This is a genomic window from Bifidobacterium sp. SO1, from assembly GCF_018555335.1.
In the GTDB taxonomy this organism is placed as follows: Bacteria; Actinomycetota; Actinomycetes; order Actinomycetales; family Bifidobacteriaceae; genus Bifidobacterium; species Bifidobacterium simiiventris.
Map to the genome: position 1 here is coordinate 1 of NZ_JAFEJR010000014.1, position 57671 is coordinate 57671.

The 57671-nt window shown below is 62.5% G+C and carries 49 protein-coding genes, 1 other RNA gene and 1 pseudogene (1 of these 51 running past the window's edge); 34 read left to right on the plus strand and 17 right to left on the minus strand.

Annotated features, from left to right (window positions below; translation table 11 throughout):
* Positions 1 to 127: 127 nt before the first annotated feature.
* A complete protein-coding gene (locus JS541_RS10650; RefSeq protein WP_236036871.1) occupies positions 128 to 1291 on the minus strand; it encodes a histidine kinase in 1164 nt (387 codons plus the stop codon).
* Positions 1267 to 1953, minus strand: coding sequence for a response regulator transcription factor (locus JS541_RS10655; protein WP_236036870.1), 687 nt, complete (start codon positions 1951 to 1953; stop codon positions 1267 to 1269). The genes JS541_RS10650 and JS541_RS10655 overlap by 25 nt, the downstream gene beginning before the upstream one ends.
* Positions 1954 to 2087: 134 nt before the next feature.
* Between JS541_RS10655 and JS541_RS10660 the strand changes: the two genes are divergently transcribed.
* Genes JS541_RS10660 through JS541_RS10675 form a run of 4 tightly spaced genes read left to right on the plus strand, consistent with a single transcriptional unit; the run spans position 2088 to position 5327 of the window.
* Entirely contained in the window at positions 2088 to 2603 is a 516-nt protein-coding gene (locus JS541_RS10660) for a hypothetical protein (RefSeq protein ID WP_214374490.1), read from the plus strand.
* Complete coding sequence (locus JS541_RS10665; RefSeq protein ID WP_214374491.1) at positions 2600 to 3487, plus strand: hypothetical protein; 888 nt, start codon at positions 2600 to 2602, stop codon at positions 3485 to 3487. The genes JS541_RS10660 and JS541_RS10665 overlap by 4 nt, the downstream gene beginning before the upstream one ends.
* Positions 3484 to 4167, plus strand: a complete 684-nt coding sequence (locus JS541_RS10670; RefSeq protein ID WP_214374492.1) for an ABC transporter ATP-binding protein — start codon at positions 3484 to 3486, stop codon at positions 4165 to 4167. The genes JS541_RS10665 and JS541_RS10670 overlap by 4 nt, the downstream gene beginning before the upstream one ends.
* Entirely contained in the window at positions 4164 to 5327 is a 1164-nt protein-coding gene (locus JS541_RS10675) for an ABC transporter permease (RefSeq protein ID WP_214374493.1), read from the plus strand. Before JS541_RS10670 ends, JS541_RS10675 begins: the two co-directional genes overlap by 4 nt.
* Positions 5328 to 5412: 85 nt before the next feature.
* Here JS541_RS10675 and JS541_RS10680 read toward each other — a convergent pair whose 3' ends face one another.
* From JS541_RS10680 to JS541_RS10695, 4 genes are all read right to left on the minus strand, one after another.
* Positions 5413 to 6291 (minus strand): Abi family protein, encoded by an 879-nt coding sequence (locus tag JS541_RS10680; protein WP_338023600.1) that lies wholly within the window; start codon positions 6289 to 6291, stop codon positions 5413 to 5415.
* 265 nt (positions 6292 to 6556) lie between these two features.
* Complete coding sequence (locus JS541_RS10685) at positions 6557 to 7828, minus strand: MFS transporter (RefSeq protein ID WP_214374494.1); 1272 nt, start codon at positions 7826 to 7828, stop codon at positions 6557 to 6559.
* Between the two features lie 150 nt (positions 7829 to 7978).
* Complete coding sequence (locus JS541_RS10690) at positions 7979 to 8641, minus strand: TetR/AcrR family transcriptional regulator (protein ID WP_214374495.1); 663 nt, start codon at positions 8639 to 8641, stop codon at positions 7979 to 7981.
* Positions 8642 to 9041: 400 nt separating this feature from the next.
* On the minus strand, positions 9042 to 10556 hold the full coding sequence (locus JS541_RS10695) for an MFS transporter (protein ID WP_214374496.1): 1515 nt from the start codon (positions 10554 to 10556) through the stop codon (positions 9042 to 9044).
* Positions 10557 to 10700: 144 nt separating this feature from the next.
* Between JS541_RS10695 and JS541_RS10700 the strand changes: the two genes are divergently transcribed.
* The 7 genes from JS541_RS10700 (at position 10701) to JS541_RS10730 (ending at position 17399) form a co-directional block, all read left to right on the plus strand.
* A complete protein-coding gene (locus tag JS541_RS10700) occupies positions 10701 to 11345 on the plus strand; it encodes a TetR/AcrR family transcriptional regulator (RefSeq protein WP_214374497.1) in 645 nt (214 codons plus the stop codon).
* 124 nt (positions 11346 to 11469) lie between these two features.
* Entirely contained in the window at positions 11470 to 12789 is a 1320-nt protein-coding gene (locus JS541_RS10705; protein ID WP_214374498.1) for an MFS transporter, read from the plus strand.
* Between the two features lie 146 nt (positions 12790 to 12935).
* Entirely contained in the window at positions 12936 to 13421 is a 486-nt protein-coding gene (gene dtd, locus JS541_RS10710) for a D-aminoacyl-tRNA deacylase (protein WP_214374499.1), read from the plus strand.
* Positions 13422 to 13515: 94 nt separating this feature from the next.
* A complete protein-coding gene (locus JS541_RS10715) occupies positions 13516 to 15105 on the plus strand; it encodes a carboxypeptidase (protein WP_214374500.1) in 1590 nt (529 codons plus the stop codon).
* A 63-nt stretch (positions 15106 to 15168) separates the two neighbouring features.
* A complete protein-coding gene (locus tag JS541_RS10720) occupies positions 15169 to 15486 on the plus strand; it encodes a hypothetical protein (RefSeq protein ID WP_236036868.1) in 318 nt (105 codons plus the stop codon).
* A 75-nt stretch (positions 15487 to 15561) separates the two neighbouring features.
* Positions 15562 to 16209, plus strand: coding sequence for an alpha/beta fold hydrolase (locus tag JS541_RS10725; RefSeq protein ID WP_214374502.1), 648 nt, complete (start codon positions 15562 to 15564; stop codon positions 16207 to 16209).
* Positions 16210 to 16322: 113 nt separating this feature from the next.
* Positions 16323 to 17399, plus strand: coding sequence for a glycosyltransferase family 2 protein (locus JS541_RS10730; RefSeq protein ID WP_214374551.1), 1077 nt, complete (start codon positions 16323 to 16325; stop codon positions 17397 to 17399).
* A gap of 173 nt (positions 17400 to 17572) precedes the next feature.
* On the opposite strand, the pseudogene JS541_RS10735 reads toward JS541_RS10730, so the two are convergent.
* From JS541_RS10735 to JS541_RS10745, 3 genes and pseudogenes are all read right to left on the minus strand, one after another.
* Positions 17573 to 19684: pseudogene (locus tag JS541_RS10735) on the minus strand (DUF262 domain-containing protein).
* Positions 19685 to 19848: 164 nt separating this feature from the next.
* The gene (locus JS541_RS10740; protein ID WP_214374503.1) at positions 19849 to 20571 is read right to left on the minus strand and encodes a response regulator transcription factor; all 723 of its coding nucleotides are present in this window, start codon (positions 20569 to 20571) and stop codon (positions 19849 to 19851) included.
* 58 nt (positions 20572 to 20629) lie between these two features.
* The gene (locus JS541_RS10745) at positions 20630 to 21982 is read right to left on the minus strand and encodes a histidine kinase (RefSeq protein ID WP_214374552.1); all 1353 of its coding nucleotides are present in this window, start codon (positions 21980 to 21982) and stop codon (positions 20630 to 20632) included.
* Between the two features lie 265 nt (positions 21983 to 22247).
* On the opposite strand from JS541_RS10745, the gene JS541_RS10750 reads away from it, so the two are divergent.
* The 3 genes from JS541_RS10750 to JS541_RS10760 all read left to right on the plus strand — a co-directional run bounded on the left by JS541_RS10750 (position 22248) and on the right by JS541_RS10760 (position 24939).
* Complete coding sequence (locus tag JS541_RS10750; protein ID WP_214374504.1) at positions 22248 to 22829, plus strand: Ltp family lipoprotein; 582 nt, start codon at positions 22248 to 22250, stop codon at positions 22827 to 22829.
* A gap of 152 nt (positions 22830 to 22981) precedes the next feature.
* Complete coding sequence (locus tag JS541_RS10755) at positions 22982 to 23836, plus strand: Bax inhibitor-1/YccA family protein (RefSeq protein WP_214374505.1); 855 nt, start codon at positions 22982 to 22984, stop codon at positions 23834 to 23836.
* 143 nt (positions 23837 to 23979) lie between these two features.
* On the plus strand, positions 23980 to 24939 hold the full coding sequence (locus JS541_RS10760; protein ID WP_214374553.1) for a DMT family transporter: 960 nt from the start codon (positions 23980 to 23982) through the stop codon (positions 24937 to 24939).
* On the opposite strand, the gene JS541_RS10765 is transcribed toward JS541_RS10760, so the two are convergent.
* The gene (locus tag JS541_RS10765) at positions 24896 to 25624 is read right to left on the minus strand and encodes a GTP pyrophosphokinase family protein (protein WP_214374506.1); all 729 of its coding nucleotides are present in this window, start codon (positions 25622 to 25624) and stop codon (positions 24896 to 24898) included. The two genes, JS541_RS10760 and JS541_RS10765, sit on opposite strands and share 44 nt — an antisense overlap.
* 111 nt (positions 25625 to 25735) lie before the next feature.
* On the opposite strand from JS541_RS10765, the gene miaB reads away from it, so the two are divergent.
* Together miaB and miaA are read left to right on the plus strand one after the other, a co-directional pair.
* Positions 25736 to 27199 (plus strand): tRNA (N6-isopentenyl adenosine(37)-C2)-methylthiotransferase MiaB, encoded by a 1464-nt coding sequence (miaB, locus tag JS541_RS10770; RefSeq protein ID WP_214374507.1) that lies wholly within the window; start codon positions 25736 to 25738, stop codon positions 27197 to 27199.
* 65 nt (positions 27200 to 27264) lie between these two features.
* Positions 27265 to 28248, plus strand: a complete 984-nt coding sequence (gene miaA / locus JS541_RS10775; RefSeq protein ID WP_214374508.1) for a tRNA (adenosine(37)-N6)-dimethylallyltransferase MiaA — start codon at positions 27265 to 27267, stop codon at positions 28246 to 28248.
* Between the two features lie 53 nt (positions 28249 to 28301).
* On the opposite strand, the gene JS541_RS10780 is transcribed toward miaA, so the two are convergent.
* Entirely contained in the window at positions 28302 to 29090 is a 789-nt protein-coding gene (locus JS541_RS10780; protein ID WP_214374509.1) for a Fic family protein, read from the minus strand.
* Positions 29091 to 29171: 81 nt separating this feature from the next.
* Between JS541_RS10780 and JS541_RS10785 the strand changes: the two genes are divergently transcribed.
* From JS541_RS10785 to JS541_RS10815, 7 genes are all read left to right on the plus strand, one after another.
* A complete protein-coding gene (locus JS541_RS10785; RefSeq protein ID WP_214374510.1) occupies positions 29172 to 32069 on the plus strand; it encodes a DNA translocase FtsK in 2898 nt (965 codons plus the stop codon).
* Positions 32070 to 32159: 90 nt separating this feature from the next.
* Positions 32160 to 32822, plus strand: coding sequence for a CDP-diacylglycerol--glycerol-3-phosphate 3-phosphatidyltransferase (gene pgsA / locus JS541_RS10790; RefSeq protein ID WP_214374511.1), 663 nt, complete (start codon positions 32160 to 32162; stop codon positions 32820 to 32822).
* A gap of 88 nt (positions 32823 to 32910) precedes the next feature.
* A complete protein-coding gene (locus JS541_RS10795; protein ID WP_214374512.1) occupies positions 32911 to 33507 on the plus strand; it encodes a CinA family protein in 597 nt (198 codons plus the stop codon).
* Positions 33508 to 33547: 40 nt separating this feature from the next.
* Entirely contained in the window at positions 33548 to 34060 is a 513-nt protein-coding gene (locus JS541_RS10800) for a helix-turn-helix transcriptional regulator (RefSeq protein ID WP_214374513.1), read from the plus strand.
* Between the two features lie 19 nt (positions 34061 to 34079).
* A complete protein-coding gene (locus JS541_RS10805; RefSeq protein ID WP_214374514.1) occupies positions 34080 to 34379 on the plus strand; it encodes a DUF3046 domain-containing protein in 300 nt (99 codons plus the stop codon).
* A 261-nt stretch (positions 34380 to 34640) separates the two neighbouring features.
* On the plus strand, positions 34641 to 35798 hold the full coding sequence (gene recA, locus JS541_RS10810; protein ID WP_214374515.1) for a recombinase RecA: 1158 nt from the start codon (positions 34641 to 34643) through the stop codon (positions 35796 to 35798).
* A gap of 3 nt (positions 35799 to 35801) precedes the next feature.
* The gene (locus JS541_RS10815; protein WP_346428311.1) at positions 35802 to 36467 is read left to right on the plus strand and encodes a regulatory protein RecX; all 666 of its coding nucleotides are present in this window, start codon (positions 35802 to 35804) and stop codon (positions 36465 to 36467) included.
* Positions 36468 to 36545: 78 nt separating this feature from the next.
* Here the strand turns inward: JS541_RS10815 and rnpB are convergent.
* Positions 36546 to 36914: RNase P RNA component class A (gene rnpB, locus JS541_RS10820), an RNA gene on the minus strand.
* A 239-nt stretch (positions 36915 to 37153) separates the two neighbouring features.
* On the opposite strand from rnpB, the gene raiA reads away from it, so the two are divergent.
* The 3 genes from raiA to trpD all read left to right on the plus strand — a co-directional run bounded on the left by raiA (position 37154) and on the right by trpD (position 42164).
* Positions 37154 to 37810, plus strand: coding sequence for a ribosome-associated translation inhibitor RaiA (raiA, locus tag JS541_RS10825; protein ID WP_214374516.1), 657 nt, complete (start codon positions 37154 to 37156; stop codon positions 37808 to 37810).
* Positions 37811 to 38043: 233 nt separating this feature from the next.
* The gene (gene secA, locus JS541_RS10830) at positions 38044 to 40956 is read left to right on the plus strand and encodes a preprotein translocase subunit SecA (RefSeq protein ID WP_214374517.1); all 2913 of its coding nucleotides are present in this window, start codon (positions 38044 to 38046) and stop codon (positions 40954 to 40956) included.
* Positions 40957 to 41117: 161 nt separating this feature from the next.
* The gene (gene trpD, locus JS541_RS10835; RefSeq protein WP_214374518.1) at positions 41118 to 42164 is read left to right on the plus strand and encodes an anthranilate phosphoribosyltransferase; all 1047 of its coding nucleotides are present in this window, start codon (positions 41118 to 41120) and stop codon (positions 42162 to 42164) included.
* Between the two features lie 83 nt (positions 42165 to 42247).
* On the opposite strand, the gene JS541_RS10840 is transcribed toward trpD, so the two are convergent.
* The gene (locus tag JS541_RS10840) at positions 42248 to 42811 is read right to left on the minus strand and encodes a hypothetical protein (protein WP_214374519.1); all 564 of its coding nucleotides are present in this window, start codon (positions 42809 to 42811) and stop codon (positions 42248 to 42250) included.
* Between the two features lie 51 nt (positions 42812 to 42862).
* Here JS541_RS10840 and JS541_RS10845 point away from each other — a divergent pair, with 51 nt between their 5' ends.
* Positions 42863 to 43561, plus strand: a complete 699-nt coding sequence (locus JS541_RS10845) for a lysophospholipid acyltransferase family protein (protein WP_214374520.1) — start codon at positions 42863 to 42865, stop codon at positions 43559 to 43561.
* A gap of 75 nt (positions 43562 to 43636) precedes the next feature.
* Here the strand turns inward: JS541_RS10845 and JS541_RS10850 are convergent, their stop codons facing one another.
* Complete coding sequence (locus JS541_RS10850; RefSeq protein WP_214374555.1) at positions 43637 to 45802, minus strand: Stk1 family PASTA domain-containing Ser/Thr kinase; 2166 nt, start codon at positions 45800 to 45802, stop codon at positions 43637 to 43639.
* A gap of 84 nt (positions 45803 to 45886) precedes the next feature.
* A complete protein-coding gene (locus tag JS541_RS10855) occupies positions 45887 to 46993 on the minus strand; it encodes a polyprenyl synthetase family protein (RefSeq protein ID WP_214374521.1) in 1107 nt (368 codons plus the stop codon).
* A 520-nt stretch (positions 46994 to 47513) separates the two neighbouring features.
* On the opposite strand from JS541_RS10855, the gene JS541_RS14680 reads away from it, so the two are divergent.
* From JS541_RS14680 to JS541_RS10870, 3 genes are all read left to right on the plus strand, one after another.
* Positions 47514 to 47942 (plus strand): hypothetical protein, encoded by a 429-nt coding sequence (locus JS541_RS14680; RefSeq protein ID WP_221343557.1) that lies wholly within the window; start codon positions 47514 to 47516, stop codon positions 47940 to 47942.
* A gap of 156 nt (positions 47943 to 48098) precedes the next feature.
* Positions 48099 to 49472, plus strand: coding sequence for an RNA polymerase sigma factor (locus JS541_RS10865; protein ID WP_214374523.1), 1374 nt, complete (start codon positions 48099 to 48101; stop codon positions 49470 to 49472).
* Positions 49473 to 49541: 69 nt separating this feature from the next.
* Positions 49542 to 51809: a DNA topoisomerase IV subunit B gene (locus JS541_RS10870; RefSeq protein ID WP_214374524.1), complete on the plus strand. Its 2268-nt coding sequence runs from the start codon at positions 49542 to 49544 to the stop codon at positions 51807 to 51809.
* Positions 51810 to 51869: 60 nt separating this feature from the next.
* Here JS541_RS10870 and JS541_RS10875 read toward each other — a convergent pair whose 3' ends face one another.
* Complete coding sequence (locus JS541_RS10875; RefSeq protein WP_214374525.1) at positions 51870 to 53306, minus strand: aspartate ammonia-lyase; 1437 nt, start codon at positions 53304 to 53306, stop codon at positions 51870 to 51872.
* 260 nt (positions 53307 to 53566) lie between these two features.
* Between JS541_RS10875 and JS541_RS10880 the strand changes: the two genes are divergently transcribed.
* Positions 53567 to 54736 (plus strand): MFS transporter, encoded by a 1170-nt coding sequence (locus JS541_RS10880; RefSeq protein WP_214374526.1) that lies wholly within the window; start codon positions 53567 to 53569, stop codon positions 54734 to 54736.
* A gap of 87 nt (positions 54737 to 54823) precedes the next feature.
* Here JS541_RS10880 and JS541_RS10885 read toward each other — a convergent pair whose 3' ends face one another.
* Positions 54824 to 56260, minus strand: a complete 1437-nt coding sequence (locus JS541_RS10885; RefSeq protein ID WP_214374527.1) for a DUF4173 domain-containing protein — start codon at positions 56258 to 56260, stop codon at positions 54824 to 54826.
* A 154-nt stretch (positions 56261 to 56414) separates the two neighbouring features.
* On the opposite strand from JS541_RS10885, the gene JS541_RS10890 reads away from it, so the two are divergent.
* The 3 genes in view from JS541_RS10890 to JS541_RS10900 are tightly spaced (at most 51 nt apart) and all read left to right on the plus strand, a layout consistent with a single transcriptional unit that may run on beyond the window.
* Positions 56415 to 57014 (plus strand): DUF2975 domain-containing protein, encoded by a 600-nt coding sequence (locus JS541_RS10890; RefSeq protein WP_236036865.1) that lies wholly within the window; start codon positions 56415 to 56417, stop codon positions 57012 to 57014.
* Positions 57014 to 57241: a helix-turn-helix transcriptional regulator gene (locus JS541_RS10895; protein WP_214374528.1), complete on the plus strand. Its 228-nt coding sequence runs from the start codon at positions 57014 to 57016 to the stop codon at positions 57239 to 57241. The genes JS541_RS10890 and JS541_RS10895 overlap by 1 nt, the downstream gene beginning before the upstream one ends.
* A 51-nt stretch (positions 57242 to 57292) precedes the next feature.
* Positions 57293 to 57671, plus strand: the beginning of a protein-coding gene (locus tag JS541_RS10900; protein WP_214374529.1) for a DEAD/DEAH box helicase. 4421 nt of this gene lie beyond the right edge of the window; the window shows 379 of its 4800 coding nt (coding positions 1-379); it begins with the start codon at positions 57293 to 57295; its stop codon lies beyond the right edge, outside the window.

Consider the following 57671-nt stretch of genomic DNA (forward strand, 5'->3'; position numbering starts at 1 on the left):
TGTTCATCAGGCGCTTGCTGGTTGCTTGTTTATCTTGGTCGAAAACATCCTACCCAGGAAGCGCTCTTCTCTTACTCCCTCAACGGCTCAACGACGAACCCACACCCACGAAAACAACACAAGCGCCTTATTTGTCATTCGAAGATAACGGTGGCATGACGATATCCACGTTCCAGCTGCCATCATCAGTGGTTACGTCGAATGTTCCGGACATGGATTCGATGACGGTTCGGTATCGATCGAGACCGCTGCCTAGCCCGATCTGAGTCTCGTTGTTTTTTCTCGCGTCGCTTGCCGAGATGATGACGTGCCGTTGATCGAAGGAGATCGTGACGGCGTACCAGGCGTCGGGGTCGGCGTGCTTGGCGATGTTCGCGTAGAGTTCGTTGATCAGCCCCTCGAGGAGGTCGAGGATGTCATCCTCCAGGGGATGATCGAATGTCCCTAGGATGCCGTCGCCTTGGAAACCGAGGCTTTTGAGTCGTCGCTGCTGTGTCTGGATGATGTCTTCGAGTTGTTCCCGTTGCTGTTCGGCTTTCCTGCCGGCCATGTCTTCGTTTGTCTGGCCGACATGGGCGATGCCGTCCGATTCGTCGGCATGTTCGAGTTGCCGTATCACTTGGTGGGTATGGTCGAGCGCGGTTTCGGCGATGGTGCGTAGATCGTCGAGTTGTCGTTGATATTGGCTCCGGTCGCCAGTCAGGTCGTCATGGCTTGCCTGGTCGATGCGCAGGATCATGTAGGCGAGATCGTTGCTGATGGTGTCGTGCAGGTGTCGTGCCGTGCGTTCTCGATCAAGCCGTTGTCTGAGCGCCGCGGTCGCCTGTCGTCGGGCGAGCAGCAGGTTGAGACCGAGCCCCAGTGACAACGGGCATAGGCACATGACGATCATGCCGACGATGTTCGATGCGGTGAGGTTGTTCTGCGTGTTGCTCACGGCGAGGGCGGCGAAGGCGGCCAGCGCGGAAGCGGCGCCGAGGCGGGGTTTGACGAACGAGAGCACCGCGATGGACGTCAGTGCGGCGATCATGATGGTCGTCAATGGCGAGAACAGCCACAGCAATGCGTATCCGGAGACCACAAACAACAGGCAGGAGACCCATGTCGGCGCCACTCCGAGCAAGGCGCACAGGATGGCGACAAGCAGCGATATGCGTATGGTCGACCATGACAGCAGGTTCTGGGATGAGTACACGCCCATCTCGATGGGGATCGCCGCCGCGAGGACCAGTCCCTCCGCCAGTATGGCCGGATGGCGTATGCGGCTCAAAGCAGATCGTATCGAGCGCATATGGCGAGGGCCTCCTTGCGGTCGGCTGCGTGGAGTTTGCGGCATGCCCGGTTGACATAGGTGAAGACGCTTCCCCTGCCCACGTTCAGGAGCGCGGCTATCTCGTCGGTGGACGACCCGTGCGCGTAGAGCCGCAGCACATCCCGCTCCCTGGGGGACAACGACGGCTTGTCGGTTTCCGGCAACTGCGTTCCGGTAGCGCGTTCGTCGTTGAGTCTCCGATGGGCCTCCCGCGCGGTGGGGAATCCGGTGTCGGCAACGGGTTCGCCCTGCGCCGCGCATCGTATGGCCTGCGGAAGCTCCCTGACGATGCGGTCCTTGGCCAGCAGGCATTGCGCGCCCGCCTCGATCGCGTCCTGACGGTACGAAGCAAGGTCATAGGATGTGACGCATACCAGGCCGATTGTCGGGGTGCGCCGGCGGATTCTCATGCAGATGTCCGCGCCGGTGATGCCTCCCAATGCCATGTCGACGATCAGCACGTCGGGTTGCGTGCCGCGTGTCATGCAGCGTTGCAATGCCGACGCCGGTGACGTGGTGCTCCAGATGACATGGAACCGCGGGGAAAGACGGCTTGTCATCATGGCTATGGCGTTGAGGGCGAGCGAATCGTTGTCCAGAACCCCGACGGTTATGGTCCGCGATCCCGATGTGTCTGTCATGGCATCCATCGTATGCGCGTCCCATACCCGTCGCCGTATCGTTGTCATGCGCGCGCATGACAATCCTTTGCTTCCGGGCCGCCGTCTGTGGGCTAATGGTTGGTGACAGTTGTGCAATCGTCCGAAGGAGCATGATGATGAAACCGAGAACACGACACAAGGCCGCCATGCTGATTGCGGCGATGCTGCTGTCCGGCTGCGGGACGACCTCGAACGGCGGCGCCTCGGACAACGGCGGCATGCTGACCTGGCAGCAGGCGAACGAGGAATACAAGGCGACCGTCGAGGACTTTCCTTTTACGCTGATGAACGGCGACGAGTTCCCCGCGAACATGCCCAAGACGCAGTCTTCGTCCTCGTTGTATGCCAAAGGCAGCGGAGAGGGGCAGGCGTACTCCTACTGGCAGTGCTCGGTGGAACGCGACATCCTCGACAACAGCCAGACCAGCCCGGAGACGGCCCGTGAATCCCTCAAACAGCTGCGCAAACTACTGGACACCGACTGGTTCAAGAACTACTACGAGGACAAGGACGGCATAGTCGAGAACGACGTGATCGGCAAGTCCGAGCTCGGCGATTATTCGACCATGCGGGACTTCTACAACACGGACTGCACATGGTACCGTCAGGAGAACGGACTGGCGCAATGAACGTGCCTGCCTTCTCCAAGCGTTTATTGGCGTGCATCGCGGCCGCGGTGATGTGCGTGACCGTGACGGCCTGCTCGTCATCGCAGACGTCATCGTCCGACGCATCCTCCACGGCAGGGCAATCGGTGTCTACGGTCGAGGTGCGCAAGGGCGGCATCACGCCATTGGCCTCATCCTCCACCAGCGTGCAGGTGGCTTCGGTGTTCTCGCTCGCCGCTCCGGCGAAAGGCTGGTTCCATTCCACGGCCGAGCAGGGATCATACGCTCATGCGGGCGACGTGCTGGGCACCATCGGCGACCAGAAGATCACAACCCCGGTCGATGGCGTGATCGAAACAATCGCACAGGACAACGACGTGGCCGCGAACTATCCGCTGTTCTCGATACGATACGGCGGCATGAGCGCCAATGTGGACGCGACCGCGCTGCTGACGACCGTAGGCTCGGACCAGACGCTCACCGGCCGGTTCCAGATCACCGACGCGCAGGGGCCCACGGATTGCGCGGCGGTAGTGGACGACGGCATTGCTATGTCAACCTCATCGGGAGAAGCCGCAGCCGGATCGACGACCGCGCAAGGTGTCGCATCGACGCGCACTATGCAATGCCTGTTCCCAAAGAACGTGCAGGCACGCCCCGGGCAGAACGCCACCGTGGTGCTGACCGCGACCGCAATCGAGGACGCGCTGATCCTGCCCGTCACCGCGGTGGCCGGCAGACTCGGCTCCGGCCAGGTCAGCAGGCGCGACGGCGATTCGTTCACCGCCGTGAACGTGAAGCTGGGTGCGTCGGACGGCACTTCGATCATCATCCTCGACGGTCTCAAGGAAGGCGACGTGGTGTCCTCGACGGCCCCGAACCTTGCTCCCGGAGCGCAATCATGAATGACACGCCACTCATCCGGGTGGATCACCTGAGCGCCGAAGTGCGATTGCCCGATGGCGGCAGGCTCACGACGGTGAACAACGTGAGCGCGTCTTTCGAGCGCGGCACGTCCACCGCCATCGTCGGGAAATCAGGGTCCGGCAAAACCAGCCTCGCCTCCATCATCGGCCTGCTTAACAACGACTACAGCGGGACGCTCTCCTATGATGGACGGGACTGCGCCGCGTGGAGCGACGCCGACCGGTCGCACTTCCGTTGCCGGCATATCGGGTTCGTGTTCCAGAACTACTCCCTCATCCCGCATCTGAGCGCGTGGGAGAACGTGGCCCTCCCGTTGCAGTACCGGGGAGGGACTCCCATGCGGACGATCAGGAGACGGACCGTGCGCATGCTGCATGCCGTCGGACTTGCGGAGCGCGCGGACAGCATGCCGTCGCGCCTGTCGGGAGGCGAACAGCAGCGCGTGGCCATCGCCCGCGCGCTGGCGACCGATCCCGACCTGCTGATCTGTGACGAGCCGACCGGCGCGCTCGACACCGAAACCGGTGATATGGTCGCCGCCATACTGTTCCGACAGGTTCAAGAACTCGGGGTCACACTCATCCTCGTCACGCACGACCCGCAACTCGCCGCCCGATGCGAACGCCGGCTGACAATCGACAGGGGGAAACTCTCATGATCCGCATGATCGTCAAGGACCTGCGCATCAACCCGCTGCGCACCAGCCTCACCGCCCTATCGATGCTCATCGGCATCGTCGCGCTCATCGCCGGCGTCCTCGTCGGCACACTCGGCCGCGACTACCTCGAAGCGGTCAACGCGCGCCTGAGCGGCAGGACACCCACCTACAGCGCCATCATCGACGTGCGGTCACTAGCCGATGCGCGGACCACCACGACCTTGCAGGAACGCCTCGCGACTTTCAGGCCGGGAACCGCATCCGCGCAGTACCATCTCAACGACCTCGCCGTATGGGCATCGTCCGGCGTCAGCATGGAGATACGTCACGTCACCATCGTCGTCACCGACGCCGAACGGATGGGAGTCATGCCTGCACCCATCATCGGCGCATGGCTGACCGGGGCGAACGAACCCGCCACGCTGGAAACCGTGGTCAATGAAAGCGCCCGCCAATACGTGCATGACGGCACCGTGACGCTCGCCCGGACCGGCAACCCGCAGCAGGTGCCGGCACGGGTGGACGGCGTCGTCGCCGACGGGGCGGACGAACCCGTCATCTACATCAACGCGATCACATTGCAACGCTACTGGCCCCAGGCCTGGGCCCCGGATGGTCTGACCATCCTCGTCCACCCCGACGAGGGCGTGGACGACCAACATGCCAAAACCGCGTTGGATGATCTGCTGTCCGACGTCGGCATCGGCAGCGTATCATCATGGAACCGCTCCGACAACGCCGGCGACTACGAGCAGGTCATCGGATTCCTCCAACTCGGCGTCATCGTCACCGCGATACTGCTGCTGGCGGTATCCGCCATCGGCATGATCAACATCGGATTGGCCGGCATCGAGCAACGCTCGCACGAACTGCTCATCCGCCGCGCACTGGGAGCGACCAGAGTCAACATAGCCATACAGGTCATCGGCTCATCCGTGCTGCTCAGCCTCATCATCGCATTCGCGGCGGTGCTCATCTCCATGGCATTGGTCTGGGCGATTCCTTGGATGTTGCCCGCCGACTCGCCACTCGAACCGCCGGCATACCCGTATACGGCGGCGATGGTCGCGGCAGACGCATCCATCGCCACCTCGCTCATCGGCTCCCTCGCCCCGGCCATCAAAGCCATACGACTACAACCCGCACTGGCATTACGCTGACAGCATAATGGAGGGGTTAAGAGTCAAAACATGAGTCTTAACCCGGTTCGAGAACCATGCGGCGCTTTCAGCACGTCAGCCGTGTCTATTCCCAATGCAATGGGTGACGTATACCGTCACCGTAGCGATGCTGCTCGGAAAGAAAGTCAATAAGCTCATTTGAATACGAATCGTCGCCGTTGATCTCATCCGCAAGATAGAATAACGCGATCAACGCCTGCGCGACCGATCGTTGCTCGTAGTTGAAGTCCGGGTAGCGTCGACGCATGTCCCGGGTGACAGGCGGCACGATGACCATCTCGCGGTGCCACAGCCTGCTGTGGTGCGAGCACAGGTTGCGCAGGTAGACCATCGCATGGATGATCTCGGATGCGGTGCGCAGGTTGGTGCGTATGCCGAGCGACCGGTACAGTTCCTTGAGCGCGCTTGTGTCCCGATGCAGGCTGAGCATACGCGATACCGTGTCGAACGGCATGGTCTCCACCGCCGCCCAGATCGGCACCGGCTCGCCCACTTTGCGGTAATGGCGGATGCATACTTCGTTGGACATGTCTATCCATTTGCGGATGTTCGAGACCAGCGAGGTTCGCAGTTCGATGTCTTTGCGGTTGGTGATCGGCTCGTACGAATCGATGTCCGCATACGAGTATGCGCCACCGTTCTGTGCGACGAGATACGCGAAACGTGACCTCACCGTCAACTCGACAAGTGCCGTACCCCGCAGAATCTTGGAGCGTAATTCGCCGTCCAGCCGATACGGTTCAAGAAAATCAGCTGTCGTAACGTCGGACTTGAAGTCGTTGTTCCCGTGCGCCGGATCGTTCTGGAACGCGCGGAAATACCCGGACAGCCGGTAGTAGTTGGAGTCGAACAATATTCGGCGCATCTCGTCGTGATCCGGCACGGTCAGGCCCCGTGACTCCATGAGCTCGATCATCTCATCCAAGTTCTTCGCGGACTTCACCGACACCTCCGGAAATGAAAAGAGCCTCCCGGGTTGCGCACTGTAAGGAGGCGTGGAAGGCTGCTGTTATACTCGAATCTAGCATCCGGTCCCGACCAGTGATTCTTGGCCTTACCGTGCTACGACGGTGCGGGATAATCGCAACGCTGTGTGATTATCCCGGTCAAAATACGACACAGTCCGGTGATGGCATCGAGCTCAAGTTTCATCAACGTCTAAGAAGTGATTGCCGGGTAGTGTCACGGGTTTGGACGGGGAGCATGTCCTAGAACCTCCGCGCTACGTGTGCGACCAATGGCAACATGGCAACGGCCAGCATGAACGTCATCGCCAGGACCGCTCCCGCTGGATAAACGCTGTACGCCCAACCGTATGTGATCTGCCCGAGAGGCTGGGCGCACATGCTCGTGGAGAGCGCGAGCGACATCACCTTGCCGGTCATGTCCTCGGGGCAGCTCATCTGGATCGCCGGCACGGCGATGAGGTTCGCGAGGGTGATGGCGACCATGGTTCCGCAGGTGCTCGCCGTGAGCGTCGCAAGGCGCACTCCATCGCCGGCGGGAAGCGCCATGACGAGCGCCTGGGGCAGGATGGTGAGTGAGAAGGCGGCGATTGTTGTCGGGAATCGTCGCTTGGAAAGCGACTTCGCGGCCCGTCCTCCGACGAGCGCGCCAAGCAGTCCGGATGCTCCCACGAGACCATATGCAAGACCGTACGCCGTGGAGTCGAACCCCAGCACGGTTCGCACCATGTAGGGGAAACCGACTTCCGCGTATCCAGTCACCAGGAAGTTGAGCGCGGCGCAGAGCAGCACCAGATGCAGTACATGGGGGCGCTCGCGAGTGAGGAAACGTCCGGCGCGCACAAGGTCATCGAGGGCCGAGGTGCGCCCATCGTCACCACGTTCGGGAGCGCCGAGTTGGATGAAGCACTCCACGACTGCGGCCGTGCCGAATCCCACGATGGTGATGCCCATCATGGGCATGGCGCCCACTGTCGCGTAGAGTACGCCGCCGAGCACGGCGGGTACGAGCGTGCTCGTCTGGTTCACCACGTTCACCACGGCCATCGCGCGGCGCATCACGTCCTCGCCGTGGGAGCGGAACATCTGCGGCAACGCCGCCTGCACCGTGGGCGTCTCCATGGCATCGAGTACGGCGAGCACCACCTGCATCACGGCAATCGCCGCCAGATTGAATCCGGTAGCTGAGAAAACCGCCGCGCAAATGAGCACTGTTGCGGCGGAGAGCGTGTCGAGTGCCACCATGATGGTTCGGCGGTTCCTGCGATCCGCCACCACGCCGCCGAGGGGCGAGAGCAGGATCGTGGGCAGGATACTCGCCGTGAGGATGGAAGCGAATGCCGCGGCCGAGCCGGTCTCGTCAAGCACCCACATGGACATGGCGAACCGCAACATGAGGTTGGCGAAAAGCGATATGCCGAGACCTGCGACAAGCAGATAGAAGTCGCGTATATGAAGAGGGTCTGCAACTCGGCTGCTTTGCTGCTGAGTCGCGTATTCGGACGTGTCCGTCATTATCGAGTTCCTTTCCTTGGTGTTCATGGACATCCATTCAGACCGACCGTCGGTCTGTTATGGTGATAAAAAATGCGCCACGGCAAAGGACGCACAAACGTCCTTTCACGCGGGCGCCATAATGTGCAAACCGGCGTGCCCGGGTACGGCCTATGCGGACGCCGCTTCCCCCTCTGGCAACAGGGCCGTGAGGCCCTTGACCGCTCGTAGGGTGAGCGTCTCGTCGAATACCGGTACGCCGATGGCGTCGAGCATCGTGGCGAGGCAGCGGATGCGCCGTTCCATGTCGGTACGGTCGGCGGGATAAAAGCAGGGCATGAGCCAGTAGTTGCCGAGGAGTGAGAGCAGTTGCGCCGCTTCCTCGGGATATGCCGTGGGAATCGAACCGTCCTGCACACCCATATCGATGAGCGAGCGGAAGGACTCCGGCAGTCTCGTTGACCAGAAGCGCATATTCGCGGTAAAGAACGCGGGATCCTTGAGCAGCGCGAGCTGGGATCGAACGAGATCCAAGTGATCGGGGGCGTCCACGGCGGAAACGATGAGTGCGCGCAACTTCTCCAATGCGCTCATGTCATCACGCTCGATGAGTTTGTCGAGGAGACGTGCGGTGACGGCCCACTCGTCGGCGTTCAGCTGGTCGAGAATCGCCTCCTTCGATTTGAAATGGTGATAGAGCCCGCCCTTGGAAAGACCCAGATCGTTCAGGATGTCCTGGATGGATGTCTTCTCGTAGCCCTTCTTGGCGAAGAGCCTTCGTGCGGAATCGAGGATTCGCCGTTCGGTGTCCTCGTGGTGCGTATGGTGCGCCATGACTTCCTCCTTTCCTTTCGCTTTCCCAGAGCATACAGACCGTCGGTCGGTCTGTCAAATGGTCGAATAGACTATCACGCGCTGTGCTTGAATATTCACAACATTGCGGGATGAAAAAAGACCGACAAACATCGAGCTTCAATTCAATGTGTCTGAGGACAGATACATGACTTTTGGAATGACGATTTCACTGTCTGAATGACTATCCGTCGACTGCGCAAGTGTGAGGGAGTGGACGGCTGTCGCGGTACGGCAAGTCAGTTGAGTCCAAACTCAACATTTCCAAGAAGTGATCGTCGAGTAGCGCCGCGCACCCCGAGTGGGTAAGAAACGGCGGCGCGTCACTGCCTTCCGTGGGGATGGGGTTTCCATTGTGTACGTCCACGCGGTTTTCCGATACTCACCTCGTCGTTGTGCGGGATATCAGCGCGACGATTCCTAGGGTGATGAGAATGACCGCGGCGGCCGAGGCGAAACTGCCGGTCATCGCGGATTCGTAGGCGCGGGAGGCGATCTGTCGTATCAGGTTTCCTGTCGTGTCCGCAAATTCAGTCGCCTGCTGGAAATCCAGCATCACGGAACCGGCCGATTGCGCGTTCAGCCCGGCTGGCTGTGCGAGATCGTGGAATTTCTCCGCATACAGTCCGCTCTGTATGCTGCCGAAGATGCCCACGCCGATGATGGATCCGAACTGACGGAACACGGTCAGCAGGCTGGAGCCGGCGCCGGATCGCTCGACCGGCACCCGGCCCATGGCCCATGTCAGCATTGCTGGCTGGCCCGCTCCCAATCCGAGACCGGCCATGATCTGGCCCATCAGCATCGTCGTCTGCTGTAGCGCCCCGTCTGGCCATCTCATGGCAACGCCGATCGTCAGCATGCCGGCGGCCAGGCATCCCAAGGACAGCAGGCTTGTGCCGCGCGAGCCGATCCGGGAGACGATCCAGTCGTTCATCCGCGACCCCGCGATGGATGCGACGACCAACGGCATCAGCAGCATGCCGCCGATCAGCGCGCCGTGACGCAGCACCGTCTCCAAGTAAGCGGGCATGATGAAGATGATGCCGTACATCGAGAAGTTCAGCATCATCAACGCCGGGGCGCAGGCCGCGAACGACGGGTCCTTCATCAGGTCGAGTTCCATCAGCGGATTATGAGAGGCGCGGTCATGCAGCACGAATCCCGCGATCAACACAACGCCGACCGTCATCGGAATCCAAGCGTTTGCGGACAGGATACCGTGCTGTGCATTGACCAGACCGGTCGAAAACAGGGTGAATCCGGCGAACATCATCGCGACCGACATCCACGGCATACGCAGCGACCGGGATTCGTGCGATGCGTTCGTCCGCGGAACGTACATGCGGATAACCGCGATCACGACGAGAAACACCACGCCATCGAACCCGAAGATGCCGCGCCAGCCCATTGCGGCGGTAAGCGCTCCGCCGACGAGCGGACCGAACGGAACGCCCAGCGTGCCGGCTATCGCCCATGCGGTCATGGCGCGGGACAATTCGGAACTCCGGAACAGGATGCCGAGCAGCGCCTGCCCCATCGGAATGACCACGCCCGCGCCGGCGCCCATGATCGACCGCGAGACGAGCAGTGCCGGTACGTTCCCGGCCATGAAGCCGATTGCGGATGCGACGACGAACATGCTCAATCCGGCAAGCATGGTTCGTAGATGGCCGATCCTATCGCCGAGGAATCCGGCCAGCAGCACCACGGCCGCGAATACGAGATTGTAGCTGGACACGATCCACTGTTGTTCCGCCATGCCCGCGCCGAGCGATTCGGCGATGTCCGGCAGCGCCACGTTGAACGCCGTGGTGTTGATCATCATCACCAGCTCGGCCGCGCACAAGCAAATCAGGGAGCGTCTCGTATCCTTTCCTCGTGCGTTTTCCATCATCCAACCTCTTTAAGATACGAATAAGTTTCTTATATGCAGCATCTGATTATAGGCAACCGTAAGTAAGAAACGCCATGGTATCTTATAGAGGAGAGTGAGCGATCGCTGACGGCGGTGCGCCATGCCGCGTATGGAGATGAGTACATGGAAGAGAATATCGCGCCGAAGCGGACGCGCCGGCGAGGCGAAGCCCTGGAAACGGCCATTCTGGATGCCGCGTGGGAACAACTGTCCACGTGCGGCGCCGAAGAGTTCACCTTCGACAATGTGGCCGCCAGGGCGCATACCAGCAAACCGGTGCTCTACCGACGATGGGCGAACCGCACGGACCTGTTCGTGGCCGCCGTAAGATGGCACCGCGGACGCGCCGCCCTCGAACAGCCGGACACCGGCACGCTCAGAGGCGACGTCATCTCCATTCTCCTGCAGCTCAACCGCAAACAGTCCGACGCGGTGATGGTGCTCGCCAAATTCGGCGTCTACGCCGACTGGCTGGGAGTGAGTGCACACGAACTGTATGAACGTACGATGATGAGTGACCGACCCAGCATCATGATGGCCATCGATGCGGCGCGGGAGCGAGGGGGCATTACCTGCGAACTGCCGGAATCGCTTCTGCGCATGCCGGGGGAGCTCGGTCGCGCGATCATCCTGCGCGACATGCGTCCCCTGTCCGAAGCGGACATCGTCGCCACCGTCGACGAGCTGTTCCTCCCGCTCGTCGACTATTACGAGCGCCGGGCGAGGGCCGGCGCCGGCGGGGGTGCGCCGACGGATACAGCGAGGTGAGGTTGGGCCGCGACACGCAGGAAGGTTAACGATAATCCGCAAAGGGGAGTATCGTGGCTGCCGTTTTCATCGACGACGATCATCCTTGGCGGATGATCCCATGACGGAAAAGAGAGGAACCGAAATGACGTCGATCAGCATGCCACAGCAAAGCCAGACCGGCCGTAAGCAAACGGCCGTGCATAATACCCCGACTCCGCAACCCGGCGGCTCCAGCGTATCCAACGAGCAGCAGCCGAAACTGCCGTATCTCCTATGCGCAGGCCTGTTCTTTGGGCCACTGACCTGGATGGGGCCGGTGGGTGCCGGCCGCAACATCCTCACCCCGCAGATCTTCAGCAATCTCGACCCGGCCGGCAAGGTCGCGGCCGTCGCCCTGATGTCGTCGTTCGTGTCGCTCGCCGGCCTGATCGCCAACTTCGTGTTCGGCGCGCTCTCCGACGTCACCCGCACCCGCTGGGGCAAGCGCAAGCCGTACATCGTCGGCGGCCTGATCATCCAGGCGCTCATGTTCGTCGTCATCGCCAACGTGATCTCGATCGGCGCGATCATCGCCGGCTGGGTCGTCGTCGCGGTCGCGGAGAACGCCATCGCCGCGGCGATGGTCGCCCAGCAGTCCGACCGCATCGCGCCGCGCTGGCGCGGCACCGCATCCATGTGCTGGGGTGTCGGCTGGACCTGCTGCCAGATCATCACCATCATCGCCTCGCAGTTCCTCGGCAACCCGCAGGCAGGCATGTACCTGCTCGCCGGCATTTCGCTCGTGCTCGGACTCGTCCACGTGCTGCTCATGAACGAGCAGTCCAACCTTGACGAACCGCGCGTCCGCTTCGACGCCGGCAGCCTGCTCAGCCACTTCTTCCTGCCCGTCCACGGCGCGCGCGACTACTACCTCGCGCTCGGCGGCAAGCTGCTCATGGTCGTCGGCGGCACCTGCGTGAGCCTGTACCAGCTGTACATTTTCACCGACTACATCCACCTGAGCGTCGACGCCACCAAGATCGCGGTCGCCACCATGACCTCCATCTCCATGTTCACCGGCATCATCTTCGGCGTCATCGCCGGCCCGCTCGCCGACAAGTTCGGTCGGCTCAAGGCCCCGGTCGCGATCTCCGTCATCTTCATCGGCATCGCCGCGATCTTCCCGTTCATCTGGCCGCAGGCGTGGGCCATGTACGCGTTCGGCGTGATCACCGGCGTGGCGAACGGCGTCTACAACTCCATCGACGGCGCCCTCAACCTCGCCGTGCTGCCGAACAAGGACACTGCGGGCAAGGATCTCGGCATCATCAATTTCGCGAACACGCTTTCGCAGATCATCGGCACCGCGATCGCCGGCGGCATCATCACGCTGTTCGGCACCTACCGCGCCGTGTTCCCGGCGTCGTTCGTGATCTCGCTGCTGGGCGCGTGCCTGTTCTTCTGCATCCGGAAGGTCAAGTAGGCGTAAAACCTGCACGTGTGACGGCTGGCCGCGGCGAAGCGATCGAGTTTCGCCGCGGCCTTTTCGTTGCATACCGGCTGTATGCGTCCGTTCGGGCGCAAACGAAATGCGGCGTCATCCACCTGTGTCGTGGCATAATCGGCTGCATGCGTATCGTATTGCAACGAGTCTCACAGGCCGGCGTCGATGTATTGAACGAGCTGGGAACGGTCGATCCCACGTTCGAGCCGCAGCAGATCGGCCCTGGCTACATGCTATTGGTCGGTGTGTCCGACGCGGACGGCGAGCCGGAAGTCGCGTGGCTCGCGCACAAGATCCTCAACCTGCGCGTGTTCGAGGATGAGCAAGGCAAGATGAACCGATCCATCCAGGACGTCGGCGGAGAGATCCTGTCGATCTCGCAGTTCACGTTGTTCGCCGACGTGCACAAGGGCAACCGTCCGAGTTTCGTGAAGGCCGGCGAGCCGGTTCATGCCGAGCTGGTCTGGCGCGATTTCAACGACGCGCTGCGTTCCGGGGGAGTGCCGGTGCGCGAGGGGCGGTTCGGCGCGCATATGCGTGTCGGCTTGGTCAATGACGGTCCGGTGACGATCGTGATCGACACTGATGTCGATATGCCGCACAAGGCGTAGGGCCGTTGGGTGACGCCGGACGACATGCCATAGAACATTTGTTCGATCTGTTTGATACAGTGATGGAACGATTCTCGAAAGGTTGGTGATCGCCATGAGTGACGACAACAAGACGCAGGACAAGCAGGCGACGGGGGAGAGCGCAACGGCACCGGCGACGCAACGTGACGGCAAGAAACTGCCGGAACCGTATGAGAAGACCACCCGGCACGCGATCGTGATCGACGGCGAACACCTGACCTATACGGCCACCGTAGGCACCATCAACATCGACACTGCCAAGGTCAAGCCGGCCGCAAGCATCTTCTTCACCGCATTCAACCTCATCGACGGCGACGGCAACGTGGATACGGACCGTCCGGTCACGTTCATCTTCAACGGAGGCCCCGGCTCGTCCACCACATTCCTGCTCATGGGCTCCATCGCGCCCAAGCGCATCGACGTGCCGGATGCGGCCCCGGTGCCGGCGGCCCCATACCACCTGACCGACAATGCGCATACGCTGCTGCCCGCATCCGACCTCGTGTTCATCGACGCGGCCGGTGCCGGCTTCTCCGAGATCCTCGACGCCGCCAAGGCCGAGTTGTGGTCGGTGGACGGCGATGTGGCGGGATTCAGCGCGTTCATCCGCGCATACCTGTCCAAATACCACCGTTGGAACTCGCCCAAGTACGTGCTCGGCGAATCCTACGGCACCACGCGCGGCGCGGCGTTGACCTATCGTCTGCAACAGGATGGCGTGGCACTCAACGGCGTCGTGCTCATCTCCAACATCCTCGACTACGCGTTCACGCTCGACACGTCCGACCAGTTCTACATCGGCTACTTCCCGACCTTCGCATCCGTGGCGAAATACCACGGGCGTGCGGCATCCGATACCGAGATAGCCGATCACCTCCAAGCCGCACGCGCATTCGCGAACGGGCCGTTGCGCCTCGCGCTCGCGGCCGGATCATCGCTTGATGATGACACCAAGCACAAGGTCGCCGCACGCTATGCCGAACTGACGGGCCTGAGCGAACAGTATGTCTATGATTCCGACCTGCGCGTGGTCGACATGCGATTCCGCAAGGCGCTGCTGCGAGATGAAGACAGGATCGTCGGACGTTACGACGGCCGTGTCGCCGGCTACGATCTTGACCGCATGAACGACGAGGAGACGTTCGTGGTGGACGATGCCTTCCTTGACCCGGCATACTCCAGCCTGTGCAACGCGTACCTGCGCGACGAACTTGGATGGGACCGCGTCCCGGAGCGTCGAGGCTTCGCCGACTTCGACTGGAGCGCCACCGAACCCGGTAAGGGATGGACATGGTGGCATGAGCAGCCGGACATGACAAAGTCCGCATGGGGCGCAAAGATCCCGTTCCCGAACGTCGTGCCCGATCTGGCCGCGGCGATCGCCCACCAGCCGACGCTCAAGGTGTTGATCGGCAACGGCATCTACGACCTGTGCACGCCATTCTTCCAGACCGAATACGACATCGATCATCTGGGGCTTCCAAAGCCGTTGCGCTCCAACGTGGCGTTCACCTACTATCCGGCCGGGCACATGCTGTACTCGTCCGAGAAGAGCCTCGCCAAATTCACAGCCGATCTCAAGCGGTTCTACAGTGCGGACGCGTCCGACCTGCCTACGCTGAACGAGCGTCCCGCATTGCCGGGTGCCGAGACCGACCTGTAATGACCGCGTGAGCGGGATGGGCCGTCGGAACGTCCATCCCGCCATTGTTGAAAGGACATGCCGATGACAGCAGTCGCAGACTGGTCCAACATCGACCTGAGCAATATCAATCTCTCCAACCTTGACCTGTCGTTCGTCGACCGCATCGTATTGTGGTATGGCACGTTGCCGTCCGCCGTGCAGACGCTGATCACCGTGGCGGTCGGCGCGGCCATCGCCTATGTCGTGTTCAAAATCGTCGTCAAGCTCATCAAAGGCATCATCACGTCGGTCATTGCCGCGGTGCTCGCATTCCTGTTGACGACGGTTCCCGGCAATCTGCTGCTGGCACAGGCGTTCGACCGTGTCGAGCAGCAGATCTCCACCAGTGTGAACAAATAGGATCCATATTTCGCCATGATTATCCGAACGTGACACGTGTGAACGGGTCATGTGGATAATCGGAAAGGTTCTGACATGGATGTTACGCATGCGTTGACGCATATCAGCGCGAATGGCACGGAACCGGTGTTCCTGCTGTTGCACGGCTGGGGCTCCAACGAGCATGACCTGCCGAGCCTGCTTGCCTACTGCGCGCAAGGCGCCGACTACGCCTCGCTGCGTGCCCCGATCGCATACGGCATGGGCTATACATGGTTCGGCACATGGGACTACGACGGCGTGCCGACCGGTGCGTCATTGGACGATCAGGCGAAAACCGCAGGCGAGGCGATCGACCGCTGGGTGGCGGCGAACATCGCCGACGACCGCAGCATCGTGGTCATGGGTTTCTCACAAGGTGGTCTGCTTGCCGGAGAAATGCTGCGGCTCAATCCGCAACGGTATGCGGCAGCGGTCAGCTTCTCCGGATTCCTCGCCCATGCGCCGCTTGCGGGAGACGATGAACTGGCTCGGCTCAAGCCTGCGATGTTCTATGGCCGTGGCTCGGCGGATGACATCTTTCCCCCAAGTGAGATCCAGGCCATGTCCGATTTCTACTCGGCGCATACCACACTTACCGAGCGAGTGTATCCGGGCATGACACACAGCATCTGCATGGAGGAGATGCGTGACGTCGCCACGTTCCTGACCGACAACAAGTTGGTGCGGCCTCGCATCTGGTAGATGTGCATCCGCATGATGACGGTGCCATGCGGATACGGCGTCGGCGATATAGTGGGAATCATCGTTACCGCAGGGGATCGGAGCAGCAGATGACGATGCAGACAACGCAGACGATGGACGGTGACATGCTGGTATCGGTGATCGTGCCTGTATACAAGGTCGAGCGATATCTGGACGAATGCGTGGCCGGCATCGTCGCGCAAACCTACCACAATCTCGAGATCCTGCTCATCGACGACGGTTCGCCGGATAATTGCCCGGCCATGTGCGATGCATGGGCCTCGAAGGATAACCGCATCCGAGTCATTCACAAACCCAACGGTGGATTGTCCGACGCCCGCAACGCCGGCCTTGAACAGTCCACCGGCGACTGCATCTACTTCGTGGACTCGGATGATACCGTCGCGCCAAACCTTGTGGAACGGGCAGTGGCAACCATGCGTGAATACGACGCCGATCTGGTCATGTTCCAATTCGACACGATCTCCGAGAACGACGTGCCGCTGGTATCGGACTACAAGCACAACGACTTCGACACCGTGATGGTCATGACCCCGGAGGAAGGCATCAAGGCGCAGGTCAAGGCAGAGATCGACGGGTACTTCTGGTCGTTCCTCGCTGCGGCGTCCATCTACAAGGATCACGGGTTCTCCTTCCCGGTAGGACGCAAGATCGAAGACATGGCACGCATCTGCAACGTCATCGGAGAGTCGCATCGCATCGTGCGCATTCCCGAAGTGCTCTATCATTACCGGCTTCGCAAGGGATCGATCACCAGCGGATGGAACACGCAGCTCATCAGGGACTGGATGAAGGCCGCCGACGACCGAGAGGACTACATCCTCGCCCGATACCCGGAACTCAAAGGGTTCATGCGGCTGCAGCAGCTGACGTTCTTCGCGAACCTCGACTACGAGACGATCCGGCAGAGCCTCACCGCAAGCCTTAACATCGATCCCGAGGACGCCAACGAACTGCGCCGCCGCATCGAAAGGCTGCGCAAGGATGCGGCCGATCACGGCGACGAGGTGCCAGAATCCACCAACTCGCTGCTGGACGTGCTCAAGGATTCCGTGGACGATGCCGTCGACGACTTCAAAGACAACTTCAAGGAGATGCGCGACGACTGGATACGCATCAGCCGCAGTTGGAAGGAATACATGCACGACAAGGAAACAGACCGGGACTAGTACTTTGTCGTGCTTTATGTGACGCTTCCTCAGTCGGCTCCGCTAACGTCAGGTTGCGGCTAGCGTTTCGTCGAGGCGTTCTTATCCTTTGCTCCCCCTGAGGAGAGCTGGCAGCGAAGCTGACTGAGGGGGTGAAACACTCAATTCCCTCAACCCGACAGTAAAAGACAGTCTCAGTTCGCCTTCAAACGGTACGCCTTCCACACGTCGCTGAGCTTCTGCCCGTTCGACGTGCGCTTCCACACGTCCAATCCGGCCTTGCTGCCGCCAGCCGCACGGGCCGCGGCGGTCGGCGATGCGTATTCGGAACCGTCCTCAAGACGGAACCGTCCGTTCGCCGTGACGGTCGCCACATACCGTTCGCCCTTGCGCGGACGCTCCCACACCAGCATCTCGCCCGGAATCAGCAATCCGGCCTTCACCACCTGCGCGATGGTGACACGCCGCGAACCCCGGCTGGCGCGCGACGTCGCCTCCATGTTCTCAGCCAGCTGTTCGATGCTGGCTGAAGACGTCAGATCCGCATGGTTCTCGTCATAACGGATATCCCAATACTCGGCTATCAGCCGTATCGTCTCCTCCTGACGATGCTGCATCATCGCCGGCGTGCATTCGGCGAAATCGGCCAGCTCCCGCGTCAACGGGAACCGGCGCGAATCCGAACGCATCAGCATACGCTCGCGTCTGCGATCATATTCAGCCAGCTTATCCAACTGATCTTCGCCGCCCTGTACCAACGCCATATTGCCCAGCCGATACATCCAATAATCGTGGGCTTCCTGCGACCATTGCGCAAACGACGCGGCATCACCGATCTCCACCGGCATGATTGGCAAGGCGCTCAGCTTACGCGGCCGCGCGATACGCCCTTGGGCCGACTGCTCGTTCGCGCGCACCAGCAACAGGCGCACCAGATCCTCATCGCCCTGCATCTCGCCGTGCAACCGCACCAACGCGCCCGCACGGTCGTCTGCGCTGACGGCGAGACCCCGCACCAGACGAACCGGATACCCCTTGTCGAGATCGCGGATCGCCGCCGTCGCATGGCCGCGACGTTCCAAGGCTGCGGTGCGGTTCAACGTATCCACGCCGGTCACCCGTTCCAATGCGGCGAACAGCTCCTCCAAACGCTGCCGGTCATGCAGTCCGAGCGACGATTCCGTCACCGTCGTGCGCGACGAGTGTGAGCCGCGACGCACGAATGGCGAGAATCCCGGTTCTCCGAGCTTGCGGAACGAATTGACCAGCGCCCACATCGCCACGGGCTTCCACTCATGGTTGCGGTAATCGTTCAACGCTTCGATACGATCACGAATTCCGGCCGACAGCACGGTATCGCCCGGATGCTCAAGCATCCTCCATGCCATCGCATACGGTGCCAGCACGCGGTCGATGAACGCGGGCACCGTGCCGGCCGTCAGATACGGCTGCAGCACGTCACCCAGAAAATCCTCGATCAGCTTGCCGGTATCCGGCTTGTGCGCCAGTATCAGATGCAGGTACGAGAAGAACTCCTCGCTCTGGCGCGGGTCGTCGCCCATCGGGTCCATGATGTCGTCCCATCGCGCCGCGTACTCGTCCAGCATGGCCGGTTTCAGCCCGGACGTCGCGCGGGCCTTGAACACGTCGGACGGCGTCAAGGGCAGGCCGCGCATGTTCATCACGTCGAAGATGCGATGCGCCCCATCCAGATCATCGGTGGTCACGATCACCAGGGTCACGCCGTTCACCAGATATGAGGCGAACGCATGCCGCTCGTCTTCGTCCATCACCGTCAACGCGTCATAGGCCGCTTTCGTGTTGCGCGTGATGTTGCGCTGGGCAGCCGATGACCAGTCCTCGTCACCCAGATCGAACAACGCCTCCAGATTGCCTTCCTGCACGTATTCGCGGAAGAACGCGGCGTCGCGTTCGCGCAGCGTGAGCCGCGGCTCGTTCCTGATGCCGCGCAGCTTGTCGCCCGGCTCCACGATCAGTGCGTCCAGCAGACGCATTCACTCCTCATCCGATTCCAGATCGCGCAGGGCGGCGATGATGATCGACAGCGACACCAGACGCTGCTGGCCGTCGATCACCTCATAGTGCGTGCCGCCGTCGCGCACCAGAATCAGCGATCCGAGAAAATATGGCACGTCCGGAGTCTTGGACGCCTCCTCGAGATCGCCGATCAGCTGCAGCACATTCGCCGGCTGCCAGATATAGGCACGCTGGAACGAGGGAATCGTGAACCGATAATCCGAAGTGAACACCTTGCTGAGCGGTTTCTCCGTCGCGCTGATCGCCATACGTACCCCTTCGTTCCATTGCCAAACAACTGCCAGACACCTGCACCCAGCCTACCAGCGAACGCCTATGGGCGCGTCGCGATCGGTGCTCCTACTCATCCGCACATCGCGCGGCATGTGGGAGACGAACCATGAGATCCGATCCCATCCCCGCCCGACGAACGTCACTCGACCGGCGGCAGATCGGCCCGTTCCACCAGACGCGCCAACTGCACGCGCCCCATGCTCAACTTGTCCGCCGCACTTGACAGATGCGCCTTCGCAGTACGTTCGGAAATGAACATCCGTGCGGCGATTTGCGCGTTCGTATAACCCTCCGCCGCCAGCAGCACCGTTTCCCGTTCCCGAGCGGGCAGCGAATCCAATAGTCGTCTCGCCTCATCACGGCGAGCAATCGGCCGCTGTTCGCCAAGATCGGCGATCAGCTGACGCTGGCTGGCGGTGTTGAACTGCGGCACGCCCGCACACACGTCGAATACGCGGCGAATGATCTCCTGCGGCGCATCGGTCTTCGATACGAACCCCTCCGCACCGGCCTCCACCGCACGCTCCACCGTATTCGACGGATTCAACGACGTGAGCATCAGCACATGCGGCGGCTTCGGCAGCGTCCGCAGCCGCTTCGTCGTCTCGATGCCGTCTACTCCGGGCATGGCGATGTCCATCAGCACCACGTCGGGATGCTCCCGTATGGCCCGCTCCACGGCATTCGTGCCGTCGACGGACGTGGAGACGACGCGGATACCGCCGTTTGAATAGTCGGTCAGTATCAGCCGCATCGCCTGACAGACCATTGGATCGTCGTCGACGATGCTTACCGTGACGACGGGCCGCGATACTGCGGTGCCGTCGTCGCCGAATGATGGCTGTGGATCGTGATCGCGCATATTCACGGCTTCATTGTATCCGGACATGGACGGACGATATCGCAACGGCACGAGCCGATCATACGCCGGAACCAACAGACGTGCCGGATGCGGGCGATACTGCGGTCCACGGCAATGTCACGTCGACATGGAACATGCCGCGTTCGTCGACACCGTACTTGCACGCACCGCCCGTCGAACGCACCCGTGCTGTGAGCCCGGGAAGTCCGGAGCCGATCCGCGGATCCGACGATGCGGGCCGATCGACACGGGCGTCGGCGAAATCGGCGGATACGATCGAGGCTCGCGGCGATGCGGGCACCACAGGATTGCTGGCATGCACATGCACGCCGGTCTGCGGATTGACGGTCACCTCCAACGATATCGGCATGCCCGCCGCATGGCGCAGCGCGTTCGTCAGACTTTCCTGAATGGCCCGATAGGCGACCTTGCCGACCGATTCGTCCAGATCGCCCAACTGACGGATGTCGATCCACGTATTGACTTGGGCGCCGGCCTGGCGGGCGTCCGCGATCAGTGCATCCAACGATTCGCGGGTCAACGCGGTGTCGTCGGTGGGCGCGAGCTGATCCCATGCCTGTTGCGGATGACGCAACATGTCGATGATCGCATGCGCCTCATCCAACGCACCCGCCGCCTGCCGGCGGATCTCGTCCGCCTTGGCCGCCACGGATGCAATGTCTACGTCGGCCGTATCGGCATCGGATGATGATGCGGCCAGCCTGTTCGCCTCGGCCTGTAGGGCGCTCGCATTTAACGCGATCAACGACAATGAATGCGCGAGCGTATCGTGCGCTTCGGCGGCGATCGCATCCGCAAGCTTCTGGTCGTCCAGATCGTTTTGCAGGTGCTGCACATGATGTTGCGCCGCTTGCGTCTGCGCGTCCGCCTGCGTAAGCCGTGCCCGCGAACGGATATGCAGACCGATCAGCGTGGCGACCGCGACGCTGATCGCCGCGACGACCGCGGCGGTGGCGATGATCGTGGACTCGCCGGTCAACAACACGATCGGTTCGCCTCTGACCCCGGTCTTCGGCTTGGCGAACAGCATATGCCAAAACGAGGCGTCCGCTGGTTGCAGCGCATCGCGCACCTGCGCCCAGACGGCCACCGGAACGGCCGCCGCGACCGCGCGCACGGTGCGCATGGTATCCGACCGCCGGGCGACCAGGGCGGTCAACGCCATCAGCATGAGCAACGGGTCATACGGGAATACGGCCACGATCGCCAGGCACATCCAGAACGTCGGTTCGGGATGCCGGCCGCGGCGCAACAGCAGAAACGGGAAGGCGAACGCCGCGAACGTGCTGAACAGGTACCACACGTAGATGGCCCCGTGCGGATCATCCCGTTGCGGCTGCGCCATCACCGACACCTGAATCAGGCACATGAACATCGATCCGGCGACCATCGGCACGGTCAGCCAGCGTCGCGTGCGCACCGGCACTTCGTCATCGTCATTCGTCGGACGCAGCAGGGCAGTGATCGCAGTCAAGGAAGGCATGTCTCCCACTGTATTGCCGAACGCGATGCCACGCCATTGGACATGCGGGCGACATCGCCGTCCGGCAGATGCCCGAACGGGCAACGAACTATGGCCGTTCGTCCACTGACGTTCCGCCGACGTGTTCTGTAGCGTCGAACCTGTCACCCACGAACGAGAAAGAAGGAACATCATGTCAGCGCCCAACGTGCAGCAGCCGCCGGTCCATTCGCAGCAGTCCACGCAGAAACCCGGCAAGAAACCGATCTGGAAACGGTTGTGGTTCTGGATCGTCGCCGTCATCGTCGTCATCGCGATCTCTGCAAGCATGAACGGCAACAGTGGCAATGGATCGCAATCCGGAACGCCGCAGTCGTCAACCGGTCAAAGCCAGCAGTCCGATTCGGCGAAGAGCGACACGGTGGATCAGCCGGACGATACTTCGAAGCAGGAGGAGGAAACCAAGGTTCCGACGGAATACAAGTCTGCGCTCAAGCAAGCCGACACCTACGCCAACGTCATGCACATGTCCAAACAAGGGGTCTACGACCAGCTCGTCAGCGAATACGGTGGCAAATTCTCAGCCGAAGCGGCACAATACGCCATTGATAACGTGAAAGCCGATTGGAATGCGAATGCGCTGGCCAAGGCGAAAAGCTACCAGAACGACATGGCAATGTCGCCTGAGGCGATACGCGACCAGCTGACCAGCGAGTACGGCGAAAAATTCACCGCGGACGAAGCCAATTACGCCATCGACCATCTGAATGACTGACGCTCGATGACTGTTCCCAAGCCACGTTCGGGCCGGCAGACGGCCCCGGACGTGGCTGTTCGGTGAATACGCGACGCTACAGGCTGAAATTCATGGAATTCCAAGGTTATCTCCCGTAGGATATCTCTAGGAAAACAAAACAAGGAGTCATCATGACATTCGGCCAGCAGCCGCAAGGCAACAATAACCAATACGGCAATCCCAATGGCCAGCAGCAGTATGGCCAGCCGCAATACCAGTATGCGCAGAACCCGTACGGCCAGTCGCAGTACGCTTACGCACCCAACGGCACCGCCGCGATGAACGCTCAGACCGCGTACTCGTACGAGCAGGTGCAGCAGGCCGAGCGCGTGTCCATCACCCGCGCGTACGGCGAAATGACGATCGGCTTGCTCATCACCGCGGCCGTCGCCGTCATCGCGCAGATGACCGGCGCCTACATCGGCTTCCTGCAGGCGACCGGCCTGATCGGCGTGTTCCTGTTCGCCGCCATCCAGATCGGCATGGCCGTCTACCTCGGCGCGCGTATCATGACGATCAAATCCGGCACCGCACGCGTCATGTTCTACGTGTACGCCGCGCTCATGGGCTTCACCCTGAGCTCGATCTTCATGATCTACGATCTCGGTTCGATCGGCCTCGCGCTCGGCATGACCGCATTGTTCTTCTTCGTGCTCACCATGTTCGGCCTGACCACCAAGATGAACATGCTCAAGGCCGGCCCGATCCTCATGGCCGCGCTGATCGCGCTCATCATCGCGCAGGTCATCCTCGCGTTCATCCCGGGCGTGAGCGGCATGACGCAGATCGTGTGCGTGGTCGGCCTGATCATCTTCGCGGGCATGACGATGTACGACGCGCAGGTCGCGCGTGCGCTGTTCGCCCAGTACGAGGCGCAAGGCCCGGAGATGATCAAGAAGGTGTCGATCATCTGCGCGCTCAACCTGTACCTTGACTTCGTGAACATGTTCCTCTACCTGCTGCAACTGTTCGGCAACAGGGACTGACCTCAACCGACGATGACCGCCGCCGATCGATGACGGACGGTTACGCGCTTGACAAGCCCGGCCACGATATGGCCGGGCTTTTTGCATGCCGGCGCGCGCCGCGGCTACCGTAGTGCCTCATGAAGAGACAGGAACCGATGGGCATGGCATGCCTGCTGCTGACCGCGTTGATCTGGGGATTCGCGTTCGTCTCCCAAGTGCAGGGCATGGATTCGATGACCCCGCTGTTCTTCAACGCGACCCGCTTCACGCTCGGCGCGATATCGCTCGTACCGCTGCTGATCTGGCGCAACGGCCGACGTGGCAAGAAGGCTGCCGAGACGGGGGAGGAGTCTCTCACCGTTGCCACCTCGCCCGACGAACCACGGCCGCAGCGATACGTGCGTCTGCTCGCCAACCCGGCCGTCATCGGCATGATCTGCGGTCTATTCCTGTTCACCGCCAGCACCTTGCAGCAGTACGGCATCCTCTACGGCCGTTCGGCTGGACGCGCGGGGTTCATCACCGCGCTGTACATCGTCATGGTGCCGCTGCTCGCATTCGTGTTCCTGCATCGTCGCGTGCACCTGATGACGATTGCCGCGGTCGTGATCGCGGTCGTCGGATTCTATTTCCTGTGCATCACCGATGGATTCGGGTCGCTGACGTTGGCCGATCTGCTGCTGCTGTTCACGGCCGTATTGTTCGCCGCGCACATCCTCGTGATCGACACGCTCGGCTCGCGCATCGACGCGCTGACGTTGTCGTTCGGCCAATTCGTGACGACGGCCATACTGAGCTGGATTGGCTCGCTATGCGAAGGATCGATCGACTGGACGGGCGCGGCGCAGGCGTGGGAGGCGGTCGTGTATGCCGGCATCGGATCGGTGGGCATCGCCTACACGCTGCAGGTGGTCGGCCAGCAGTGGGTGCCGCCGACCCGTGCGTCGCTCATCATGTCGCTCGAATCGTTCTTCTCGGTGATCGGCGGCGCGCTGCTGCTCGGCGAGGTCATGACCCCGCGCGGCTATCTCGGTTGTGCCCTCATCTTCGCCGGAACCCTACTCGCACAGCTCCCTGCTAATCCGCTTTCGGCGCTTCGCCGACCTGAGGCGCGCCGTTGATGTCGCGGTGGATGTTCTGCATCTGCGTTTCGATGTTCTGCAACGAGCGCGCGCAGTCGAGCAGTGTCTGCGAATGTTCGCTCAACTTCGCGTCCGGCAGATCGGTCTTGTATCGCAGCGCGTGCTCGAGACTCGCCCAGTAGTCCATCGCGATCGTGCGGAACTGCACCTCGACCGGCGTGTAATGCGCGCCCGACGACAGGAACACCGGCACCGCGTAGATCACGTGCAGCGAACGGTACCCGTTCTGCTTCGGGTTCTTGATGTAGTCCTTGACGCGCAGTACCGAAATGTCGTTCTGCGCCGACAGATAGTTCGACACGGAGTACACGTCGTCTCGGTAGTTGCAGATTACGCGCACGCCGGCCACGTCGAACAGATTGTCGCGAATCGAGGAGACCTGGAGCGGCAGGCCCTTGCGTTCCAGCTTGCCAAGGATCGAATTGACCGATTTGAGACGGCGTTCCATGTGATGGATCGGATCATGCGCGAACCGTACCTGGAATTCGGAATCGAGGATCTCCAGCTTGGTGCTGATCTCGTACATCGCGCCCTCGTACACCTGCATGAGGTTGACGAATTCGGTGATCTCCTCGGTGGGGAACGGCGCATTGTTCGGGCCGAGGGCCTTGAGTCGCGCCTTGAGATCGTTCGTGTTGATGCGGCTTTGTCGGTCAAGTATCACGGTCAATAATCATAGCGTCACATGTGCGAAGGAACTGAAAAACTCCTCAACGGTGCGCTGGACGTGCCATGTCGCGCCGTCTGGCGGGGGCAATCGTTACGATGGACGGTTATGAACGAAGACATGATGACCGAGGCGGAGCGTGCCTCGAAACTGGCCGAACCGGCGGGCGACGGCGTTGCCGAGACCCCCAACCGCGGCAAAGGTGTGTATTACGTGCACACGCTCGGATGCCAGATGAACGTGCACGATTCCGAACGCATCGCCGGCGTGCTCGAATCCGACGGCTACGTGCCCGCCACCGAAGAGCAGGTGATCGACAAGGACATCGACCTGATCGTCATGAACACGTGCGCGGTGCGTGAGAACGCGGCCGAACGCATGTACGGCACGATCGGCCTGTGGGCGAAGATGAAACGCGAGCGGCCGAACCTGCAGATCGCGGTCGGCGGCTGCATGGCGCAGCTCGACCGCCAGAAGATCGCGAAGAAGGCTCCGTGGGTGGACGCCGTGTTCGGCACGAAGAACATCGGCTCCCTGCCGCGTCTGCTCGATCAGGCGCGCATGATCGGCGAGCCGCAGGTCGACGTGGTCGACAAGCTCGACTATTTCCCGAGCCAGCTGCCGACCGCTCGTGCGTCGCGCGTCTCGAGCTGGGTGTCGATCTCGATCGGCTGCAACAACACGTGCACGTTCTGCATCGTGCCGACCACGCGCGGCAAAGAGCACGACCGCCGCCCCGGCGACATTCTCGCCGAGATCCGCCAGTGCGTCGACAACGGCGCGAAGGAGGTCACGCTGCTCGGCCAGAATGTGAACTCGTTCGGTTACGGCATCGGCGACCGGTACGCGTTCAGCAAACTGCTGCGCGCGTGCGGCGAGATCGACGGACTGGAGCGTGTGCGGTTCACGTCGCCGCATCCGGCCGCGTTCACCGACGACGTGATCGCCGCGATGGCCGAGACACCGAACATCATGCACCAGCTGCACTTCCCGCTGCAGTCCGGTTCCGACCGCATCCTGCGTGCGATGCGCCGCTCGTACCGTTCCGCGAAATTCCTCGACATCCTGCGCAAGATCCGCGAGGCCATGCCGGACGCGCAGATCTCCACCGACATCATCGTCGGTTTCCCGGGCGAGACCGATGAGGACTTCGAGGAGACGATGCGCGTGGTGCGTGAGGCCCGGTTCTCCTCCGCGTTCACGTTCGAATACTCGCCGCGCCCCGGCACGCCGGCCGCCGCGATGGAACAGGTGCCGCATGAGGTGGTGCAGGAGCGGTTCGAGCGGCTCGTGGCGCTGCAGGAGCAGATCACGGCCGAGGAGCTGGCGAAGTTCGAGGGGCGTGACGTCGAGGTGATGATCACCGGTGCCGCCGGCAAGAAGGACTCGGCCACGCACCGCGTGACTGGTCGCGAGAGGACCGGTGTGCTCGTGCATATCGGCGTGCCCGAAGGCGAGCCGATGCCCGAGATTGGTGATTTCGTCACCGCGACCGTCACCCATGCCGGACGGCATAATCTCATCGCCGATCCCGATCCGGCCAAGGGCCAGACGTATTCGGTACGTCATTGAAACACGCCGCGTGTGGCTCTCTTCACGGAAGGAGAGCCACACGCATGATCAAGGGGGAGCATCATATGACATCGCGTGTCGTTTCGATCGTCGGACCCACCGCCTCGGGCAAGACCGGACTTGGCATCGCCATCGCCAAGGCGCTCGAGGAGCGCGGCGAGCGAGCCGAAATCGTCAACGCCGACGCCTACCAGATGTACCGCGGCATGGACATCGGCACCGCCAAGGCCACAGGCGAGGAGCAAGCTGCGGTCCGGCATCACCTCATCGACATCATCGAACCGGACGACACGATGACGGTGGCGAGGTTCCAACAGATCGCGCGTGACTGCATCCGCGACCTGCAATCGCGGGGCATCAGGCCGATCATGGTCGGGGGCTCGGGCCTGTACGCGCGTGCCGCGATCGACGACATCTCGTTCCCCGGTACCGATCCCGTGGTGCGTCAACGGCTTGAAGAACGAGAGAAAGTCGAAGGCGCGGGCGCGTTGTTCGACGAGCTCAAGGACAAGGACCCTGCCGCGGCGGCTCGTATGGACCCGCGCAACCCGCGACGTACCATCCGTGCGCTTGAGGTCATCGAAGTGACCGGCAAACCGTATTCGGCAAGCTTGCCGCGCTACCGGTACGTGATCCCCACCGTGCAGATCGGCCTTGACCTGCCGCGCGAGGAGCTTGACCGTCGCATCGGCATCCGCACCAAGCAGATGCTCACCGGCGGATTCGTCGAAGAGGTCGAACGGCTGCGTCCCCGGCTCGGCGTCACCGCCAGCCGTGCGCTCGGCTACCAGCAGGTCATTGACTACCTCGACGGCCTTGCCGATCTCAACGACACGTATATGGATATCGCGCAGAAGACCAAGCGACTTGCCCGCAAGCAGATGGGCTGGTTCGGCCGCGACCCGCGCATCCACTGGCTGCAGGCGCTCAACCCAAGCCTCGTCGACAATGCGCTGGCGATCATCGCCCACGCGGACGCGGGGGAGTACGATCCGATCGACGCGCACGCCGACGAATACGTGCAGCATCATCTGGGCGACATCGACTGACTCGACTGTCGATCAGCGGGAAACGAAGACAGCAGAGGCCGCAAGCACGCGAATCAGTGCGCCGGCCCCTGCTCCCAGCCTGCGATCAGGAACGTGCGCGTCGGATTCGCCGGCCGCGCGATCTTGCCGAACATCCGCTCGAAGCCGCTCGTATCGCCGCGGTACGCCGCATGTTTCGCTGCCTTGTACTCGTCACGGCTCACCGAACCCCAGTCGAGGTCCCATCCGGCGTCATGCGCGAGCCTCGACGCGAAGATGCGCAACGTCATCGCATTACCGCCCTTGAACGGATGCAGGTATCCCAGCTCGTCGTAGATATGCGCTAGCTCGTTTACGAACACATCGCGATCCAACGCGACCAGATTACGCTTGTCGGCCAGCTCGGTCGCGATGTTGAGCGCGCCGGTGCCGATCAGCGAGGCCGGGAAGAACATCTCCGGATTCTTGGCAAGTGCCCGGTCCGAGGTCACTTCGCGTGTCGTGTTCGACGTGCGTAACCGGCCTGCATCGGAGAACACACCTTCGAACAGGCCCTTGTGGATCGCGGTCAACTCGTCCAGATCTCCTTCGGCCTTCCATCCGCGTTCGACCAGCAGCACGGTCCGGGCGACGATGCTGCTCGCATGGTCCGCCGCATGGTCGTCGAGGCTGCCGTCGGCAAGTCTTCCGCCCACGATGCCGGACGTTTCCGCGTCCGCGGCGTCGATCAGCGCGGAAACGTCGATGTCGCCGCGCTCGTATCGGCCGAGCGCGTGCATCGTCGCATCGCCGGGCCTCATTGCTTCCAACGCGCAGTTCTTCAGTGCAAATGCGACTGCGCTCGCACGTTCAGCTGGAGTCATAGGCCTATCCTAGCCGATGAAGCCGGCCGTATGCGCCAATGGGAGGGAAAATAACCGGGTCTGGGTAGAATCTGAACCGTTATGGCACGTACAGCATCCTCATCGCAGAAAACATCGAAACCCGGCAGACCGGCGCGCGACGGCGACACGCCGGTCGAACAACCTTACGAACCATGGTGGAAGAAGATCCTGCTGGCCGTTCCCCGTGCGCTCGGATCCGCCGTGCGCGCGGTGAGCGGCGTGGGCGAATACGATCCGATGTACCGGCGCGACGGCCTGTGCTTTCTGATGCTGGTGCTCGCGGTGTTCTTCTGCGCTTCCGAATGGTTCCGCGTCAACGGGGTGCTCGGTCGCATCCTGCATGCGGTGGCATCGGGCCTGTTCGGCGTGATGAGCGTGATCGTGCCGGTGCTGCTTGCGCTGGTGGCGATCCGGCTGATGCGCAATTCCGGCAAGCATTCCGACAATCCGCGTGTGGTGACGGGCTGGGTGCTGTTGCTGTGGTCGATCTGTTCGATCATCGACGTCGTTGTCGCGGCGGACACGCCGGGATTCGACATCACGCTGCTGCAGCGGGCCGGTGGCCTGTTCGGGTTCGTACTCGGCTCGCCTCTGGCGTGGGGACTTTCCGACGCGTTCGCGATCATCGTGTTCGTGGTGGCGGGATTATTTTCGCTGCTGATGATCACGCGCACGCACGTGACCGACCTGCCGGACAATGCGCGCGCGTTGCGCGACCGTCTGCAGTCCGGTTCCGGCCGTCCGGCGAAATCCCAGACGGCCGACGGCGAGCAATTCCCCAACGAGGTGCGTGTGGGGGATTCCACGCTCTCGTTCGCCGAAGGCGTACCTTCTCATGATGGGTCGGATGACGCGGCGCAGGATGACGCGGCGGCGAAGCCGACCATATGGGAGCGGTTCAAGCATCTGTTCGAGCGGCACGGAGGCGAGAACCACACGCTCGATCGTTATGCCGGGGACGATCCCTTCGACCATGCCGCCGACCGCCACGGCGAAGCTGCCGAAACATCCCTGATCGATCCGGCCGCCGCCGTGCCGACCAGAACGGTGTCGTCCGGCACCCACGATGACGGATCGCACCGCGAATACGGCGCATCCGTCGGACGGACCATATCGTCCGCCGTCAATGATCCCGACGTGACCGCTGCGATGGGTGCGCACGGCACGACGGTCATGCCGACCAGAACGGTGAGCGGCACGGAGGCCGTGCCCGATGCCGCCCCCGTGATGCCGGCCGGATCCGATCCGTGGGCCGGTATCGGCAGGGACGGTACCGCATCCTTCCAGGCAGTTCCCGTCGCTTCGGCAACACCAGACATGACCCCTGCGCAGCCGACCGTCAACCCCGTCACGGGAGAAATCGTCGATGAACCGCAGGACGACATGCCGGCATCGGGATCAGTGCCGGCTGACGCCGACCGTCCGTACCAGCTGCCGGATCTGAACATCCTGGCCAAGGGCCAGCCCCATGCCGCCCGTACCCCGGCCAACGACAACGTCATCCGGGCCTTGACCAACACATTCCAGCAGTTCAACGTCGACGCCAAGGTCGTGGGCTTCCTGCGCGGTCCGTCCGTCACCCAGTACGAGGTCGAGCTTGGTCCCGGCGTCAAGGTCGAGAAGGTCACCAATCTACAGAAGAACATCGCCTATGCGGTGGCCAGCTCCGACGTGCGCATCCTCTCGCCGATCCCGGGCAAGTCCGCCATCGGCATCGAGATCCCGAACGTCGACCGCGAGATCGTACACCTTGGCGACGTGTTGCGAAGCGACAAGGCAATGAATGATCCGACCCCGATGCTCACCGGCGTGGGCAAGGACGTCGAAGGCCATTTCGTGACCGCCGACCTGACCAAAATGCCTCACCTGCTGGTGGCCGGCGCGACCGGCTCCGGCAAATCAAGCTTCATCAACTCGATGCTCACCTCGCTCATCATGCGGGCCACGCCCGAACAGGTGCGCATGATCATGGTCGATCCCAAACGCGTCGAACTGTCCGCGTATGCGGGCATCCCGCACCTGCTCACGCCGATCATCACCGATCCGAAGAAGGCCGCGCAAGCGCTCGAATGGGTCGTCAAGGAGATGGACGCCCGCTACTCCGACCTTGAATTCTTCGGCTTCCGCCACATCAAGGATTTCAACAAGGCCGTGCGCGAGGGCAAGGTGCACGCGCCGGCCGGCTCGCAGCGTAAGGTGGCTCCCTACCCGTACATCCTCGTGGTCGTCGACGAGATGGCCGACCTCATGATGGTCGCCAAGAACGACGTGGAAAGCTCCATCCAACGCATTACGCAGCTCGCGCGAGCCGCCGGCGTGCACCTCGTGCTCGCCACCCAGCGCCCGTCCGTCGACGTCGTCACCGGCCTCATCAAGGCGAACATTCCCTCGCGCCTCGCGTTCGCGACCTCGTCGGCCACCGACTCGCGCGTCATCCTCGACACTACCGGCGCAGAGACGCTGATCGGCCAGGGCGACGCGCTGTTCCTGCCGATGGGGCAGGCCAAGCCGCTGCGCGTGCAAGGGTCATGGGTGAGTGAATCCGAGATCCGCAAGGCCGTCGAATTCGTGCGTACCCAGCGCAAGCCGCACTACCGCGAGGACATCGAACAAATGGCCAAGGAAGCGGACAAGGCGGCCGTCGAACCGGACGAGGAGATCGGCGACGACATGGACGTGCTGCTGCAAGCCGCCGAACTGGTCGTCACCACGCAGTTCGGATCCACGTCGATGTTGCAACGCAAGCTGCGCGTCGGCTTTGCCAAGGCTGGCCGCCTCATGGATCTGCTCGAATCGCGCGGCGTGGTGGGGCCGTCCGAAGGATCCAAAGCGCGCCAGGTGCTCGTGCAGCCGCAGGATTTGCCGGCGGTGCTCGCGTTCATCCGAGGCGAAACCAGCTCAATCCAATCGTCCGGCGCGCAAACGGCCGCCGATCCCGCCGGCAACGAGCCGGCATGAGCCGCATCCGGCCGGCGCATCGCGAAAAGATCGAGGGGGTCGGCGGAAGACATCCATCCAAGGTAGCAACGTAAGGGTATGGTGAATGGCATGAACAACAGCAAGACTGAAAGCAAGGAATCCTCCAAATCGTCATTGTTGGACGGTTGGAACGCGCCGCCGAACCTCGTCACCTACTCGCGTATCGTGCTGGTCGTGATCTTCCTCGGCCTGTACATCGCCGCCGGCGCGTGGGGCGTCGAGAACTACGCGATGCGCTGGGCGGCCGCGATCCTGTTCATCGTCGCCGCGTCCACCGACAAGCTCGACGGCTGGATGGCCCGCACGTTCAACCAGGTCACCGAGCTGGGCAAGCTCATGGATCCGATCGCCGACAAGCTGCTGACCTGCGCCACGCTGATCGTGGCCGCGGCGTTCGGCGAACTCGGGCCGACGGTGCTCGGATGGATCGTCGTCGCGCTGTTCCTGATCCGTGAGATCGGCATCACCGTGATGCGCTTCTTCGTGATCGACACCGGCGGCAAGGTCATCGCCGCCGAGTGGCCCGGCAAGCTCAAGACCTTGTTCCAGTGCATCGGTCTGGCCATGTTGCTGCTTCCGGTCTGGCAGTTTGCCGGCGGCACCGGCGAGAACCCGATGTGGCTGACCATCTACCTGTTCGTCACGTACCTGATGATCTACGTGGCGCTCGTGCTGTGTCTGTATTCGGGCGGCGTGTATCTCTACAACACGTTCCACGGACGTAAGAAGTAGATCGAACCCGTAGAGTCATTCATAAGGAGGCTCCCTTGCCGGCATGGCGTCGGACGGGGAGCCTTCGCATAAGACAAGGAGACAGAGCATGACCGATGGCATTGCCGGGCGCTGTGACGGGATCGCCGCGCGGATACTGCACATATGCGAGGATCGGCAGCTGAAGATCGCGGCGGCCGAATCGTTGACGGGTGGACTGCTTGCGGACGCCTTCGTGCGTATTCCGGGAGCCTCCAACGTATTTCTCGGTTCGGCGGTCACATACGATATCCGGGCCAAGGCGTCGATACTTGGAGTGGACCGTGATCTGCTGGAACGCGAGGGCGCCGTGCATCCCGAGGTCGCCCGGCAGATGGCGGCGTCGACCGCGAGACTGTATGGGCAGCCCGAATACCGCGGACAGGTGATCGGATTGGCGACGACGGGCGTGGCCGGTCCCGGTCCGGACGGGGACAAACCGGCCGGATTGGTGTATATCGGCCTGTCGCTGCCGTCTTCCGACAGGCCGGACGGACGACGTACGTTCTCCCGCGAGCTCAGACTCGACGGGGATCGGCCGCAGGTGCGCAGGCTGACTGTGCTGCGTCTGCTGGAGACGTTGGAAGGAGCATTATGGCGAGATACAGTGAATCATGCGGGTATTCACAGGGACTTTTCAGGAATAAACGTGTGCGTGACAGGTTGAACAAAGTGGAAACACCGACGAACGCCTAAGGAGGGTTGCGATGGAAACGATGACCCGCACCACCGAAACGATGAATGTGGAACAGCTCAGCCCGATCGCCGCGCGCCCGGGGAGCGCGCGCATGCGCGATCTGACGCCGGCGCAGCGCCGTGCCGTGATGTTCGCCCAGCAGCAGGTGCTGGCCGCCCGCGCCGCGAAGAAGGCCAAGGATGAACGTCAGGCCGCTCTGAATCGCATGTGGCAGGAGGAGGATTCCGCCCAGGCCCGTCCCCGTGGCGTTGCGCATGCACAGGAGACCGCTGGCGAGACCCGCGATGTGTCGTTGCGCGAGGCCATCGGTCATGTGTTGCGCGAGCTGCGCACCGGCGACCGCAAGACGCTGCGCGAGGTGAGCGAGAAGGCCGGCGTGTCGCTCGGCTACCTTTCGGAGGTCGAGCGTGGGCAGAAGGAGGCCAGCTCCGAACTGCTTAGCTCCATTTCCGAGTCCCTTGGGGTGAGTACCCCGCAGATGCTGCGTATGGTGGCTGATTATCTGGAGTCCACTCAGGCGTAGTCTGCGCCGCGGCGAATGAATGGGATGGCGGTCTTCTTCGGGAGGCCGCCATTGTTGTGTTGTAGACTGGTGGATCGTGCGAGAACGGGAATTCTGGGCTTTGCTTGAAGAGGTGTTCGGGCGCGGGTACGGGCGTAGTCTCGCCAAGGATCAGGGTTTGGTCGAACTTGGCGGGATGAGCGTGGTCGAGGCTCTGGCATCGGGTGAGGAGCCGCGCGTTGTGTGGAATGTGCTGTGCGATCAGATGGACGTTCCCGATTCGCAACGCTGGGGCAAACGGCATATGGCGCCGCCTCTGCCGGCTCGGTTCCATGACTGACGATGCCTGAGCCGGCGGCGGCACGCCAATTCGAACAAATGTTCGCGCATTGGGCTATAGTTGTTCACAGTGACGAAACGTCGACGGATGTGGCGTGCGTTGTGCATAAACGCAGGGATCCCTTGCATAAGTAGGGGATTGCCGGATTCCGACACGCCCGGGTCGACCGTTCGACCACAGGGGCCGGTTCGGCTTGCCTCGGTCGCGGTCCGTCCCGTAGCGTGAAGGCACATCGGCACACACACGGTAAGGAGAACCAATATGGCACAACAGGCAAACGCCCCGGCGAAGCAGCCGGACAATGGCAAGCCGGGCATTGATCCGCGTCGCCAGGCCGCGCTGGACACCGCGCTGGCTCAGGTGGAGAAAAGCTTCGGCAAAGGTTCCGCGATGCGTCTGGGTGATCGGCCCGAACAGGACGTCGAGGTGATCCCGACCGGTTCTCTGGCGCTGGACATGGCCTTGGGCATCGGCGGTCTGCCGAAGGGTCGCATCGTCGAGATTTACGGTCCCGAATCCTCGGGCAAGACGACGCTGGCGCTTCATGTGGTCGCCAATGCGCAGAAGGCCGGCGGCGTGGCCGCGTTCATTGACGCCGAACATGCGCTCGATCCGGTATACGCGCGCAAGCTCGGCGTTGACACCGATTCGCTTATCGTCTCCCAGCCCGACAATGGCGAGCAGGCGCTGGAGATCGCTGACATGCTGATCCGGTCGGGCGCCCTCGACGTGATTGTGGTCGACTCGGTCGCGGCCCTGGTGCCGAAGGCCGAGATAGATGGTGACATGGGAGACAGCCATGTCGGTTTGCAGGCCAGGCTCATGAGCCAGGCCCTGCGCAAGATGACCGGCGCACTGGCCCAGGCGGGCACCACCGCGATCTTCATCAACCAGTTGCGCGAGAAGATCGGCGTCTTCTTCGGAAGTCCTGAAACCACTACCGGCGGCAAGGCGTTGAAGTTCTACGCGTCCGTGCGTCTCGATATCCGCCGCATCCAGACCATCAAGGTGGGCGACGAGGCAGTCGGCAACCGCACCAAGGTGAAGGTCGTGAAGAACAAGATGGCCCCGCCGTTCAAGTCCGCCGAGTTCGACGTGCTGTACGGCGAGGGCATCTCGACCGAAGGCTCGGTGCTGGACATGGCCCTGCAGTGCAACGTGGTCAAGAAATCCGGTTCCTGGTTCACCTATGAGGGCGACCAGCTTGGTCAGGGGCGCGAGAACGTGCGCAAGTTCCTCAAGGAGAACCCGGCCGTCACCGAGGAGATCGAGAAGAAGGTCAAGATCGCCTTCGGCCTGATTCCCGCCGAGGATCAGTTCGCCGAAGGAGAAAACGGCGCCGACGACGCGCCGCAGGATGCCGGCGCCGGCGATGCGACCGGTACCGCCAAAGAAGCCAAGAGCGCCGCGAAGGACTGACCTGTGATCGACGCTGGAGCTTTCCTTGCGGCACATGCGCCGGCTGTCATGCCGGACTCGTTCGGACGACAGGATCCTGTCGAATCGAGCGAATCCGGCATGACAGCCGGCGGACGGCGCGGACGCCGGCTGCGCCGCTCGGAGCAGCACGGTCGTTCCGATACGGCACGCAGTCGGTTCGGCGCGGCAGGGTCACATCAGGTCGACGATCCTCACGATGTGGATGCATGCCGTGAAGCGGCGTTGTGTCTGTTGGATGCCGCGCCGCGGTCCTCGGGCGCCATGAGGGAGCGTCTGGCCGGCAAGGGCTATGCTTCCGATACGGTCGAGGCAGTGGTGGAACGCCTCGAGCAGGTGCATCTGATCGATGACGAGGCCTACGCCGAATCGATGGTGCGCTATTGCGTGGCTCGGCTCATGGGAGCCCGCGGCGCGATGGCGGAGCTGTCCCGCAAGGGCGTGCCGCGTCCGATCGCGGCACGGGCCGTCGATGAGGCGCGTGAACGGGGCGTCTTCGAGGATGCGGCGTGGGAGCTCGCAAGACGATATGCGGCCAAGACCGAAGGGCTTGACCTCGACAAGCGTCGGCAGCGATTCTGGTCTGCGGGAGGCCGGAAAGGCCATGATCCGCAGGATCTCAGCCGCATAGCGTATGAACTGTTCCATTGATGCAGCGTGGAGGAAGTGCATGAGGCGGGAAGCCTAAGTAGTGTACTCGGTCTGCATCACGCCATGGACGGGAAAATGATGATGAGACCCCTTATACCCCGGGTTCTGTCGCGCCGGCGAACCGGTGCGGACGGCCATCCATCTCGACCTGACGTTGCCGTCAGGCTCTAGCAGCCTACCCGAAGGCATCGGGCGAGCAGCCCTCAAACGCCTTCTGCTTGGCCTTGCTCCCGATGAGGCTTGCCATGCGGCCGACTGTTGCCAGCGGCCCGGTGGTCTCTTACACCGCCGTTTCACCCTTACCAGCCGAGGCTGGCGGTCTGTTCTCTGCTGCGCTATCTCTCAGGTCGCCCTGGGCGGATGTTATCCGCCATCGTGCTCTGCGGAGCCCGGAAGTTCCTCAACTCGCACCATTGCAATGCGAATCGCGGCCGTCAAGGGGTCTCAGGCGAACCATCATACACGATGCCAGGATATCGCGAACCGGCATGCATGCCGTAAACGCACACGCATACCACCTATGCAACCATGGAAACGTGAACGCAACACGCAGAAAAGAAACATTTTTCTTCGGGCGAGTTTCCCACCGTTTACCGTTCGTTCGGCTACAATAAAACATACCGACGGCGAAGTCGCCGTTGGCCCGTCAAATAGCGGGTAGCACCGCTTGAGTCTAGGAGGTCCACATGGAAATCGTCGTTACCGGACGTCACACGCAGATCAAGCAGAGGTTCCGTGATGTCGTTGAAAGCAAGATGAATCGTGTGACCGCTATCGCGCCGGATGCGCAACGCGCGCAGATCGTGCTGACGCACGAAGGCAATCCCCGTCAGGCGGATACCGCCAAGAGGGTGGAGATCACTGTCATTGCGGGCCGCACCGTGGTGCGTGCCGAGGCGTCGAGCACCGACGAATTCAGCGCGCTTGATATGGCGCTGGACAAGCTGACGCTGCGTCTGCGCCGCACTCGTGATCGCCGCAAGGACCATCGTCGTGGCTATACCGATCCCGTTCCCGTCGACATGGGAGTCGTCGAGCCGCCGGCCGAGGAGACCGTGGAAGAGGAGCCGAACAACAGCCCTGCCGCCGCCGTCGCGTCGGATCTGGGCCCGGGCGAGTCCGTTGAGGTCCAGGTAGGCGACACCCCGATCGTCATCCGCCGCAAGCTGCACATCGCCGAACCGATGACCATCGACGAGGCGCTGTATGAGATGGAGTTGATCGGCCACGACTTCTTCCTGTTCGTCAACAAGGAGACGGGTCGTCCGTCCGTCGTCTACCACCGTCATGGCTGGAGCTACGGCGTGTTCGAGATCGACACTCCCGAGAACGTCGCCAAGTAGGCTGATCTGCCGTCCACGATCCGATACCGGTCTGCGACTTGGTTCGGCGTGGTAACGGCGCATGATAGGGCATAGGTCCGCGCGAATATGGTTCGCGCGGACCTTTTTCTATGCAAGATGGCGGAAATACCGGTGAAAATCGCCGCGTTCGCGTAGTATGGACGAAGTTTATGCCCAACCGGACAAGTTGGGCTATGCTCGTTTACGGTAACCGACTCTATAGGGAGCGAAACGTGGTAGATATTGTCGACAAGGCCCTGCGTATGGGCGAAGGCCGCCAGATCAAGAAGCTTGAGAACGTGGCCAAGGCCGTGAACGCTTTGGAGGATGAGATCTCCTCCCTCAGCGATGAGGAACTCAAGGGCCAGACCGCCAAGTTCAAGCAGCGCCTTGACAACGGCGAAAAGCTAGACAGCCTGATGCCGGAGGCGTTCGCCACCGTGCGCGAGGCGTCCAAGCGCATCCTCGGACAGCGTCACTTCGACGTGCAGCTGATGGGCGGCGCCGCCCTGCACTGGGGCAACATCGCGGAAATGAAGACCGGTGAAGGCAAGACCTTGGTCGCCACCCTGCCGAGCTACCTCAACGCGCTCGAAGGCAAGGGCGTCCACGTCGTCACTGTCAATGACTACCTCGCCAGCTACCAGAGCGAGTTGATGGGCCGCATCTACCGCTTCCTCGGCATGTCGGTCGGCTGCATCATCACCGACCAGAAGCCGCCGGAGCGCCGCAAGCAGTACAACGCCGACATCACGTACGGCACCAACAACGAGTTCGGCTTCGACTATCTGCGCGACAACATGGCGTGGGAGAAGTCCGACCTCGTGCAGCGCGGCCACCACTTCGCCATCGTCGACGAGGTCGACTCCATCCTCATCGACGAGGCCCGTACCCCGCTGATCATCTCCGGTCCGGCCGAGGGCGACGTGACCCGCTGGTACATGCAGTTCGCCCGTCTTGTGCCGAAGCTGACCCGCGACGAGGACTATGAAGTCGACGAGAAGAAGAAGGTCATCGGCATCCTTGATCCGGGCATCACCAAGGTGGAGGACTTCCTCGGCATCGACAACCTGTATGAGCCGAACAACACCGCACTGATCGGCTACCTCAACAATGCCATCAAGGCCAAGGAGCTGTTCCTCAAGGACCGCGATTACGTGGTCACGCACGGCGAGGTGCTCATCGTCGACGAGCACACGGGCCGTATCCTGCCGGGCCGCCGCTACAATGAGGGCCTGCATCAGGCCATCGAGGCGAAGGAAGGCGTCGAGGTCAAGCCCGAGAACCAGACCTTCGCGACCATCACCCTGCAGAACTATTTCCGCATGTACGACAAGCTCGCCGGCATGACCGGTACCGCCGAGACCGAGGCGGCCGAGTTCATGGGCACCTACAAGTTGGGCGTGCTGCCGATCCCGACCAACAAGCCGATGATCCGCAAGGACCAGGACGATCTCATCTTCCGCACGAAGAAGGAGAAGCTGGCCGCCATCATCAAGGATGTCGCCAAGCGCTACCACAAGGGTCAGCCGGTACTGCTCGGCACCGCGTCCGTCGAGTCCTCCGAGGTCGTCTCCTCGCTGCTCGACGTCGCCAAGATTCCGCACCAGGTGCTCAACGCGAAGCAGCACGAGAAGGAAGCGGCCGTCGTGGCCGTCGCCGGCCGCAAGGGCGCCGTCACCGTGGCCACCAACATGGCCGGCCGTGGTACCGATATCATGCTCGGCGGCAACGTCGAGTTCCTCGCCGACCAGAAGCTCAAGGCCGAAGGCTATTCCCCGGACGACACGCCGGACGAGTACGAGAAGCGCTGGCCGGGCGTGCTCGAGGAGGTCAAGGCACAGGTCAAGGACGAGCATGACGAGGTCGTCGAACTCGGCGGCCTGTACGTGCTCGGCACCGAACGCCACGAGTCCCGCCGTATCGACAACCAGCTGCGCGGCCGTTCCGGCCGTCAGGGCGACCCGGGCGAATCCCGCTTCTACCTGTCGCTGGAAGACGACCTGATGCGCCTGTTCAACACGCAGCTCGTCGCGCGCGTCATGGCCAAGGGCATGCCCGAAGGCGAGCCGATCGAATCGAAGAGCGTCTCCAAGGGCGTGCGCACCGCGCAGAAGGCCGTCGAGTCGCGCAACTTCGAGATCCGCAAGAACGTGCTCAAGTACGACGACGTGATGAACAAGCAGCGCACCGTCATCTACTCCGAACGCCAGGCCGTGTTGAAGGGCGAGGATATCCACGAGGATATCGAGCGTTTCTTCGCGGACACCGTCGAAAGCTACATCAAGGGCGCCAACAACGGTTCCGAGAAGCCGAAGGACTGGGATTGGGACGGTCTGTTCAAGGCGCTCCGGACCGTGTTCCCGATCACGTTCGACGTCGACGCCGCCAAGGATGCGGCCGGCAAGGCGAAGGGCGAGAAGGCCGTCGAAGCCGTCCGCGATGCGATCGCTGAAACCATCAAGGCCGAATACGCCAAGCTGGAAGAGAAGATCGGCGCGGAGGGACTGCGTCAGCTCGAACGTCGTGTCGTGCTTGCCGTGCTTGACCGCAAGTGGCGCGAGCATCTGTACGAGATGGACTACCTCAAGGACGGCATCGGTCTGCGCGGTATGGGTCAGCGTGATCCGCTGGTCGAATACCAGCGCGAAGGCTACCAGATGTACAACTCCATGATCGAGGCGATCAAGGAGGAGAGCGTCCAGCTGCTCTTCCACGTGGATGTCGAGCAGGTCGCCCGTACCGAGGACACGACCACCGAATCCGATGAGGATGCCGCGGTCGCACAGGTCGAGCATGCGCTGGACAAGGACGAACAGTCCGCCGAAACCGCAGACGACGAATCCGAAGTCACTTCCGAACCGTCCGAGGACGAGAACGACGAAGTGGATGAGGAGCAGGCCGCCGCGATCGCCGAGGCCGCGAAGTCGTCCGAAGCGGGAGAGGCGTCCGCTCCGGTCGTCGTCGGCCCGGCTCCGATCAGCCACGCCGAGGGCAAGGTGCCGGCCAACAAGCGTCCGAAGAGCGAAGAGCTCAAGACGCCGTGGGCCGACGGTCGCACGTTCCCGGGCACCCCGAAGAACGCGCAATGCCCGTGCGGTTCGGGTCGCAAGTACAAGATGTGCCACGGACAGAACGAACAGTGACCGGTGACACGGCACACGGTTCCGTGACCTCATGACGAAAAGGCTCCTGCGGGGGCCTTTTCGTTTTGCTATATGGAAGATCGGACTGGGCGAAACGTCATACCGTTACAATGAACGGCGAATACACACATAACGGCGCCGTTAGCGCCAAGGAGGGCATCATGGCCGAGATCACATGGAAGTCGATTCTCACCAAGCTGGTCGGGGGAGACCATTTGAGCGCGGAGGAGTCGGAGTGGTTCGTGGACGACCTGATGCAGGGCAACGCGAATCCGGCGGCGGTCGGCGCGGCGCTGGCCATGCAGCAGCAGCTAGGCCTGACCGCCGACGAGGTGTCCGGTGCGGCCAAGGCAATGGTTGCCCATGCCGTGCCTCTGCATGTCAGCGGCGAGACCACCGACATCGTCGGCACCGGCGGCGACGGATTCGCCACCGTGAACCTGTCCACGATGGGGTCGGTCGCCGCGGCGGCAGCCGGCGTGAAGATCGTCAAGCACGGCAACCGTGCCGCCTCATCCAAGTGTGGTGCAGCCGATGTGCTCGAAGCGCTCGGTCTTCCGCTGACGCTTACCCCGGACGCGGTGGGCGAGGTCGGCGACGAAGTCGGCATCACCTTCGCGTTCGCCCGAACCTTCCACCCGGCCATGCGCTTCGTCGGACCGATCCGTGCGGCGCTCGGCATCCCATGCGTGTTCAACGTGCTCGGCCCGCTGACGAACCCGGCCAAGCCGGCGCATGTCGCCATCGGTTGCGCCAACCGTGCGATGAGCCCGATCATGGCCGCGGTTTATGCCGCCAACGGCCAGTCCGGCATGGTGTACACCTCGCATGAGGGCCTTGATGAGCTGGCTCCGACCGGCCCGGTGTCCGTGTGGGAGATCCGCGACGGCAAGGTGACGGAAACCGAATTCGATCCGACTGTCGAACTTGGACTGGCTCCGGTCAACGTCGCCGATCTCAAGGGAGGCGAGCCGGAGGTCAACGCCGCCGCATTCCGCGACTTCCTCGCAGGCAAGAATATCCCCGCTCGTACCACCGCGTTGCTCAATGCGGCTTCCGCGATCGTGGCAGACGGGCATCTGGTCGGCGACGGCACGCTGGGGGAGCGGTTCAAGCAGGCGTATGCGGCCGCACAGGACGCCGTCGATTCCGGCAAGGCCGAAGCGCTGTTCGCCAAGTGGATCGAAACCGCACAGGCCAAGGCCTGAGATATCGGCATGCTATGAACTCCGGGGCTGGTTCCTGCATCCGTGCGGGGTACCAGCCCCAATGCATTGTTGCCGTATAACGGCTATACGCGCGCGCCGTCGTCGGTATAGCCGTTTCGTGTCTCGGTATGGCCTTTGTGCTGGACGATCAGTCCCGCCGCTCCGACCAACGCGCACACACCGAAGATCGTGCCCAGCATCGCCGCCAGGGCCGGCACGAATACCGAGGCGATGAGACCGATGATACCGGCCACCAGCAGGACCCAGAACACCAGCTTCGAAGCCTTCACTGGGCCGATCTCGGGATTCGGCGGCACGAAATCGTCACCGTAGCGGTCCATCACATTGTCGGTGTCCAGCCAGCTGGAACGTGTGTTGTCTCTCGGGCCGCGCCGGTTCAGCGGTACCGGATCATCGACGAATACGCCGTTGTCCAGATCGCCGACGGACAACAGCGCCTCCTTCTCCTTGCGCTGGGCGTGCTTCTCGAAACGCTTGGCGCTGCGTGAATGTTCCACGTCCTTCAGGTCGTCGGCGTGAGCCTCGGCGAACGCGGCCCATGCGCTGTCGATATCCCCGCCATCAGGGTTGCTGTTCGGTGACTGGTCCGGGAGTTCACCGCCATTGCTATTGTTAAGGTCAGTCATATCCACCACTGTAATCAGCGGCAAAGCCAAGTGGCTGAAAGGAGCGTCGCCATGCTCTACTGGTTCTTCGTCAAAGTGTTCGGGCCCATCGCCCGCCGTCATCTCGGGCCGTCCGTGTCCGGGCTGAACAACATCCCTCGCGAGGGAGGCGCCATCATCGCCGCGAACCATCTTGCCGTGATCGACGACGCACTCATCCCGATCACCTGCCCGCGCATGGTGCATTTCATGGGCAAGGCCGAATACTTCGAAGGCAAGGGCATCAAAGGCAAGTTCAAGAAGTGGTGGTTCACATCCGTGGGCGTGTTCCCGGTGGACCGTTCCGGCGGCTCCAAATCGCTGGGCGCGTTGGAGCATGCGCGTGAGATCATCGAGGATGGCCACCTGTTCGGTATCCATATCGAGGGCACCCGCAGCCCGGACGGCAACCTGTACAAGGGCCACACCGGTGCGGCGCGTCTCGCATTCGAAACCGGCTGTCCGATCGTGCCGACCGCGATCATCGGCACGCGCGAACTGCAGAAGCCGGGCACGGTGATCCCGGCCAAGGGCAAGACACAGGTGATTTACGGCAAGCCGATCAACGTCAAGAAGAAGACGGATGTGACGCATGACGAACTGCGCGAGCTCACCGACAGGATCACTCACGAGATTCAGGCGATGAGCGGCCAGGAGTATGTGGACGAGTATGCGCAGACGGTGAAGGCACGGCTGAAGGAGCAGGCTGAAACGGCTCAATCCGCACAATAGTTCGCGTAAGGTTCGTATATGGTTGGAGGCCGGTTTCCTAATGGGAAACCGGCCTCCAACATTATGGGCGAATGACTACAGCAGCGAGGAGTACATCGTCAGCGTGACAGTGATGGGATCTCCGTTCTCGTCGCGGATGCGGGTTACCGTGCCCCCGGTCGGATCCTGCGACGCCACCAGCTTGTCCTTGTTGGAGTCGAGCGTGATGGTCGATTTGACTGTCACCTTGAACCCGAGCTTCTCGAGCGCGGCCTTCGCCGCACTTGCCTTCTGACCGACGTAGTTCTCCAAGGTGATGGTCTCAGGGCCCTTCGAGACGACTACGTCGACGCTGTCCCCCCAATGCAGCTGGGAGCCTTCATCGACGGAGGCGGATATAACCGAACCGGCCGGCACCTTGTCGTCGTATTCCTCGGTGACGTTCATGGTGAGCTTCAGCTCGTCGAGCGCGGTTTTGGCCTCGTCCTGCGTCTTGCCGACGATGTCGGGCATCGTCACCGGCATCGGTCCCTTCGACAGGACGACGGTGATCGGCGTGTTGTGCTTGAGCACGGCGCCGGCTTTGATGGGATCGCCGGTGGATGCGTCGACGATGCTGATCGCGGCGCCTTCGGGAAGCGTCTGCGAATACTCGTCCTGCGAACCGTCGTGGGTAACGGCATCGAATCCGGCCGATTCCAGCGCGGCGACCACATCGGTGCCGTGAGATGACGACGTGTCGAAGATATCCGAAGGAATGGTCGCCGTCTTCACGCCCTTCGAGACGACGATGCTCATCGAGGCGTCGCCCCGCTTGCTGATACGGTCGCCGACATTGCCCGGAGAAGCTGAAATGATGTCGCCGGCGGGCACATCGTCATCGTTGCGTTCGGACACGGTAAATGGGATGTTCGACACGTTCAGCGTGCTCCGGTAGGCGCTCCATCGCGCGCCTGACACGGAACATGCCTGGCCTTGCGAGCAGTTCACGTCATCGGGCTTGGGCACGGTCCAATAGCTGCCGGGGCCGAGGAAATACCACCATGCGGCGCCGCCTCCCGCGATCGCGGCCACCAGCAGCACCGCGGCCGCGATCACGGGAACCGAGGAGCGGGGCCGTTTGGCCATATGCCGGGTCGGCTGTTTTTCGGCCTCCGACCGGTCGTCATCCATGTCGGCCACTGACGCGATCGCCGTGTCCGGCAATGCCTCGGTCCGGGCTTCGGTCGTCGCTGGCAACATGCTTGTCGCGGCGATGATGGATGGGGGAGCGGGGATGGGCATGGTGCCGTCCGAGGTGCCGGACAACGCGTCGAGCGCCGATGCCGCCGCGGTCGCATCGGAGCCGATGGTCTGTTCCGTGCCACCTTGCGGCCGGCGGTACGTCCAGTCGGCAATATCCAGCTGCGCCGTGAGCTGTTGCAGCTCTTGCTCGGCCTCGGCCGCATCGGCGGGACGTGCCTCGACGGCCCGTGCCGTCAGATGCGTGAGAAACGCCGAGACCAGCGGGCTGATGCCCGGACACACGGTCGAAATGGGTGGCACGTCCTCATGGACATGTTTGAATACGAGCGTCACCGGATTATCGGATGTGAACGGCACCTCGCCGGCCAGCATCTCCCAGGCCATGATGCCCACGGAATACAGATCCCCTTGCGGGGTCGCCTGATTGTTCTCGATCATTTCCGGGGCAAGGTACGCGGCGGTGCCCAACAACATGCCCGTCGAGGAGAGCGTGGCCTGCGAAGCCGCCTTCGCCAGTCCGAAATCGGTAATCTGTACGTGGCCGCGGTCGTTGAGCAGAATGTTCTCCGGCTTGATGTCGCGATGCACCACGCCCGCGCGATGGGCTGAAGCGAGACCATCCAATGTCTCATTCACGACGCGCAGCGTCTCACGTACCGTGAACGTGCCCTGCTCGTTCATTTCGCGGCGCAGGTTCACGCCGTGTACGAACTCCATCACCAGGAAATCCAGCCCGTTCACCTCGCCGGTATCGTATACCTGCACGATGTGAGGGTTCGCAATCGCCGCCGCCGACTTCGCCTCACGGCGGAAACGCTCCACGAACTGGGCCCGGTGCGGTCCCTGCGCCAGCTGCATATGCATGACCTTGATGGCGACCGTGCGATCCAGACGCGTATCCAGTGCCTCGTACACCGTGGCCATACCACCCTCGGCTATCTTGCGGGAGACATGGTATCGTCCCTCGATCATCTGGCCGATCAACGGATCTTCAGGGGTGTGCACGGCTTCGCTCATCTTGTATGTCTGGTCCCTCATATCGTCATGGAAATCTCATGCCAGTCTACCCTGTGGCATGCCGGGAACGTGGTACGGCCGCTTCTAGTCAAGAGGCACGAACCGCGCGCACGCCTCGGCCAACGTCGTCGTCGCATCATCCGGCAGTTCGAGCTGTTCGATCGCCGTCCGCGACTGCCGCCACAGCTCGCCGATCCGTTCCCTGGAACGGTCCACCGCGCCGGTCGAACCGAACAGTTCGATAACATGCCGAACCTGATCGTCGTCGCGGTGCGAGGCTTCGAACAGATGCACCAGTTCCTCGCGGTCGGACGTGGATGCCGCTTCGAGCGCATCCGCCAGCAGCACGGTGCGCTTGCCTTCCCGGATGTCGCCGCCGACCGGCTTACCGGTGTTCTTGCTCGAGCCAATCACATCCAGCAGATCGTCCGCAAGCTGGAACGCCAGTCCCAGCGGCTTGCCGACGGCCAACGCCTTGCCGCGCGCGTCGGCGGGGGAGACGCCGGCGGCGATCAGAGCCAACTCCATCGGCGCGATCGTCGTGTAGCTCGCGGTCTTCCAACGGAACACGTTCAGCGACGCCTCGGCCAGTGCTCGCGGATCGTCCAACGGCGTCATCTCCACGGCCAGATCAAGCACCTGACCGATCTCCACCTCGCGATGCATGTTCAGGAACGCGGCCACGACCGCATCCGACGATGGCAAATGGCGGGCCGCGGCGTTGGCGATGTCCACGCTGGCGGTGGCCAGCAGATCGCCCAGCATGATGCCCAAGCCGTTGCCGATCGGGTCGGAGTGCGTCGCCGCCGCCAGCGCGCGGTGTGCGGACGGCTTGCCCCGTCGCAGATCGGAATCGTCGATGATGTCGTCATGCACCAGCGCCGCGGTCTGAAACACTTCGATCGCGCAGGCCAGATCCAGTACGTGATCCCGCACGTCCGCCGCATCGCCGTTACCGCCGAATCCGGCCGGTTCGGCGTTAGGCGCGGTCGCGTCGAACGCGTCCAGCAACAGCAGCGCGCGCAGCCGTTTACCGCCCTCACTGGAGGTCAGCGCCTGCCGGGTAACCTCGTTCAGCACGGTGCGGCACGACGCGACGATCGTGCCCTGCCCGTCCTGCGGGCCGACGGTGGCGCGTACCAGATGGGCGATTCGCGCTTCAATGGAGGTCTTCTCCGAGTCAACAGTCATGCCTCTAAGGTTATCCACATAGGTTGTCGAACACAAGAGTGGCGGCATTCCAACGATTTCGACCTTTCGACCACATAGGTCGAAAAACGTCACCCGGTGAACGCGGATAGTGCATAGTTGATAGTCAGCGCGCACGGATGCGCGTGACCGGCTTACCGGACCGCCCGCATAGTCAAGGAGGACAATCATGACCACGACGCCAACGAACGGCCGAGCAGCGAGACATAGCGTGCACCGGCGCAACCGACAGACAGGCCCGCCGCCACGATCGGCGTCCCGGTTTCCGCAACGCTTCGTCGAAGGATCGCCATCATCAGAACCATGCCGGGATCCGATTGAGGAACCCTTCTCCGGCAACGAACTGGAACGGCTGACATGCCGGTTCCGCGACATGCGCCGTTCGGTCGGTCCCACGGACGGGAACCGCGAATGGGTCCGTGGCCCGTTCACGCAATGGATGCGGGCACTGGAATCCGTTCGATCATCCGATGCGCCCGTAACCATGCTCAGTAGGGAAGGCATGGCCGCATTCGCCGTGGGCATGAGCGAATCGCTGCCGATCCGGGACGCCGCGATCGTGTCACTGGTCATCGGGCGCCCCTGTGACGAGCGCATGATGATCGAGATTGCCTCGCAACCGCATTCCGATCGCGTGCGGTGCGGCATGTCGGACATGATGACGAACGCCTTCCATGACGCGCGAGCTCGGCCGGATACGGAACGGTGCCGACGCGGGACGGCGATGCTGAAACGGATGGGCGACGCGGTGCCGGAACGATGGAGGGTGCAGCCGCTGGCGGCGCTCGCCTACGTACTGTGGTGGATGGGCGACGACCTGGCCGTGATACGCGCGCTCGAATGTCTCGCACTGGACGAGGACTGCACGCTCGCCGGCATTGTGGTGTCGCTGATCGAACGCGGCATCCGCCCGGCATGGTGCGGTTCGTGACGGATCGATCCGGTGTGTTTTTCGTTTCGCGCTCGGCAAGGCGGGAATAATCGTCCTTGCAAGGTGGTTAACTCCAATAGTTGACGATTTGCCCTTGCCAGAAGTGCGCCTTATGTGGTATAAGCGTGCGGCGGCAGGATCAGTAGGAGGATAAGCTTGGCCAAGAAGGATGCGACGGCAACCCAGGACGGCGCCGAGGAAACCGAAAAGGCGACGCCCACACGCAAGACCGCAGCCAAGGCGAAGAAGAAGTCTTCGACGAAAGCCTCTGCCGGAACGAAGCACAAGACGGCTCGCAAGGAGGCCCCCGTCAAGGAGACCGACATCACCGACGAAGACGAACTCGAGGACGACGAGGATCAGGACGTCGACGCCGATCTGGACGATCTGGACGAGGATCTGGACGATGTCACCGACGATGACGACGATCTGGATGAGGACGACGAGGACGAGTCCGAGGACGACGAGGAGATCGACGACGAGGACGACGAGGAGTCCAAACCCAAGGAGATCGAGACTCCGAAGGAGAAGGGCGCGTTCGTCGTTCGTGACGACGATGACGACGACAACCTAACCCCGTCGGGCAATCCGAAGCGTCGCGTCATCGCTGCCGGCGCCACCGCAGATCCAGTCAAGGATTACCTGAAGCAGATCGGACGTGTGAGCCTGCTGAACGCCGAACAGGAGGTCGACCTGTCGGAACGTATCGAGGCCGGTCTGTACGCGCAGCATCTGCTCGACACCGAGTCCGACAAGATGGACTTTAAACGTAAGCGCGAGCTCAAGTGGGCCGCGAACGACGGCAAGAAGGCCAAGGATCACCTGCTCGAAGCCAACCTGCGACTCGTCGTCTCGCTCGCCAAGCGTTACACCGGCCGAGGCATGCTGTTCCTCGATCTCATTCAGGAAGGCAACTTGGGTCTGATCCGCGCCGTCGAGAAGTTCGACTGGAAGAAGGGCTTCAAGTTCTCCACGTACGCCACGTGGTGGATCCGTCAGGCCATCACCCGTGCCATGGCCGATCAGGCGCGCACCATCCGTGTGCCCGTGCACATGGTCGAAGTGATCAACAAGCTGAGCCGCGTGCAGCGCCAGATGCTGCAGGATCTCGGTCGCGAGCCCACGCCCGACGAGCTGGCGCGCGAACTCGACATGCCGGTCGAGAAGGTGCAGGAAGTGCAGAAGTACGGCCGTGAGCCGATCTCGCTGCACACCCCGCTCGGCGAGGACGGCGACTCCGAGTTCGGCGACCTCATCGAGGACACCGACGCCATCGCGCCGTCCGACGCGGTCGCGTTCTCGCTGCTGCAGGAACAGTTCAAGCAGGTGCTCGAGACGCTTTCCCCGCGTGAGGCCGGCGTCATCAAGATGCGCTACGGCCTTGAAGATGGCCAGCCGAAGACTCTCGACGACATCGGCCGCGTGTACGGCGTGACCCGTGAGCGCATCCGTCAGATCGAGTCCAAGACCATGTCGAAACTGCGTCACCCCTCGCGTTCGCAGACCCTGCGCGACTTCCTGGATCAATGATCCACTTTCGTGCTCCCCGGCAAACGGGGAGCACGTTTTTTCCCACGTGTTGACTGAGTAAGGAGAACTATGCCCGAATCCTACGGTGCCGACAGTCTTACCGTGCTCGAGGGCCTTGACGCGGTGCGCAAGCGCCCAGGCATGTATATCGGCACGACCGACAGCCAGGGCCTCATGCACTGCCTGTGGGAGATCATCGACAATTCCGTGGATGAGGCCCTTGCCGGCGCGTGCGACCATATCACCGTCACCCTGCACACCGACGGTTCCGTCGAAGTGGCTGACAACGGCCGTGGCATCCCCGTCGACGTCGAACCGAAGACCAAGCTTACCGGCGTCGAGGTCGTGCTCACCAAATTGCATGCCGGCGCGAAGTTCGGCAACGCCTCCTACAACGCGGCCGGTGGTCTGCACGGCGTCGGTTCGTCCGTCGTCAACGCCTTGAGCTCCCGGCTCGATGTCGAAGTCGACCGTGACGGCAAAACGCACCACATGGCGTTCCACCAAGGTCATCCCGGCGTGTATTCGGATGCCGACCTCGCGCATCCCTCGCCGGACTCGCCGTTCAAGCGCACCCGCAAGAACAAGCCGACCGAACTCGAGATCATCGGCAAGGTCAGCCCCAAGACCACCGGCACACGCATCCGGTACTGGGCCGACCCCGAGATCTTCAACGACACCGCGCAGTTCAGCTACGAGCAGCTCATCGACCGCGTCCGTCAGACCAGCTTTCTCGTACCTGGCCTGAAGATCACCGTCATCGACGAGCATATTCCGGCGACCGGCGACGAAACCGTCGACGAACTGCGCGAGATCGACGACGCGCAGGATACCGCCGCGACGGAAGCGACGGCCGAATCGGCGCAGGATGATGGCGTCGAGACCGCGACCGCAGCCGGCGAATCCGCCGCGGTCGCCGTCGCCAAGGCCGACGCGGCCAGTCATACGCACCGGCGTGTCGAGGAATTCTGCCACACCGGCGGCGTCAAGGACTTTGTGGACTTTCTGTCGAACGGCGAGCCGGTGTCCGACATCTGGCGCATCAGTGGCCAGGACACGTACGTCGAGGAGACGCAGGCCGTCGGCGAGAACGGCGAATTGCACGCGCAGAAGGTCAAGCGCGACTGCGGCGTCGACATCGCGCTGCGCTGGGTCAACGGCTACGACACGGTGATCCGCAGCTTCGTCAACGTGGTCGAGACTCCCGGCGGCGGCATGCACGTCGACGGTTTCCTGCTGAGCCTGACCAAGCAGATCCGCAAAACCGTCGAGGACAACGCCCGCAAGCTCAAGGTCAACCTCAAGGATCCTGCGCAGAAGGTCGAACGCGACGACATCATGGCCGGTCTCGTGGCCGTCGTCACCGTGCGCATCGCCGAACCGCAGTTCCAAGGCCAGACCAAGGACGTGCTCGGCACCGCGCAGGTCAAGCCGATCGTCACGAGGATGACCGACCGGCAGTTCGGCGAGATGATCACCGGATCGAAACGCGGCTACAAGGAGCAGTCCGGCCGCGTGCTCGACAAGATCGTCGGCGAGATGCACGCGCGCATCCAGGCCCGTAAGACCAAAGAGGTCACGCGCCGCAAGAACGCGCTCGAATCCGCATCCATGCCGCCGAAACTGTCCGACTGCCAGCCGGGCAACGACGACGTGGCCGAACTGTTCATCGTCGAGGGCGACTCCGCACTCGGCACCGCCAAGGCCGCGCGCAACTCCGCGTTCCAGGCGCTCCTGCCGATTCGAGGCAAGATCCTCAATGTGCAGAAGGCGTCGCTCGCGCAGATGCTGTCCAACAAGGAATGTGCGGCGATCATCCAGGTCGTCGGCGCGGGTTCCGGCCAAAGCTTCGACATCGAACAGGCACGATACAACAAGATCATCATGATGACCGATGCCGACGTCGACGGCGCGCACATCCGCATCCTGCTGCTCACCCTGTTCTACCGGTACATGCGCCCGCTCATCGAAGCCGGGCACGTGTATGCGGCCGTCCCGCCCCTACATCGCATCGCGTTGGCCGGCTCGCACAAGGGCGAGTACATCTACACGTATTCCGACGACGAACTCGCCGGCAAGCTCGCCGACCTCGACAGGCGCAAGATCTCGTACAACCCTGACATCCAGCGGTACAAGGGTCTGGGCGAGATGGACGCCGACCAGTTGGCGGACACGACGATGGACCCGCGCACGCGCATGCTGCGCCGCATCCGCATGGAGGACGCCGCACAGGCTGCCGGCATCTTCAGCCTGCTCATGGGCGATGACGTGCCGCCGCGCAAGGCGTTCATCGTCGACAACGCCGACGACTTCGACCGTTCCAAGATCGACACTTGATCCTGAACGACATTCGGCCTCCCCGCCTGTACGACGGGGAGGCCGAATCGTCCGTTTTAATTACTGATGTTCGCGGCAGGTCTGCCCGAGCCGGCGGGACAATGCGATCGGATCGAGCAACGCATCCAACTGTTCCGCAGGCAGGTCGGTGCGTTCTCCGGCGACCTCGCGCACGCTCCGACCGCTGACCGCCGCCTCCTTGGCGATGTCGGCCGCATGCTCGTAGCCGATCGCATCGTTGAGCGTGGCCGCGATCGACGGCGAATACTCGGCGTAGCGGCGGCCCACGGATGCGTTGATCGTGATGCCGTCCACGCAGCGTTCGCGGAACATCGCCATCGCCCGGGTCATGAGGTCGATGCCGCCGAGCAGCGCGTGGATCATCACCGGGTCGAACGCGTTCAACTGCAGCTGGCCTTCCGACGCGGCCCACGTCACGGTCGTGTCCATGCCGAATACCATGAAGCAGCACTGGTCCACGCATTCGGGGATCACCGGGTTCACCTTGCCGGGCATGATGCTACTGCCGGCCTGACGTGCCGGTACATTGAGATCGTTGAACCCGTCGTGCGGTCCCGAGTTGAGCAGCCGCAGATCGTCGGCCGCCTTCTTCAAATGGATTGCCAGATTCTTCACGGTCTGCGACACGGCGATGTACGCGCTCATGTCAGTCATCGCCGCGATCGGGTCGGGGGCGGCCGTGATCGGCAGCCCGGTGATGCGGGCCAGATGCTCGGTGGCGGCCTTGCGGAAGCGCAGGTCGGCGCAGATGCCGGTGCCGATGGCCGTCGCGCCGAGGTTGAGCGACATGAGCTGCGGTACGACGCGTTCGAGCTCGCGCGTGTCGGCCTTCATGAAGCTCGCGAACGCGTGGAACTCCTGGCCATAGGTCATCGGCACGGCGTCCTGCAGCTGCGTGCGCCCGATCGTCACATCGTTGGCGTGCCGGTCGGCGAGGTCGTGGAATGCGCGGGCGAGCTTCTTCGTCTCCTCGGCCAACGGGCCGAGCGCGTCGATCAACGCGATCTTGCACGCGGCCGGATACGTGTCGTTCGTGGACTGGCAGTGGTTCACGTCATCGTTGGGATGGATGTATTTATAGTCGCCGCGGGCGTGTCCGGCGATCTCGAGCGCACGGTTGGCGATCACCTCGTTCATGTTCATGTTCGTCGAGGTGCCGGCCCCGCCCTGCAATACGTCGACAGGGAACTGGTCGGCGAGCTTGCCGCCTTCGATCTCGAGACATGCGGCGATGATCGCCCGCGCCTTGGCGTGGTCGATCAGGCCAAGTCCCTCGTTGGCTTCGGCGCAGGCGCGCTTGACGGTGGCGTACGCCTTCACCAGCTGCGGGTGTGCGGAGTCGGGGATGCCGGAGACGGTGAAGTTGCCGATCGCGCGCTGCGTGTGGATGCCCCAGTAGACGTCCGCCGGCACCTCCATCGTGCCGATGCAGTCGTGTTCGGTCCTGGTCTGCCGCATCGTATCGCTTGTGGTCATCGTATGCTCCTTTTATTCGGCTTGTGGCCTTATGCTCCGTCACCATCATGACGGGTTTGCGCACAACATGCCATCGTTCGCCGTGCGCGAAGGATCGTTGACGTGGCTGCTGGTCGAAAAATCCCTCCGCAATTACCGGCGTGTCGCTGCTTACCGACTGGTAATTATCGAGTTGTTCCGATATGGTATGTACGAACGTACATATTGGGTTCGTCGAATGGCGGTGAGGCCTTCGACCGGATATCGTGAAAGGAACCGTTGTGGTCAATCTGCTGCTCGCCGTGATCTACATCGCCTTCATCAGTCTTGGTCTGCCCGATGCGCTGCTCGGCTCCGCATGGCCGACCATGAGCCAGGATCTGGGCGCACCGGTCTCGTGGGCGGGCGGCATTTCGATGACGATCTCCGCCGGCACCATCGTCTCAGCGCTACTGAGCGACCGTATGACGCTGCGGTTCGGCGCGGGCCGCGTCACCGCCGTATCGGTCGGCATGACCGCCGCCGCACTGCTCGGATTCTCCATCGCGCCGAACTACTGGGCGCTGATACTGATGGCCATCCCGTACGGCCTCGGCGCGGGCGGCGTGGACGCGGCGCTCAACAACTACGTCGCCATCCACTACGAAAGCAAGCACATGAGCTGGCTGCACTGCATGTGGGGCGTCGGCACGCTCGTCGGGCCGTACGTCATGGGCTATGCGCTGTCCAACGGCCAGGGCTGGCCGTGGGGCTACCGGTACATCGGCATGCTGCAGATCGTGCTCACCGTCATGCTGGTGTTCAGCCTGCCGCTGTGGAAGTCGCGCAGGGAGACGGCTGAGGCCGATGCCGAGCCGGCCAAACCGCGCGAGCCGCTGGGCGTCAAGGGCGTGCTCGCCATCCGCGGCGCCAAGGAGATCCTCGTGATGTTCCTGTGCTACTGCGCCATCGAGCAGACCGCCATGCTGTGGGGCAGCAGCTACATGGTGCTCGCCGACGGCGTCGACAAGGTGACCGCCGCCAGTCGCATCGTCGTCCTCTACTTCGGCATCACCATCGGCCGCGCCCTGAGCGGATTCCTCACTATGCGCCTGTCCGACCCCGCCATGATCCGCCTCGGCCAGACGCTCATCCTCGCCGGCATCATCGTCATGCTGCTGCCGTTGCCGAACCATTTCGGCGTCTACGCCGGACTTGCCGTGCTCGGCCTCGGCTGTGCCCCCGTCTACCCGTGCATCATCCATTCGACGCCCGACTATTTCGGCGAGGAGAACTCGCAGGCCATCGTCGGCGTGCAGATGGCCTGCGCCTACATCGGCTCCATGCTCATGCCGCCGCTGTTCGGGCTCATCGCCCAATACGTGACCATCCGTCTGCTGCCGGCCTACCTGTTCGTCTTCCTCGCGCTCATGGTCTTCATGCACGAATCCCTGCGCAGGAAGCGCGGCTAATGCGTTCGCCGGCTGCACCCTCGCGATGGGGCGTCGACGGCAGTGCGAAGGCAGGGTGGCAGGGTGAAACGACTCGTCAGCAATCGGCTACATGAACGGCGAGAACCCGTGTGTCATGTTGTACCGCTCGATCAGTGCCGTCGGATCGCAATATCCCAATGCGACATACCAGACCACGAACAGCGCGAAACACGTCGCGATCAACGGCAGCCGCGCGGTTCGCATCCGCACCAGACACAGCGCCAGCATCACGGCCAGCAGTCCGATGAACGTCAACGATACGAACCGCAGCCACGTCAGCCCATACGCGTCCACGTACAGGCCCAGTCGCGTCGCCGCCGACGCCAGCATCACGCCGGTCGCCGCGATCAGGCCGACCAACATCGCCTCGATCGCGCGCGTGCGCCTCGCATACGTCAGCACAAGGCCGAACACCGCCAGATTCACCGCAGCGACGAACAGCAGCTGGAAGAATCCGCTGCGCGCGTACTCGGCGTATGTCAGACCGCCCGGCAATCCCTCACCCGCGAACAGGAACGTAAACTGCACCGCGCAGAACATCGCGTACACGACCAGCACCAGACCCAGCACGATGGCCGTCACCAGCGTGTCCAACGACAGCGACACGGACCTGCCGTACCATGCCGCCATCTCGCCATCGGAACGCTCCTGATTGTCCAGCAGCGAAAACAGGAACGGCATCGGCAGCAGCACCGCGAGTGCATGCATGAGCAACGACGTGAGATCAAGGTCGCCGAACAGACGCGAGATGCCGTACGACACCACCATGTCGGCGCTTGACAACAGCGCGACCAGTACGGCCAATACGGGAACCGCGATCAGCAACGCGATGCCGATGCGGCGCATAATGGGGCGTTGTCTGCTGTTGGCTGCGACGTGGACCGCCGACGATACGGCCCGGCCGAACCGCCCAAGCCCGGCGAACGGCTGGATGAGCCAGCCCGTCAGCCAGCGCAGCATGATACCGAACGGGTGGCGGACGTCGTAACGTCCGTTGACCAGCTGCGCATGCAGCATCAGCAGCGACGGAATGGCGCATAGGGCGGTAATGAACCCATACTCGGGATTATCCGAAAAGATGCCGCGTTCCGACATGACCAGCCAAGCGGCAAGCGCGGCGATGGCGGCGGCGGTGAACCACGTCAGCGGACGTCGGCGTGCGGCTCGCCAGTGCAGCGCGGTGACGATGACGACGCAGGACAGCCAGAACGCGGCGAACAGCAGACTCGTCATACGGGGGCGTCCGTAGGTCGACTGCAGCCCGGCCAGTACTATGCGGTCGAACAGCATTGGAATGGCGAACGATACGGCGAACAGCAGGATGGTGCGCGGCTCGAGCGATTGTCCGGTCGTTGCTGTGGGCCGAGCGTCGGAAGATACTGAGGCCGTGTCGGATGGCTGCGGTCCGGAGGTTTTTCCCGTTGACGTGATGTCGGACTCCGGCCGGGTGTCGACCATGTCGCCGGGTTGGGTCTCGGCTGATTCATGACGTGAAGTGCTCATGTCGCCAGCGTAAGGTCGCGTTGTGGGTCGGCAGCTGTCTGGCGTCTGGTTCTTCACCAAACTTGCATATCGAAAAACGATAGATTACTATCGAGTTACGATTAGTGATAATCGATTGTCGATAGTGATTGCCGAGTGGAAAGGCGGTGCTGATATGGGAGACGTCAGTCGGCTGCGAGGTCGCATGGCATCCGCCGTGCCTCCGGTGGATGACGATGTGCGGACGTGGAGGGAATTCCATCCGCGGGCGATCGCCGCGCTCAAGGTGCTGATCGTATTGTTCGAGCTGATCTGCCTATGGGGGCAGGTCGTCATGTATGTTGCGGCCGGCGATTTCGTGACGACATACCCGGAATTTGCGGCCGCGAGATGGCCGTACACCGTTGCCGGGCTGCTCGGCGTCGCATGCTTCGAGGTTGCGCTGGTGCCACTGTGGAACCTGCTGACGCTGGTGAAGCGGCGAGACGTATTCTCCGGCAAGGCGATCCTGTGGGACAACGTCATCATCGGATGCGCCGGCGCGGAAGGCGTGCTGGTGCTGTTCGTGCTGCTGTACAACTCGTTCGCCCATAACGCCTACTACGATGCGTATCAAGGTGCGATGACGGACGTGGCGATGGGTGCGTTTGCATTGAGCCTCGCCTGCGTCGTCGCGCTGCTGCTTATCGTCGCCTTCATCCTGCTCATGCTCGTCATGCGTTCGCTGCTTGCGGCGGCCATCGCCCAGCGCGACGAGCTTGAGGCGGTGATCTGATGACGATTCGCGTGAACCTCGACGTGATGCTCGCCAGACGCAAGATGAGCGTGGGCGAGTTCGCCGAACGCATCGACATCACGCCGGCCAATGTGGCCGTGCTCAAGAACGGCCGCGCCAAGGCCATTCGTTTCTCTACGCTCGACCGCATCTGCGAGGTGCTCGACTGCCAGCCCGGCGATGTGCTCGAATGGGTCGACGATGATGACGCGGACGGGGCGTCGTAGGCAAGGGCGTCACGTGTCGCATCGTCCGCAGCCTCGGGCATAATCGAACGCATGTACGAATGCTTGAATCTGTTCTCGGAGCCCACCAAGGCATGGTTCAAACATGCGTTCGGCAGGCCGACCGATGCCCAGCAAGCGGCATGGCCGGCCATCCAATCAGGCAGGAACGTGCTGGTCATCGCGCCCACCGGTTCGGGAAAGACCTTGTCCGCGTTTCTTTCGGCCATCGACCGGCTGATGGGGGAACGGGCCGCACGTCCTGCGCCCGAGATGGTTCTTGCCGCCAAGCTGTCTCCATCCGGTCCATCGGCGGCCGGCCGCAGGCGGCGGGACGGTCGCCGAGGCGTCACGGTACTGTACGTCTCACCATTGAAGGCGCTCGCCGTCGATGTGGCCAAAAACCTGCAAACGCCGCTTGAGAGCATTGCCG

Coding starts and splice junctions, on each gene's coding strand:
- JS541_RS14680 (WP_221343557.1), top strand. CDS start 47,514: ATGGCCGCATTCGCCGTGGGCATGAGCGAATCGCTGCCGATCCGGGAC.
- JS541_RS10700 (WP_214374497.1), top strand. CDS start 10,701: ATGGAAGAGAATATCGCGCCGAAGCGGACGCGCCGGCGAGGCGAAGCC.
- JS541_RS10885 (WP_214374527.1), bottom strand. CDS start 56,260: ATGAGCACTTCACGTCATGAATCAGCCGAGACCCAACCCGGCGACATG.
- JS541_RS10875 (WP_214374525.1), bottom strand. CDS start 53,306: ATGACCACAAGCGATACGATGCGGCAGACCAGGACCGAACACGACTGC.
- JS541_RS10675 (WP_214374493.1), top strand. CDS start 4,164: ATGATCCGCATGATCGTCAAGGACCTGCGCATCAACCCGCTGCGCACC.
- JS541_RS10660 (WP_214374490.1), top strand. CDS start 2,088: ATGATGAAACCGAGAACACGACACAAGGCCGCCATGCTGATTGCGGCG.
- JS541_RS10695 (WP_214374496.1), bottom strand. CDS start 10,556: ATGATGGAAAACGCACGAGGAAAGGATACGAGACGCTCCCTGATTTGC.
- JS541_RS10785 (WP_214374510.1), top strand. CDS start 29,172: ATGGCACGTACAGCATCCTCATCGCAGAAAACATCGAAACCCGGCAGA.
- JS541_RS10800 (WP_214374513.1), top strand. CDS start 33,548: ATGGAAACGATGACCCGCACCACCGAAACGATGAATGTGGAACAGCTC.
- JS541_RS10870 (WP_214374524.1), top strand. CDS start 49,542: ATGCCCGAATCCTACGGTGCCGACAGTCTTACCGTGCTCGAGGGCCTT.
- JS541_RS10845 (WP_214374520.1), top strand. CDS start 42,863: ATGCTCTACTGGTTCTTCGTCAAAGTGTTCGGGCCCATCGCCCGCCGT.
- JS541_RS10750 (WP_214374504.1), top strand. CDS start 22,248: ATGTCAGCGCCCAACGTGCAGCAGCCGCCGGTCCATTCGCAGCAGTCC.
- miaA (WP_214374508.1), top strand. CDS start 27,265: ATGACATCGCGTGTCGTTTCGATCGTCGGACCCACCGCCTCGGGCAAG.
- JS541_RS10690 (WP_214374495.1), bottom strand. CDS start 8,641: ATGGCGCACCATACGCACCACGAGGACACCGAACGGCGAATCCTCGAT.
- trpD (WP_214374518.1), top strand. CDS start 41,118: ATGGCCGAGATCACATGGAAGTCGATTCTCACCAAGCTGGTCGGGGGA.
- JS541_RS10805 (WP_214374514.1), top strand. CDS start 34,080: ATGGGATGGCGGTCTTCTTCGGGAGGCCGCCATTGTTGTGTTGTAGAC.
- JS541_RS10840 (WP_214374519.1), bottom strand. CDS start 42,811: ATGACTGACCTTAACAATAGCAATGGCGGTGAACTCCCGGACCAGTCA.
- JS541_RS10890 (WP_236036865.1), top strand. CDS start 56,415: ATGGGAGACGTCAGTCGGCTGCGAGGTCGCATGGCATCCGCCGTGCCT.
- JS541_RS10670 (WP_214374492.1), top strand. CDS start 3,484: ATGAATGACACGCCACTCATCCGGGTGGATCACCTGAGCGCCGAAGTG.
- JS541_RS10745 (WP_214374552.1), bottom strand. CDS start 21,982: ATGGTCGCCGGATCGATGTTCATGTGCCTGATTCAGGTGTCGGTGATG.
- JS541_RS10665 (WP_214374491.1), top strand. CDS start 2,600: ATGAACGTGCCTGCCTTCTCCAAGCGTTTATTGGCGTGCATCGCGGCC.
- JS541_RS10795 (WP_214374512.1), top strand. CDS start 32,911: ATGACCGATGGCATTGCCGGGCGCTGTGACGGGATCGCCGCGCGGATA.
- JS541_RS10685 (WP_214374494.1), bottom strand. CDS start 7,828: ATGACGGACACGTCCGAATACGCGACTCAGCAGCAAAGCAGCCGAGTT.
- dtd (WP_214374499.1), top strand. CDS start 12,936: ATGCGTATCGTATTGCAACGAGTCTCACAGGCCGGCGTCGATGTATTG.
- JS541_RS10715 (WP_214374500.1), top strand. CDS start 13,516: ATGAGTGACGACAACAAGACGCAGGACAAGCAGGCGACGGGGGAGAGC.
- JS541_RS10720 (WP_236036868.1), top strand. CDS start 15,169: ATGACAGCAGTCGCAGACTGGTCCAACATCGACCTGAGCAATATCAAT.
- pgsA (WP_214374511.1), top strand. CDS start 32,160: ATGAACAACAGCAAGACTGAAAGCAAGGAATCCTCCAAATCGTCATTG.
- JS541_RS10730 (WP_214374551.1), top strand. CDS start 16,323: ATGGACGGTGACATGCTGGTATCGGTGATCGTGCCTGTATACAAGGTC.
- JS541_RS10850 (WP_214374555.1), bottom strand. CDS start 45,802: ATGAGCGAAGCCGTGCACACCCCTGAAGATCCGTTGATCGGCCAGATG.
- recA (WP_214374515.1), top strand. CDS start 34,641: ATGGCACAACAGGCAAACGCCCCGGCGAAGCAGCCGGACAATGGCAAG.
- JS541_RS10655 (WP_236036870.1), bottom strand. CDS start 1,953: ATGACAGACACATCGGGATCGCGGACCATAACCGTCGGGGTTCTGGAC.
- JS541_RS10895 (WP_214374528.1), top strand. CDS start 57,014: ATGACGATTCGCGTGAACCTCGACGTGATGCTCGCCAGACGCAAGATG.
- JS541_RS10725 (WP_214374502.1), top strand. CDS start 15,562: ATGGATGTTACGCATGCGTTGACGCATATCAGCGCGAATGGCACGGAA.
- JS541_RS10780 (WP_214374509.1), bottom strand. CDS start 29,090: ATGACTCCAGCTGAACGTGCGAGCGCAGTCGCATTTGCACTGAAGAAC.
- JS541_RS10705 (WP_214374498.1), top strand. CDS start 11,470: ATGACGTCGATCAGCATGCCACAGCAAAGCCAGACCGGCCGTAAGCAA.
- miaB (WP_214374507.1), top strand. CDS start 25,736: ATGAACGAAGACATGATGACCGAGGCGGAGCGTGCCTCGAAACTGGCC.
- JS541_RS10855 (WP_214374521.1), bottom strand. CDS start 46,993: ATGACTGTTGACTCGGAGAAGACCTCCATTGAAGCGCGAATCGCCCAT.
- JS541_RS10650 (WP_236036871.1), bottom strand. CDS start 1,291: ATGCGCTCGATACGATCTGCTTTGAGCCGCATACGCCATCCGGCCATA.
- JS541_RS10760 (WP_214374553.1), top strand. CDS start 23,980: ATGGCATGCCTGCTGCTGACCGCGTTGATCTGGGGATTCGCGTTCGTC.
- JS541_RS10740 (WP_214374503.1), bottom strand. CDS start 20,571: ATGCGCGATCACGATCCACAGCCATCATTCGGCGACGACGGCACCGCA.
- raiA (WP_214374516.1), top strand. CDS start 37,154: ATGGAAATCGTCGTTACCGGACGTCACACGCAGATCAAGCAGAGGTTC.
- JS541_RS10755 (WP_214374505.1), top strand. CDS start 22,982: ATGACATTCGGCCAGCAGCCGCAAGGCAACAATAACCAATACGGCAAT.